General features: G+C 67.3%; 56 protein-coding genes and 4 tRNA genes (2 of these 60 running past the window's edge). 43 read left to right on the top strand and 17 right to left on the bottom strand.

Features of this window, described 5'->3' with window-relative positions; translation table 11 throughout:
- Both dusB and ACIA5H_RS05790 read right to left on the bottom strand, forming a co-directional pair.
- On the bottom strand, window positions 1–1,062 hold the 5' portion of the coding sequence (dusB, locus tag ACIA5H_RS05795; RefSeq protein WP_379250845.1) for a tRNA dihydrouridine synthase DusB. 66 nt of this gene lie to the left of the window's left edge; only the first 1,062 of its 1,128 coding nucleotides appear in the window; its start codon is at window positions 1,060–1,062; the stop codon falls past the left edge of the window.
- A 161-nt stretch (window positions 1,063–1,223) separates the two neighbouring features.
- Entirely contained in the window at window positions 1,224–2,192 is a 969-nt protein-coding gene (locus ACIA5H_RS05790; RefSeq protein ID WP_355077002.1) for an acyl-ACP desaturase, read from the bottom strand.
- Window positions 2,193–3,794: 1,602 nt separating this feature from the next.
- On the opposite strand from ACIA5H_RS05790, the gene ACIA5H_RS05785 reads away from it, so the two are divergent.
- From ACIA5H_RS05785 to ACIA5H_RS05690, 20 genes are all read left to right on the top strand, one after another.
- Complete coding sequence (locus ACIA5H_RS05785; RefSeq protein ID WP_397074204.1) at window positions 3,795–4,703, top strand: hypothetical protein; 909 nt, start codon at window positions 3,795–3,797, stop codon at window positions 4,701–4,703.
- A 124-nt stretch (window positions 4,704–4,827) separates the two neighbouring features.
- A complete protein-coding gene (locus ACIA5H_RS05780; protein ID WP_397074202.1) occupies window positions 4,828–5,532 on the top strand; it encodes a GntR family transcriptional regulator in 705 nt (234 codons plus the stop codon).
- A 169-nt stretch (window positions 5,533–5,701) separates the two neighbouring features.
- A complete protein-coding gene (locus ACIA5H_RS05775) occupies window positions 5,702–5,917 on the top strand; it encodes a DNA-binding protein (protein ID WP_195078191.1) in 216 nt (71 codons plus the stop codon).
- Window positions 5,917–6,066 (top strand): hypothetical protein, encoded by a 150-nt coding sequence (locus tag ACIA5H_RS05770; RefSeq protein WP_397074200.1) that lies wholly within the window; start codon window positions 5,917–5,919, stop codon window positions 6,064–6,066. The genes ACIA5H_RS05775 and ACIA5H_RS05770 overlap by 1 nt, the downstream gene beginning before the upstream one ends.
- Entirely contained in the window at window positions 6,063–6,449 is a 387-nt protein-coding gene (locus tag ACIA5H_RS05765; RefSeq protein ID WP_397074198.1) for a hypothetical protein, read from the top strand. The genes ACIA5H_RS05770 and ACIA5H_RS05765 overlap by 4 nt, the downstream gene beginning before the upstream one ends.
- An 86-nt stretch (window positions 6,450–6,535) precedes the next feature.
- Complete coding sequence (locus ACIA5H_RS05760; protein WP_397074196.1) at window positions 6,536–6,784, top strand: hypothetical protein; 249 nt, start codon at window positions 6,536–6,538, stop codon at window positions 6,782–6,784.
- Complete coding sequence (locus ACIA5H_RS05755; RefSeq protein WP_397074194.1) at window positions 6,781–7,215, top strand: RRQRL motif-containing zinc-binding protein; 435 nt, start codon at window positions 6,781–6,783, stop codon at window positions 7,213–7,215. Before ACIA5H_RS05760 ends, ACIA5H_RS05755 begins: the two co-directional genes overlap by 4 nt.
- Window positions 7,216–7,986, top strand: a complete 771-nt coding sequence (locus ACIA5H_RS05750) for a hypothetical protein (protein WP_397074192.1) — start codon at window positions 7,216–7,218, stop codon at window positions 7,984–7,986.
- Window positions 7,986–10,139, top strand: a complete 2,154-nt coding sequence (locus tag ACIA5H_RS05745; RefSeq protein WP_397074190.1) for a hypothetical protein — start codon at window positions 7,986–7,988, stop codon at window positions 10,137–10,139. Before ACIA5H_RS05750 ends, ACIA5H_RS05745 begins: the two co-directional genes overlap by 1 nt.
- Window positions 10,140–10,159: 20 nt before the next feature.
- Complete coding sequence (locus ACIA5H_RS05740; protein WP_397074188.1) at window positions 10,160–10,642, top strand: hypothetical protein; 483 nt, start codon at window positions 10,160–10,162, stop codon at window positions 10,640–10,642.
- Window positions 10,643–10,664: 22 nt separating this feature from the next.
- Window positions 10,665–12,359, top strand: coding sequence for a hypothetical protein (locus tag ACIA5H_RS05735; protein WP_397074187.1), 1,695 nt, complete (start codon window positions 10,665–10,667; stop codon window positions 12,357–12,359).
- Window positions 12,356–12,979, top strand: a complete 624-nt coding sequence (locus tag ACIA5H_RS05730) for a hypothetical protein (protein ID WP_397074185.1) — start codon at window positions 12,356–12,358, stop codon at window positions 12,977–12,979. Before ACIA5H_RS05735 ends, ACIA5H_RS05730 begins: the two co-directional genes overlap by 4 nt.
- Entirely contained in the window at window positions 12,976–13,503 is a 528-nt protein-coding gene (locus ACIA5H_RS05725; protein WP_397074183.1) for a hypothetical protein, read from the top strand. Before ACIA5H_RS05730 ends, ACIA5H_RS05725 begins: the two co-directional genes overlap by 4 nt.
- A complete protein-coding gene (locus ACIA5H_RS05720; protein ID WP_397074181.1) occupies window positions 13,500–13,865 on the top strand; it encodes a hypothetical protein in 366 nt (121 codons plus the stop codon). The genes ACIA5H_RS05725 and ACIA5H_RS05720 overlap by 4 nt, the downstream gene beginning before the upstream one ends.
- A complete protein-coding gene (locus ACIA5H_RS05715) occupies window positions 13,862–14,692 on the top strand; it encodes a DUF2637 domain-containing protein (RefSeq protein WP_397074179.1) in 831 nt (276 codons plus the stop codon). Before ACIA5H_RS05720 ends, ACIA5H_RS05715 begins: the two co-directional genes overlap by 4 nt.
- Window positions 14,693–14,729: 37 nt before the next feature.
- A complete protein-coding gene (locus ACIA5H_RS05710) occupies window positions 14,730–15,185 on the top strand; it encodes a hypothetical protein (RefSeq protein ID WP_397074177.1) in 456 nt (151 codons plus the stop codon).
- A 1,011-nt stretch (window positions 15,186–16,196) separates the two neighbouring features.
- Window positions 16,197–16,322, top strand: a complete 126-nt coding sequence (locus tag ACIA5H_RS05705; protein ID WP_397074175.1) for a hypothetical protein — start codon at window positions 16,197–16,199, stop codon at window positions 16,320–16,322.
- Window positions 16,323–16,647: 325 nt separating this feature from the next.
- Window positions 16,648–17,655 carry a hypothetical protein gene (locus ACIA5H_RS05700; RefSeq protein WP_397074173.1) on the top strand — a complete coding sequence of 336 codons (1,008 nt, stop codon included), beginning with the start codon at window positions 16,648–16,650 and terminating at the stop codon, window positions 17,653–17,655.
- Window positions 17,652–18,191, top strand: coding sequence for a hypothetical protein (locus tag ACIA5H_RS05695; RefSeq protein ID WP_397074171.1), 540 nt, complete (start codon window positions 17,652–17,654; stop codon window positions 18,189–18,191). Before ACIA5H_RS05700 ends, ACIA5H_RS05695 begins: the two co-directional genes overlap by 4 nt.
- 6 nt (window positions 18,192–18,197) lie before the next feature.
- Entirely contained in the window at window positions 18,198–18,638 is a 441-nt protein-coding gene (locus ACIA5H_RS05690) for a hypothetical protein (protein WP_397074169.1), read from the top strand.
- Between the two features lie 97 nt (window positions 18,639–18,735).
- Here ACIA5H_RS05690 and ACIA5H_RS05685 read toward each other — a convergent pair whose 3' ends face one another.
- Entirely contained in the window at window positions 18,736–19,857 is a 1,122-nt protein-coding gene (locus ACIA5H_RS05685; RefSeq protein ID WP_397074167.1) for a tyrosine-type recombinase/integrase, read from the bottom strand.
- A 52-nt stretch (window positions 19,858–19,909) separates the two neighbouring features.
- Between ACIA5H_RS05685 and ACIA5H_RS05680 the strand changes: the two genes are divergently transcribed.
- The 8 genes from ACIA5H_RS05680 (at window position 19,910) to ACIA5H_RS05645 (ending at window position 24,152) form a co-directional block, all read left to right on the top strand.
- A tRNA-Lys gene (locus ACIA5H_RS05680) sits at window positions 19,910–19,985 on the top strand.
- A gap of 980 nt (window positions 19,986–20,965) precedes the next feature.
- Complete coding sequence (locus ACIA5H_RS05675; protein WP_355077042.1) at window positions 20,966–21,631, top strand: TetR family transcriptional regulator; 666 nt, start codon at window positions 20,966–20,968, stop codon at window positions 21,629–21,631.
- 94 nt (window positions 21,632–21,725) lie between these two features.
- Window positions 21,726–21,798 (top strand) — tRNA-Glu (locus ACIA5H_RS05670).
- A gap of 29 nt (window positions 21,799–21,827) precedes the next feature.
- Window positions 21,828–21,901: transfer RNA gene (locus tag ACIA5H_RS05665), tRNA-Asp, on the top strand.
- Between the two features lie 58 nt (window positions 21,902–21,959).
- Window positions 21,960–22,033, top strand: a tRNA-Phe gene (locus ACIA5H_RS05660).
- Window positions 22,034–22,300: 267 nt separating this feature from the next.
- Window positions 22,301–22,981, top strand: coding sequence for a GAP family protein (locus ACIA5H_RS05655; protein ID WP_379250451.1), 681 nt, complete (start codon window positions 22,301–22,303; stop codon window positions 22,979–22,981).
- 73 nt (window positions 22,982–23,054) lie between these two features.
- Window positions 23,055–23,237 (top strand): hypothetical protein, encoded by a 183-nt coding sequence (locus ACIA5H_RS05650; protein WP_355075016.1) that lies wholly within the window; start codon window positions 23,055–23,057, stop codon window positions 23,235–23,237.
- A 195-nt stretch (window positions 23,238–23,432) separates the two neighbouring features.
- A complete protein-coding gene (locus ACIA5H_RS05645) occupies window positions 23,433–24,152 on the top strand; it encodes a polyprenol monophosphomannose synthase (RefSeq protein WP_397074164.1) in 720 nt (239 codons plus the stop codon).
- 271 nt (window positions 24,153–24,423) lie between these two features.
- Here ACIA5H_RS05645 and ACIA5H_RS05640 read toward each other — a convergent pair whose 3' ends face one another.
- Window positions 24,424–25,833 (bottom strand): HAD-IB family hydrolase, encoded by a 1,410-nt coding sequence (locus tag ACIA5H_RS05640; RefSeq protein ID WP_397074162.1) that lies wholly within the window; start codon window positions 25,831–25,833, stop codon window positions 24,424–24,426.
- A complete protein-coding gene (locus ACIA5H_RS05635) occupies window positions 25,830–28,298 on the bottom strand; it encodes a glycerol-3-phosphate 1-O-acyltransferase (protein WP_397074160.1) in 2,469 nt (822 codons plus the stop codon). Before ACIA5H_RS05635 ends, ACIA5H_RS05640 begins: the two co-directional genes overlap by 4 nt.
- Before the next feature lie 267 nt (window positions 28,299–28,565).
- On the opposite strand from ACIA5H_RS05635, the gene nbtS reads away from it, so the two are divergent.
- Window positions 28,566–29,876, top strand: coding sequence for a nocobactin biosynthesis salicylate synthase NbtS (gene nbtS / locus ACIA5H_RS05630; protein ID WP_397074158.1), 1,311 nt, complete (start codon window positions 28,566–28,568; stop codon window positions 29,874–29,876).
- A gap of 41 nt (window positions 29,877–29,917) precedes the next feature.
- Here the strand turns inward: nbtS and ACIA5H_RS05625 are convergent, their stop codons facing one another.
- The gene (locus ACIA5H_RS05625; protein WP_397074156.1) at window positions 29,918–31,534 is read right to left on the bottom strand and encodes a (2,3-dihydroxybenzoyl)adenylate synthase; all 1,617 of its coding nucleotides are present in this window, start codon (window positions 31,532–31,534) and stop codon (window positions 29,918–29,920) included.
- A 199-nt stretch (window positions 31,535–31,733) separates the two neighbouring features.
- On the opposite strand from ACIA5H_RS05625, the gene ACIA5H_RS05620 reads away from it, so the two are divergent.
- The 3 genes from ACIA5H_RS05620 (at window position 31,734) to ACIA5H_RS05610 (ending at window position 34,593) form a co-directional block, all read left to right on the top strand.
- Window positions 31,734–32,612 (top strand): oxidoreductase, encoded by an 879-nt coding sequence (locus ACIA5H_RS05620; RefSeq protein ID WP_379250463.1) that lies wholly within the window; start codon window positions 31,734–31,736, stop codon window positions 32,610–32,612.
- Window positions 32,613–32,727: 115 nt separating this feature from the next.
- Window positions 32,728–33,198 (top strand): carboxymuconolactone decarboxylase family protein, encoded by a 471-nt coding sequence (locus ACIA5H_RS05615; protein ID WP_397074154.1) that lies wholly within the window; start codon window positions 32,728–32,730, stop codon window positions 33,196–33,198.
- 303 nt (window positions 33,199–33,501) lie between these two features.
- Complete coding sequence (locus ACIA5H_RS05610; RefSeq protein ID WP_379250465.1) at window positions 33,502–34,593, top strand: 3-deoxy-7-phosphoheptulonate synthase; 1,092 nt, start codon at window positions 33,502–33,504, stop codon at window positions 34,591–34,593.
- A 127-nt stretch (window positions 34,594–34,720) separates the two neighbouring features.
- Here the strand turns inward: ACIA5H_RS05610 and ACIA5H_RS05605 are convergent, their stop codons facing one another.
- Window positions 34,721–35,332, bottom strand: a complete 612-nt coding sequence (locus ACIA5H_RS05605; protein ID WP_397074151.1) for a GNAT family N-acetyltransferase — start codon at window positions 35,330–35,332, stop codon at window positions 34,721–34,723.
- A 101-nt stretch (window positions 35,333–35,433) separates the two neighbouring features.
- Between ACIA5H_RS05605 and ACIA5H_RS05600 the strand changes: the two genes are divergently transcribed.
- The 3 genes from ACIA5H_RS05600 to ACIA5H_RS05590 are packed head-to-tail and all read left to right on the top strand — an operon-like array spanning window position 35,434 to window position 38,161.
- Entirely contained in the window at window positions 35,434–36,345 is a 912-nt protein-coding gene (locus ACIA5H_RS05600) for a sigma-70 family RNA polymerase sigma factor (RefSeq protein ID WP_397074149.1), read from the top strand.
- Between the two features lie 39 nt (window positions 36,346–36,384).
- Window positions 36,385–37,551, top strand: coding sequence for a pyridoxal phosphate-dependent aminotransferase (locus ACIA5H_RS05595; protein WP_397074147.1), 1,167 nt, complete (start codon window positions 36,385–36,387; stop codon window positions 37,549–37,551).
- A 49-nt stretch (window positions 37,552–37,600) separates the two neighbouring features.
- Window positions 37,601–38,161: a dihydrofolate reductase family protein gene (locus ACIA5H_RS05590; RefSeq protein WP_397074145.1), complete on the top strand. Its 561-nt coding sequence runs from the start codon at window positions 37,601–37,603 to the stop codon at window positions 38,159–38,161.
- A 16-nt stretch (window positions 38,162–38,177) separates the two neighbouring features.
- Here ACIA5H_RS05590 and ACIA5H_RS05585 read toward each other — a convergent pair whose 3' ends face one another.
- The 4 genes from ACIA5H_RS05585 to ACIA5H_RS05570 all read right to left on the bottom strand — a co-directional run bounded on the left by ACIA5H_RS05585 (window position 38,178) and on the right by ACIA5H_RS05570 (window position 40,956).
- Entirely contained in the window at window positions 38,178–38,822 is a 645-nt protein-coding gene (locus ACIA5H_RS05585) for a LysE family translocator (RefSeq protein WP_397074143.1), read from the bottom strand.
- An 86-nt stretch (window positions 38,823–38,908) separates the two neighbouring features.
- Window positions 38,909–39,445 carry a hypothetical protein gene (locus tag ACIA5H_RS05580; protein WP_379250477.1) on the bottom strand — a complete coding sequence of 179 codons (537 nt, stop codon included), beginning with the start codon at window positions 39,443–39,445 and terminating at the stop codon, window positions 38,909–38,911.
- A gap of 3 nt (window positions 39,446–39,448) precedes the next feature.
- On the bottom strand, window positions 39,449–40,660 hold the full coding sequence (locus tag ACIA5H_RS05575) for a DUF6973 domain-containing protein (RefSeq protein ID WP_397074141.1): 1,212 nt from the start codon (window positions 40,658–40,660) through the stop codon (window positions 39,449–39,451).
- On the bottom strand, window positions 40,657–40,956 hold the full coding sequence (locus tag ACIA5H_RS05570) for a hypothetical protein (protein ID WP_397074138.1): 300 nt from the start codon (window positions 40,954–40,956) through the stop codon (window positions 40,657–40,659). The genes ACIA5H_RS05575 and ACIA5H_RS05570 overlap by 4 nt, the downstream gene beginning before the upstream one ends.
- 276 nt (window positions 40,957–41,232) lie before the next feature.
- On the opposite strand from ACIA5H_RS05570, the gene ACIA5H_RS05565 reads away from it, so the two are divergent.
- The 5 genes from ACIA5H_RS05565 (at window position 41,233) to ACIA5H_RS05545 (ending at window position 48,089) form a co-directional block, all read left to right on the top strand.
- The gene (locus ACIA5H_RS05565; RefSeq protein ID WP_397074136.1) at window positions 41,233–43,395 is read left to right on the top strand and encodes an acyltransferase family protein; all 2,163 of its coding nucleotides are present in this window, start codon (window positions 41,233–41,235) and stop codon (window positions 43,393–43,395) included.
- A gap of 151 nt (window positions 43,396–43,546) precedes the next feature.
- Window positions 43,547–45,205, top strand: coding sequence for a DNA repair helicase XPB (locus ACIA5H_RS05560; protein ID WP_355074985.1), 1,659 nt, complete (start codon window positions 43,547–43,549; stop codon window positions 45,203–45,205).
- A 41-nt stretch (window positions 45,206–45,246) separates the two neighbouring features.
- Window positions 45,247–45,915: a DUF3239 domain-containing protein gene (locus ACIA5H_RS05555; RefSeq protein ID WP_397074133.1), complete on the top strand. Its 669-nt coding sequence runs from the start codon at window positions 45,247–45,249 to the stop codon at window positions 45,913–45,915.
- A gap of 53 nt (window positions 45,916–45,968) precedes the next feature.
- The gene (locus ACIA5H_RS05550) at window positions 45,969–46,607 is read left to right on the top strand and encodes a LysE family translocator (RefSeq protein ID WP_355074981.1); all 639 of its coding nucleotides are present in this window, start codon (window positions 45,969–45,971) and stop codon (window positions 46,605–46,607) included.
- A 60-nt stretch (window positions 46,608–46,667) separates the two neighbouring features.
- Window positions 46,668–48,089, top strand: coding sequence for a M1 family metallopeptidase (locus tag ACIA5H_RS05545; protein WP_397074130.1), 1,422 nt, complete (start codon window positions 46,668–46,670; stop codon window positions 48,087–48,089).
- Window positions 48,090–48,093: 4 nt separating this feature from the next.
- On the opposite strand, the gene ACIA5H_RS05540 is transcribed toward ACIA5H_RS05545, so the two are convergent.
- Window positions 48,094–48,921 (bottom strand): hypothetical protein, encoded by an 828-nt coding sequence (locus ACIA5H_RS05540; RefSeq protein WP_397074128.1) that lies wholly within the window; start codon window positions 48,919–48,921, stop codon window positions 48,094–48,096.
- Between the two features lie 295 nt (window positions 48,922–49,216).
- On the opposite strand from ACIA5H_RS05540, the gene ACIA5H_RS05535 reads away from it, so the two are divergent.
- A complete protein-coding gene (locus ACIA5H_RS05535) occupies window positions 49,217–49,747 on the top strand; it encodes a hypothetical protein (RefSeq protein ID WP_356963698.1) in 531 nt (176 codons plus the stop codon).
- Here the strand turns inward: ACIA5H_RS05535 and ACIA5H_RS05530 are convergent, their stop codons facing one another.
- Window positions 49,748–52,042, bottom strand: a complete 2,295-nt coding sequence (locus ACIA5H_RS05530; RefSeq protein ID WP_397074125.1) for a helicase-associated domain-containing protein — start codon at window positions 52,040–52,042, stop codon at window positions 49,748–49,750.
- A 95-nt stretch (window positions 52,043–52,137) separates the two neighbouring features.
- Here ACIA5H_RS05530 and ACIA5H_RS05525 point away from each other — a divergent pair, with 95 nt between their 5' ends.
- Window positions 52,138–52,326, top strand: a complete 189-nt coding sequence (locus tag ACIA5H_RS05525) for a hypothetical protein (RefSeq protein WP_039795086.1) — start codon at window positions 52,138–52,140, stop codon at window positions 52,324–52,326.
- A gap of 83 nt (window positions 52,327–52,409) precedes the next feature.
- Here the strand turns inward: ACIA5H_RS05525 and ACIA5H_RS05520 are convergent, their stop codons facing one another.
- Together ACIA5H_RS05520 and ACIA5H_RS05515 are read right to left on the bottom strand one after the other, a co-directional pair.
- Window positions 52,410–53,045: a resuscitation-promoting factor Rpf1 domain-containing protein gene (locus ACIA5H_RS05520; protein WP_355074971.1), complete on the bottom strand. Its 636-nt coding sequence runs from the start codon at window positions 53,043–53,045 to the stop codon at window positions 52,410–52,412.
- A gap of 409 nt (window positions 53,046–53,454) precedes the next feature.
- Window positions 53,455–53,697, bottom strand: coding sequence for a hypothetical protein (locus ACIA5H_RS05515; protein ID WP_355074969.1), 243 nt, complete (start codon window positions 53,695–53,697; stop codon window positions 53,455–53,457).
- A 188-nt stretch (window positions 53,698–53,885) separates the two neighbouring features.
- Between ACIA5H_RS05515 and ACIA5H_RS05510 the strand changes: the two genes are divergently transcribed.
- Window positions 53,886–54,305 (top strand): cold-shock protein, encoded by a 420-nt coding sequence (locus ACIA5H_RS05510; RefSeq protein ID WP_039795090.1) that lies wholly within the window; start codon window positions 53,886–53,888, stop codon window positions 54,303–54,305.
- Window positions 54,306–54,559: 254 nt separating this feature from the next.
- On the opposite strand, the gene ACIA5H_RS05505 is transcribed toward ACIA5H_RS05510, so the two are convergent.
- Both ACIA5H_RS05505 and ACIA5H_RS05500 read right to left on the bottom strand, forming a co-directional pair.
- The gene (locus ACIA5H_RS05505; RefSeq protein WP_355074967.1) at window positions 54,560–55,141 is read right to left on the bottom strand and encodes a DUF2771 domain-containing protein; all 582 of its coding nucleotides are present in this window, start codon (window positions 55,139–55,141) and stop codon (window positions 54,560–54,562) included.
- Window positions 55,138–56,419 carry the 3' portion of an MFS transporter gene (locus ACIA5H_RS05500; RefSeq protein ID WP_379250493.1) on the bottom strand. Its footprint extends 653 nt past the window's final position, so the window shows 1,282 of its 1,935 coding nt (coding positions 654–1,935); its start codon lies beyond the right edge, outside the window; the stop codon is at window positions 55,138–55,140. The genes ACIA5H_RS05505 and ACIA5H_RS05500 overlap by 4 nt, the downstream gene beginning before the upstream one ends.

Raw genomic sequence — 56,419 nt, 5'->3', positions numbered from 1 at the left:
GCCGTGTGGCAGCGCGACTTTGCCCGGCGAGCCCTGCCTGCCGCGCGGACCCTCCGCGTCCTCCGGGAACGGAACCGTCGGGTCGAGTTGGCCGACGAGGTCTTCCAGTTGTGCGAGGCTGCCCACGGTGGCGAACGCGCGTCGCAGATCGGAGCCGACCGGGAAGCCCATCAGGTACCACGCCATGTGCTTGCGCAGATCGCGCATGGCCTTCTCCTCGCCGAGATGCTCGGAAAGCAGCGCGCCGTGCCGGTACAGCACCGCGCCGACCCGGCCCAGATCGGGCGCCTCCGGCAGCGGCTCACCGCGCAGCGCCGCCTGCAACTCGGCGAACAGCCACGGCCTGCCGAGGCAGCCGCGGCCGACGACCACACCGTCGCACCCGGTTTCGTCCATCATGCGGACGGCATCGGCGGCGGAGAAGATGTCACCGTTGCCGAGCACCGGGATGGAGGTGACCGCCTCCTTGAGCCGGGCGATCGCGGTCCAGTCGGCTTGGCCCGAGTACCGCTGCGCGGCCGTGCGCGCGTGCAACGCGACCGCTCGCGCGCCTTCGGCTTCGGCGATCCGGCCCGCGTCCAGATAGGTGAGGTGGTCGTCATCGATGCCGATGCGGAACTTCACGGTGACCGGGACCTCCGCCGGTTCCGCCGCGCTCACCATGGCGCGCACGATGCTCCGGAACAGCGTCCGCTTGTACGGCAGGGCGGCGCCGCCGCCGAGGCGGGTGACCTTGGGCACGGGGCAGCCCAGGTTGAGGTCGATGTGGTCGGCCCAGCCCTCGCCGACGATGATCCGCACCGCTTCGCCGAGCGTGGCCGGGTCGACGCCGTAGAGCTGCATCGAGCGAGGATGCTCGTCGGCGTCGAAGGACATCATGTGCAGCGTCTTCTCGTTACGCTCCACCACCGCCCGCGCGGTGATCATCTCGCACACGTAGATCGAGGTCGGGCTGCCGAATTCCCGGCACAACTTGCGGAACGCCAGATTCGTGATGCCCGCCATCGGCGCGAGCACGACCGGCGGATCGACCGGATATGGCCCGATCCGCAGCTTCGTCATCGCCTCGGTAGTCATCGTCACGCCGACCAGTGTCTCATTTGCGCACGTAAGTCGGCCGGAGCGGGTCGTTCGCCCGGTGCGCATGTCGCGCGGCACCGGGCCGTGCACACCGGCGCCGCCCTCGGTCTCCCGGGGCGGCGCCCGCTGTTGTTCCTCGGGTTCTACACGGAGCTGCCGACCATCGCGCGGTCGCGCTTGGCGGCCTCGCGGGCGAGCATCCGGTCGCGCTGTTCCTCGAACTTGATGACGTCCTTGCCCAGCTTGTCCAGGAACAGGCCGAGGCGCTCACGGACCGCCTCGCCGCGGGCGGTGAAGTCGGTGCGGTCGAAGATGTTCCACTTCTTCAGCACCGGCTGGACCACTTCCTCCAGGTGCTGGCGCAGATCGTAGATGCCGTGCTTGGCCATCAGCACGCCGTTGCGGCGGAAGTTGGGCATACCCGCGCCCGGCATCTGGAAGTTCTCCAGGATCAGGGTGATCGCCTCGATCGCCTGGTCGGGAGACAGGTCGAGGGCGGCGCCGCACATGTTGCGGTAGAAGATCATGTGCAGGTTCTCGTCGGCGGCGACGCGCTGCAGCATGCGATCGGCGATCGGGTCGTCACAGACCTTGCCGGTGTTGCGGTGGCTGACCCGGGTGGCCAGTTCCTGGAAGGTGACGTACGCGACGGAATGCAGGAAGCCCGCGTCGGCTTCCGCAGGGGAGGCGAAGCCGTTGGTCATGTGGACCATTCGGGCTTCCTCGAGCGCGACCGGATCGACGCCGCGGGTCACGACCAGGTAGTCCCGCATCACGATGCCGTGGCGGTTCTCCTCGGCGGTCCAGCGGCCGACCCAGGTACCCCACGCGCCGTCCTGAGAGAAGTTCTCGGCGATCTCGCGGTGGTAGGACGGCAGGTTGTCCTCGGTCAGCAGGTTCGTGATCATGGCCGCCTTCGCGACCTCATTGAGGCGGGACTGCTCCGGATCCCAGTCCACGCCACCGAGTGCCGCGAAATTGCGGCCGTCGTCCCACGGGACGTAGTCGTGCGGGTGCCATTCCTTTGCCATGGAGAGGTGCCGGTTGACGTTTTCTTCGGCAACCGGCTCCAACTCCGTCAGCAGCTCGAGTTGAGTCAGATCCCTTGCCATGTATGAACCCTTCAGTGTGTGCTTCCGGTCGTGCAGGTCAATCCCAAGGTAGACCGATACCGATGCGGCCATACCTTACGGCACCGTAGGTGTGATGCGAAACGCATCCGTTAGGCGATCGATGCTCTGGTGATCCACCTCATACGACCTCTTCGCCGTTCGGTGATCTCCATGAGTGTATGGGCTCTACCCGCTGCAATGGGTCTATCGACGCGGTGATAGGAGCGTTAGCCGTACGTGGGCGAACACACAAGGGCGGCCCAGGGGGCCGATATGGGATCGAAACGCCCTGGTTCTGCGCGTGTCGGCGAACTGCGGCGAGCCCAGCTGCGATGTTCCTGTGAATTGGCGCCGACGACGCCCTCCGTGGAGAGCGGTCGAGAGGTCGGCACCCGCCAGGAAGTGAGTAGGTGTGATGGCGGGATCCGGCATGTGTCTCCCGGGCGCCACGCGCCTTGGTTTCATGACGTCGTGTGCGATCTAGCCGGCGATTCGCGATGGATCGCGGTGAAATCGGCGTCTCCGATCGCCATCCATCGCCTCCGAAGGCCAACACCTTCATGCCGCTCTTTCCAAGTCGCACGCTTGTCGGATCTTCGCAGGCTTTCATCCCCGATCGCCGACAGGCGGTCGACTGCGCATCGCAACTACGCCGACAACTATGTCCTTCTATACGTAATGCGCCGCCCGGCGGCGTATGCCACTGCCCTCGGCTGCTCGTCACCCTCGGGTCATGCCGCATGGATTGTTCATGAGGCGACGAAGCATCCGGGCCTCCAGCTGTGCCGTCGTGACCCGACAGTTGTCCTGCGCCGCGAATTGTCCATATGTATCTACTGCGCGAGCCGAGCTGTCATCGGCTTTTCCGCCGACCGGCGTACACCCGCGATCAAGGGGATATCACAACCGGCGCATGACTGACCGGTACGCGAGACGCGATCTCTCCAGTCGACGAATGCCCTATGCGAGGTAGCTGTGCTGTTCGTCACAATCCAACCGGTACACCACTCATGCCACTCCACCGTGGTGACTCCTATGGCCGTGCCGGGGGTGACCGGCGATGTCGCTCCGGCCGAGGTTCCTGTCTCCGCACCGCTCGCACCGTCTACGGCGCCGACTGTGCAAACCGTGACCGGTGATCGGGGAGCGGCGCAGCCCTTCTCGCCGCCGAGCGCGCTCCCTGGACGCCGCCTCCTGCGAAGCGTTGCGTGCGACCCAGGTAATAGAGCCTCGCCGCGCCGCTTCCACTGCCGTATGGCCGGCGCCGCGCGGCGGAGAACTCCGGGAAAACAGGTCGGGCGCCCGGAGCAATCCGGACGCCCGACCTTTGTGCCCCCAGTAGGGCTCGAACCTACGACCTGCGGATTAAAAGTCCCTTTTCTGCTCTAGTATCAAATCCCCTGGACGTACGTCAACATGTCGGACATAAATGTGCATCTGTTCAGCGGTTTTGTGGCTGCCTTGGTTTGTGCATTCGGGACGTGAGTGTACACAGGGGTACGTCTGTCTGCCCCATGCGTGCCCCATACATGGAGACATACTGCCCCACGGAGATTGGAAACGTTCGTGGTCTGCTGTGCCGCGGGCGATGTGAAAGCCCGAGTGGCGGTGCAGCTCATAGCCCACCAAGCGGCCGTCGAGGTCGGCACAATCGACTGGGTGACAGGATTCGTATTGACACCAGAGCGTCGTGAAGAGCTGTCCGATCTTCTTGGGGACGAAACACGCTTCCGCACTTCGTATCCCAGGGTTGCGGAGTACCTCGATACTGCCGCTGCCATACCTGGAAGCGGTGATGCCGAGGCCGACAGGGCCTTCGACATTCGTTTGCTGCACTACATGACGGGCGGTGACAGTGAGAATCCGTACTGGGACATCGTTGGTCCGTCCGTCAGTGTGGCCCCGGCCGAGCGTGGTGGGCGTCGCGAGGTCAACGGCGGTGTAGCGAAGGGCAGTGCGCGACTGGCCTACGCGCAGACGGTTCTCCAGGAGGCATATGCGTATGCGATCCCGTCGCCCGAGACGCTGGAGTGGATCACCGCCGTTTGCGCCGGTCGAGGGCTGTTGGAGATCGGCGCCGGGCGCGGATACTGGGCCGAACAGCTGCGACGCCGCGGTGTCGATGTCTTGGCATTCGACTCGGAACCGCCCGGCCAGATCGAGAATGTGTCGTTTCGTGGGGGAGCGGGACAGTTGGATGTCTGGCACGAAGTCGGCGACCTCGCCGACCTGGCCGCAGCACGGGAAGCGGGCGAGGAGTCGCGTCGAGTTCTTTTCTTGTGCTGGCCGCCGGGCTGGGGAGATCCGATGTCAACTGAGGCGTTGGAAGCCTTCGAGGAAGCCGGAGGTGACACGCTGATCTACGTTGGCGAACCTCGCGGCGGCAAGACCGGCACTGATGCTTTCTTCGACAAGCTCGCTTCCGGGTGGGAGCAGGTTGGTGAGGATACGCAGTTCGTGTCCTGGTGGAACCTGCACGACAAAGCGGAGAGCTGGACCCGTCGGAAGTAGCACCAGAAGTCGCGCAAACGCGTCGCCCCACTTCCCGCACACTGCCATGATGTATGTATACGTAGTTGTGTATTGGTAGGGGTGGCTGACTCCTGCCTGAGTGGACGAAGCGAGGGGATTGACAGTGGCTGAACCGGCATACGTGAAGATCGCGGGTGAATACGCACGCAAGATCAGGGCTGGTGAACTCCCGCCGGGAACCCAGCTGCGGAGTTACCCGGAACTGGCGAAGCGCCATGGCGTGTCGCAGATCGTGATCCGCAATGCGATCGAGCTGCTTCTCGGTCAGGGGTTGGTGCGGACCGAGCGGCGGAAGGGGACCTTTGTTGCCGACCGGCCCAATCTCACCAGGGTGTCGCCCGAGCGCCAGTTCGAGCAGCCCGAGACCACGTTCGAGAACGAAGCAACCGAGGCGGTGGAGGTGGAGCGCGACATCAGGAACGTTGCCGCGACGGAAGACCTCGCGGACAAGCTCGGCGTCAAAGTCGGTGCCGAGTTGACGCATGTCATTGTGCGCGCATCGGAAGGCGGTCGACCGATATCCGTTTCAGATAGCTATCAGCCGGTCGGTTCGGCCGACGTCTCGGCGGCGGCATTTCTGGAGGAGACCCTCACGGACGCCCTTCCGTCGGCGAGTCATGCCGAGTGGCTCAAAACTCCGTCCGGCGAGCTGGTCAAGGCTGTGTTCCAGCGCTACATCGACAGTGATGAGCAAGTGCTCATGATCTCGAACATCTCGTATCCACGTGACCGGTACGACGCGTTCCTGTTCCGGATGGCACTAGAGCCTGAATCGGTCGCCACGAGCAGGCGGGAGGCCTCCACCTGACCTGACTCCGACCGACTCCGGTCGAAGCGTATAGGGGCCTGATCAAGGCGTTGATCAGGCCTTTTTCGTGCTCTTTGGCGCCTACACATGTGTAGACCTTGTGCGCATACGTAACTACACATACGCTGTTGTGTATACGTAACGACAAGTCGCCAAAGGAGTGACATTTATGAGCAGACGAAGTGGCTCGGTCGGTGGACCGAAGACACTGATCAGCCTTCGCGTCGCGGCGGAACTGGCAGGGGGAGTCCACCCGCGGACCGTTCGTCGCTGGGTGGACGGCGGCCTTTTGCAGGGCTTCCAGGTCGGCCCGCGGCTTATCAAGGTCGATCGGGATCAGGTTCTCGCGCTGGTCCGCCCCTTGAACGAGACCGGAGTCGCGTAATGCAAGCGCGGACTTACGGTTTGGTGGTCGCCGCGGTTGCGGTCGGCTACCTCGTGCTGACGGCGCCGGAACTCGTCGGGATCACGGTGGTGCTGCTGGGCGGTTTCGCGTTCTGGCGGTCCTCGCGGCGGTGGGGGGTTCGGCGATGAGCATCCACCCGCGCAATGGGGATCAAGAGCGGCAGGCCCACCCCGAAGGCGTGTTGCGGGACTACGTGGGCCATTACGTGATCGCGGCCAGTGAGTCGGGCGTCCCGGTGGATACCGGGGTCTCCGCAAACATCATGGTGCACGGGTCGTTCCGGGTGCGGTACGCGGCGAATGTCGACCGGGTATGTGTCCGGGTGTCTCCGGCGTCGTCGTCGGCGTATGCCGAGATGTCGATGCAGTTGACGCTCGAGCAGGCAACTGGGCTGCGTGCGCTGCTCGATGCCGGCATCGCGGATGCGTTGGCCGCGCATGACAACCGCGGGGCCGACACGGGTGAGGCGGTCGACCGCGGTAGTGCCGAGCGGAACGAGGCGGAGCGGTGACCGCGCCGTGGCGGCAGGAGCCGCCTGTTCAGGGGTATACGGTCACTCATTTCGACCGCCGTGGTGGTCACAACCCGTTGCATTCGATGGCTGGTCCGGAGTTCACCGGCGTGAGTGCGGTGTTCGCCCCGCTGGGGTTGTTGCCGCCGATGGTGCGGCTGGCCGCGGTCGGTGTGCTGCTGCTCATCGGGATGGGCGGGTGCACGGCGGCGTGGATCGATCAGCAGGACTACGTGCCGTCGCCGAACATCTGCCGCCCGCTCAATGCCGGGGTTCCGGCGGAACCGGCGGGGTCCTGCGTCCCGCGCTCGGAGGTTCCGGGGGTGGCACGATGACCGCGCCCGAACCCCAAGGCGGCATCCCGGTTTACGACTGGCGTTGCGCGCCTTCGCATCTGCGGACGCGTCGGCAGTTGGCCGCGCAGGGATTGCGTCCGAATGGGCAGGACATCGCGGGCAAGGTGCAGCGTCCGCGCCGGTCGCGGGAGCCGTTGACGGCCTACCTCTATGACGTCAACCTCGCCGCCGCGAAGCGGGAAGCGACTCCCGCCCAGCTTGCGGCGTTGGCGAAGGCCACGCGGGAGCGGCAGCTGCGCGCTGCGGAGCGGCACGGCGTCGACCGTGCGGAGTTCGAGCAGATCAATGACCCCGGCCCGGGATGGGTCGATTCGACAACGCCCCCGGTTGAGCGGTCCCCGATTGCGGGTCACGCGTTCGCGGGGCTGGTCAACGGCCGTGGCCGTGACCGTGATGGATGGGAGCGATAGATGACGGCATATCGGATCGGTCCGGTGCCGATGACCGTGTTGACGATTCTGGCGTTCATGTACGGGGCGCCGCTGGATGTGGTCGCCCGGATGCTGGGTGTGCGGATGTCGAGTGCGTACCGGCACGTGGCGAAGTGGCGCGAAAGCAAGCTGGTTTCGTCGTTGAAGCTGCGGCCGGTGCCAGGACCGACGTGGGTGTTCCCGACCCGCTCGGCGATCGAGGGTCTGACGGGTCTGAGCACGCAGTTCTGGACGCCGACACCGAAGATGGCCGCGCACGTGCGCACCGTGCTGGAGCTGCGGTTGGCGCTGGTGGGGCTTGATCTGGAGCGGTGGATCTCCGAGCGTGAGCTGCGTGCGCAGGTCGGGCCGGTCCGGGCCGGAGAGGCGCGCCCCCACATCCACGACGGCCGGTATTACGACGAGCAGGGCCGGTTGTGGGCGGTCGAGGTCGAGCTGACCGCGAAGAACGCTGCCGCGGCCCGGATAGCGGTCGCCAAGGCCAAGCAGGCAGCGGCGAAAGCCAACTGCGACAAGCTCATCTACTACTGCCGCAACGTCGAGATCCGCAACGTGATCGCCGATGCCGCCCGCGCTGCGGCGGGTGTGGAAGGCCCCTCGATCCGAGTGGCCGGCCTCGCCGAAGCATTCGGCACCAGCAGCACGGTTTCCGGTTCTCGGCCCGGTCTGTCGCTGATCTCCGGCGGTGCCTCTGATCGCATCCACCAGGCCACGATCGGTGGTCGTGACACCGGAGAGGCGGTGTCGTGATGAGCACCGATTTCCCGATCCACCGTGACGCGGACGTGGTGTGCCAGAAGGTGATCGATTTCCGTCCCGAGTGCGCCAAGACCTACCCGTCGCAGGTGCCCGCCGCCCCGGAGCAGTCCCAGGTTCCGGGTACCGAGCAGGCCCCGCACATCGAGATCCACCCGAAGGCCCCGCCGATCTTGGGCGACCACGCCCCCGATGGTGACCTGTTCGGCATCACTCTGCCGGAGATCACTCTCGACGGGTTCCTCGACGCGTTGATGATCGCGGGGACCTGCGCGGTGTTCGGGCTGGTGTCGGCGGGCGCGATCTTCCTGGTCGCCAACCTGCTGGCGTGGTCTCCGGCGAGGCTGCGGAACTGGACGATCGGCGCGAGCGTCGCGATGCCCGGTTCGGCGATCGTGTTCGGCGGCATGGACTGGTCGGCGCCGCTGACCCAGTTCACCGCGGGCGCGGCGGAGTTGGTGTCGGGCAACCCTGCTCACGGCCTGGCGGCGATGACGGTGCTGCTGATCCCGGCTGCGTGGCTGGCGGCGATGATCGCTTTCACCAACCGGCGGGTGCGGGTCGCGACCAACGGGTTGCAGTCCCCGGCCGCCACCGAGCGGGCGTTGTGGCTGCGTACCCAGCGTGAGCAGCGGGCAGCGGCGCGGATGTCGCGGTATCGGCTGCCGTTCTCCACCGGCGGGCTGAACCCACAGCCGGTCCTCGGCCGCCTCGCTGTGGAGTCGAGCCAGGCCCCGGCCAAGTCGCGGACGCGGGCGCTGCTGGCGCGCACGGAGACCCGGCTGATCGTGCCGTGGATCAAGTTCAACGAGCACGGCACCGTCGTCGCCTCCTCCGGTAAGGGCAAGTCGACGCTGATGAACCGGACGTTGGTGTCGTGGTTCGTCACCGGCTGGCTGCGGCACCAGCAGTGGTGGCGCCCGCGTCGGCCCGGCCGCCCGTTGGTGTTGGTGATCGACTGCAACGGCGGCCCGGAGTCGAAGAAGTCCGCGCGGACGATGGCGCGCTGGTTCGCCGCGCTCGGTGTGCCCGCTGACCGGATCGGTGTGGTGGGTGTCGAGGACACCGACCCGCTGCACACGCAGCTGAACCTGTGGGGCATCGAGGATCTCGATGATCTGCGGTCGGTGTTGTCGGCGATGATCTCCGGCGGCTCGACGCCGACGACCGACACCGAACGCTACTTCCACAACCTGCGTGAAACGTTGATCCACCTGGTCGTGGACGCCCCGCAGACGGTGGTCGACGGCAAGCCGGTCGGGCACAACCCGCCGCGGGATTGGATCGAGTTCCTGTCGCGGTTCGATCCGGTCAAGCTGGCCAAGCTGTGGGGCGGGATCTGGGACGACACCGTGCCGTGGGCTGGTGTGGCCGGTGTCGATCGGGAGATCGCCTCCACGATGGCCGGGAAGCAGCCGGTGATGGATTCCGCGCGCAGCGAGTTCGGCATCCTCTACCGGCTGCTGGGTGACTCGTTCGAGGGCGACAAGCAGGTCACCGACTTCGATTTCCTCTACATCATCCTCGAAGGCGTCAAAGCCGCCGACCGGGCCCGCGCCCAGTTCGCGGCCTTGGGTTGCATGCTCGAACAGCTCGCCGACAAGGACCACGGCCGCCAGGCCCTGCTGGCTGTGGACGAGTTCTCCGCGGTCTCGGACGGCAAGACCCGCGCCAAGGCGTGGGTGGAACGGCTGCGCAAGGCCGGCATCGGCTCGTGGTGGTTCGCCCAGTCCTGGAACGGTCTCGGCCACGACGACGACGCGCGTGAGGCCCTGGTCACCGCCGCCTCCGGTGGTTCGCTGCTGGGTGGGCAGGAGAAGGGCGACAAGCTCGCCGAGATCTACGGCACCCGCCGCGATTTCGACCTCTCCCGCAAGCTCATCGGCGGCTCCCAGGAAGGCGACGAGGGCAACGTGCAGGCCAACGACAAGCTGCTCGTGCACCCGAACCGTCTGCGCGCCATGGCCAAAGGCGACATCGTGCACGTCTCCGGCGGCGTCGCCCGCTTCGGCCGCGTCACCCCGCTCGACGAACGGCAGCTGTCCACGCTGCGCCCATTGCCCGGCCTCGCCGCGATGCAGACCGTCACCCCCGAGCGCGTCCCGTTGGCGCCGGTCATCGACCTGCGCAAACACCGCCACGCCTGAAACGAGAAAGAGCACCACTCATGTCTGTTCCGAACATCAACCCCGAGGACCACGGAGAGGAGATCTCCGGGCTGTCCGACGAGCAGCGTCAGGCCGAGATGGACCAGTTGGCTCCGCTCGCCGATGAACTGGCCAATCACACCACCAAGAAGCTGGTTGAGCAGATCCAGCAGCAGACACCCGTCGTCCCCGATGGCGGCCAAATCGGGCGCGCGCTGACTCCGCGCATCGATCGCGCCACCCGCATCCGGGACGGGCTGCGGCTGTGGGCTCCTGCCCTGGGCACCAGTGCCGGGTACGCGGTCGCCGCCAGCACTTTGCCGATGACCGGCCCGCTGGCCGTCTACGGCGCTGGGCTGACCGGGTTCTCGGTGTGGATGTGCGCCGGGCGCCCCGGCCCCATCGAGTCGATCCGCCTCAGCGGCTACGTCATCGCCGATTCCGCCAGCTGGATCAAACGCCACACCACCCGCCGCCGCAACGACGCGGCGGAGTCCGCATAACCCACACCGAAGGAGAAAAGGAATGTCCGACCACAGTGTCGAAGACGAGATCTTCGCGCAGGCACGCCAGTTCAGCGCCGCCATGCGTGCGGCGATGCAGCGCCACGCCCAGGCCGCGAACTGGCTGGAGCGGCGCCGGGCCCGCAAGGAGATCAGCCGCCTGGTCCGCGCCGAGCGCCGCGAGCAGCAGCAGTCTCGCACCAACCACCTGTCGTGGACCAACCAGGCCGTGGACCGCTACCGCGTGCACGTCCAGGCCGTTGCGGCCCGCGCGAACGATCCGCGGGTGGATCACGACCGCCGCGCCCGCGACGCTCGCGCTCTGGCTGAGCACCGCGATCGGCTGGCGTCGCAGTTCATCGGCGACGAGCATCTGACCCGCACCGAGCAGGGCATCGCCCTGGACGGCTTGGACGCGGCGACGGTGTTCCCGGAGTACAAGACCGGCAACCTGTTCGCCCGCGCCCACAAGGTCAAGGGCCTGGAAGCGCTGCACTACCGCGCCCGAGTGGCCCGCGAGAAGGTCACCATCGACCGCTTCGCCGACCGCGAACGGCAGGAGTGGCAGCAGGGCCTGGACGCCGCGCACCGCGCCAATCTCGAGGATGCGCTGTTGGCTCGGATCGATGCCGCTCAGGATCACCGTCATCGCTATACCGCGCAGCTGACGTGGACCGATCCGGACGGCGGCAAGCTCACCGAGTCCCGTGCGTTCGCCACCGAGCACACCGCCACCGAATGGTTGCAGCGCAACATCGGACGCACGTCGTGGTCGGACGGCACCACCCTGGCGGTGGAGACCCGCGACACCCTCAACGCCGCGAAGCAGTACGTCGACCACGGCCGCCCCGAGACCGTCGCCGACCAGCTCGCGGCCAGGGAGGCCGTGTTACGGGAACGGACACTGGCCGGGCAGGTGCACCGCGAACAGGACACGGCGCAGGCCCGCGAGGCCGAGCAGGGGCAGCAGGCGGAGCGGTTCAGCAGCACCGTCACCTACCTGCCGCAGAACGCCAACCAGGTGGTGCACGAGCGCGGCGCCCACGCGACCGAGGCGGACTCGGCGCGCTGGACCGCGCAGCAGCTGGCCGGGATTCGGCCGGCACCCGGCACCACCGTGCATGTGGCCGCCTTCGATCTGGCCGACGAATGGCGTCCGGAGCGGGTGTTCCGCGCTGAAGGCGGCCGGTCGATGGTCACCGATGAAGTGAGCCAGTGGCGGGAGGGGATCGAACGAGGCTCGTCCGCGCAGGAGCGCGGAGAGCAGCAGCTGCCCGCGCCGGTGCAGCAGGTCGCGGCCGAGCGGGACCAGCTCGCCGAGGATCTCGCGCAGCGTGGTCGTGAGATCGAGCAGCTGTCCGGCGATTTGGTCGACGCCGCCACCCGCAACAACGAGCTGAGCAATCGGCATCGGTTGTCGATCGAGCACAACAACGAGCTGACCGAGGCCAACGCCCGGCTGACTCGGCAGTTGACCGCGGTCACCGCCGAGCGGGATCAGTTGCGCGGCGAGCGCGACGAGGCGGTGGCGAAGCTCGCCGAGCGCACACCGGCGCACGAGCGTTACGGCAGCCCGGAGCGCCAGGCCGAGCAGGCCGGGGCCGAGGCGGCTGCCGCGAACGGAAACACCACCGGCCGCGCGCCGATCAAGGGCCACGCCTTCGCGGGCCTGGTCAACGGCCGCAACCGGGACCGGGAAATGGAGATGGAGCTGTGAGCACCAACGAACTGGATGACCTGTACATCAACCGCTACGCCGGACGCGTCGAGAACCCCGAGGAGGTATTGATGCGGGCGGACTTCGACCGCGTGAAGGACCTGAGCGAAACCGCGTTCCACACCGAGTTCCGGCAGGACAGCGACCGGATCTTCGACCAGGTCGATGAGATCCGCGAACGCTGGAGCGGCCGGGACGACGAGCTCGGCGCGGCCTACCGGTACCTGGAGGACGCGCACAGCGACTGGCGCTCGGCACCGGACACCATGCGTCGGCTGCACGAGCAGATCGCCGCGGACCGGGCTCAGGGCTTCCACGCGATCAGCGAGATCGACTGGCGCAGCCAGCAGCACGCCCGCGAACTGACCGGCAACGGGCGCTGGGTGGTCGAGCCGCGCACCATCAAGCAGGCCCGCCAGCAGCTCGCCGCCGCCGAACGCCGCGACTCCTGGTCCGATCCGGCCGAGGCCAGCCCGAACACGGCACCGGTCCCGGTGTCCGGATCGTTCGCCGCCGCCCGCACCGCGGAACTGTCCCGGCCGCAGCGGCGCCCGATTCCGGGGCACGCGTTCGCGGGTCTGGTCAATGGCCGCGCCCGGGGGCAGGAGATGGAGCGGTGAACGCCGAGGATCGGACGGTGGCGGATCTGATGATCGATCTCGTCCGCTCGGACGGCTTGGACGACGTGGTCGCCGCCTACTACGCCAAGCGCGTGTCCGACCCGCAGGAGGCGGCGTGGCGGACCGATTACACCCGCGCCTACATCCTGCGGGATCGGGCCGAAGACGCTCCGTGGCCCGACCACCCCCGCGCGATCGAGCTGCGAGCGCAGGCTCGTGCGATCCAACAGCGGTGGACTGCCGATCCGGCCGTTTCGCCTCGGTGGGCGGAGATGGACGACGTGCTCGCGCACACCGCTTACGTGGGCCTGTTCCACCAGGCGTCTCCGGTCATGACGAGCGAGGCACCGCCCGACATGGACCCGATCACGTGGCGCAGTCGTTTGCAGGTACGCGACATGACCGGCCACGGCCGATGGGCCGCCGGCCACGGCACGGAACCCGACCCGCAGCGCCCGATTCCGGGGCACGCGTTCGCGGGCCTGGTCGACAACCGGGGTCGGGGAGAGGAGATGGAGCGGTGACCGCGATCCACGAAACAGAGGCTCTTGCTGGCGGGTTCGAGCCGTTGCGCCCGTACGGGCCGACCGCGGCGGGTGAGTCCTACGCCGAGCTTCAGGCCCAGCTGATCGCGGCCAACGAACGCGCTGCCGTGCTGGAGGAGCAGCTCGCCGCGGTGACCGCGCGGCTGGACGCTGCCGAGCACCAGGTCGCGGATCTGGAGGACCGTAACCGGGAGCTTGCCAGCGATCTGGACGACGCGCTGGATCTCGCGGACGAGAACGCGCTGCACGCCGATCGTGAGCGGCTGGTCCCGAAACCGCTCTACGGGCACGCCTTCGCGGGCCTGGTCACCAACCGCAATAGAGAAGGGATCGAACGATGAGCGACACCCTGTCGCACCCTGAGGCCACTGTGTCGCCGTCCGGCGTCGCCGCGTCGCCCGCTCCCGCGACCACTGCGATACCGGTGTCGCCGCCGTCGTGGAATGCCGCTGAGGCTGTCGCCTTGCTGTCGCTTGCGGCAGTGAGCATCGCGGCGTTCTTCTGGTCGGCGATCGCGCTGCACGGCGTGGCGGTCATGTCCGGTATCGACTCCCGATTGGCGTGGGGCGCCCCGGTGATCGTGGACGGCCCGATCGTCCAGGCCGCGTTCTCGCTGGTGACGTTGAACCGGCGCGAGAAGATCGGCGTGGTGGTCCCGGCCGCGACTCGCCGGTTCTTCTGGGCCGAGCTCGCCGCCGCTGAGCTGGTGTCTTTGATCGGAAACGGCGTCCACGCCTGGAAAGCCGATGGTCTGCTGCTGCCCGCTCCCGCAGCCGCGGTGGTTGCCGGAGCCGCTCCGATCGCCATGCTGGCCGTGACGCACGCGCTCACCGCGCTGATGGAGGTCCCCCGCACCCCACAGTCGCAGGCGACAGCACCCGTCGCGGCGGCGACAACCGGCGACATCACCGTGAAATCGGGCGACACCGAGGCGACACCCGCCGACGTGGAGGCGACACCCGTCGAAATGGATGCGACGGCGGCACGCGACGCGGAGATCCTGCGGCTGCATCAGGCTGGCCTTTCCTACCGCGAGATCGCCCCGATCGTCGGGTTGCACCACGGCTCGGTCGGCAAGATCCTCGCCCGCCTCAAGACCGAAGGCGACACCGGTCGCGAGCAGCTGGCGTTGCCCGCCCCCCACAGCGTTCGGCTGATCGCCGGATAACCCCACACCCAACACCGATAACCAAGGAGTAACCCCAATGACATCGTGGATCATGACCGAGGAGCCGAAGGTCATCCGCAGCGCGTTCGGCAAGGCCGATGAGCCCGGCACGACGGTGGCCGGCCTGGTCGTCTCCCAGGAGCTGGCTGTGCAGAAGGACCCGAAGACCGGCAAGCCGAAGCTGCGCCAGGGCAACCCGATCCGGCAGCTGGAGGTCGTCATCCTGACCGGCTGGAAGACCGATCCGGACGACGACGGCGCCCGCAAGCTGTTCGTGCGCGGCAACCTGCAGAAAGCCATCCGCGCGGCGATCCTCGCCGCGGGCGATGACGACCTGCGCAACGGCGCCCGGCTGACCATCCAGTACACCGGCACCGGACAGGCGTTCAACGCCGACTACGCCCCGCCCAAGCTCTACCGCGCCAAGTACGAGCCGCCCACCGACGACTCCCTCGCCGAAGTCGCCGCCTACCTGGGCCAGGACGACGAGTAACCGCCTGACCCGAATCTGACCAGCAAGAAGGCCCCTGCCGAGTCCCAGTCGGCAGGGGCCTTCGCGTGCCCGGCGCAGCTGGACACCAGGCCCGTCCTATTGTTCGCCACCCGCCCGCCGACCGAAACGTCGGGCGGGTTTCTTTTGCCCCTGGGTGGTGGCGCTTGCGCCTCCACCGGGGCAGGCCACCGGCCTGCCCCTTAACGCCTGCTCTTCCCGCGCAGAGGCTCCAAGGTCAAGGGTGGCCGCAGGCCATCGCCGCAGGCGACGCGCAGCGCCCTTGAGGTTGGAGGGGCGCGGGAACACAATGCAGGCGCCACCACCCAGGGGCACGCGGCCGAAGGCCGCGCACGGCGCGCCGCGCCGCCATCCATTCGATCGCTGACCGGTAGCAGAGACATGCGCGAGAGGCGTCGAAATCCCTGTCGAACGCCCTTGAGTTCCCCTGATTCCTCTCAGCTCAGCGCCAGAGACTGGGCTGGATTCCTGTGTCTCCACCCCGCATTCGACAGTTGATCTTGCGATCTGCCGGAGTGCGAAAACCTGGTGAAAACCGGGTGAAAACCCGGTCAAAAGTTGAGACAACTTGTCTCAACTTTTCGCAGGGCGTTCCTCACCCCCGCCTCCCTCCTGACCTGCGTAAACGACGCTACGCGTCGTTGAATCCCTCCTCCCTCCCAGTTCCACATCTCATACCCACTTCGTGCGCACGAGATGTGGAACTGGGAGGGAGGAGGGATTCAAGATCAATTCAGGTCAGGGAGGAAGGCGGGGGTGAGGAGAAGAAAGAAGTGGTTGAGTTGAGTGGGTATCGGTGGGTTTGCGAGTAGGTTGCGGTTGGAGACGATTCCAGCTGGTCGACTCATGCGCGTCGGCGGCGGTCTACTGATCCGCGGATGTCGTTCGAGGTTGGAACTGCAAGGCGTGGTACGTCATCGCAGTGGTGCGCGGGCGACGGGCGCCCGCGTGCGCGAGCCAAGGGCTCGCGTGGTCCGGCGCGCGGTGGGCTGGGTGTCCCTCCGGTATGGCCTTATCTGGGGCTATCACGACGACAACGACCATCAAGGGCGCTTCGCGTCGCCTGCGGCGATGGCCTGGCGGCCACCCTTGACGGCCGCCGCCGTCGTGATCGAGTAGCCCCAGGCCATACCGGAGGGACACCCAGCACGAGCCCGAGACGCGCGCTGTGGACCAGGAAGGCTGCGCAGCCGAAGGCTGCGAGGCGGGGCGCTGCCCCCGCACCCCGCCCTCGCCGGGAGGCAGGCCACCCAGAGGAGCACGGTGTGCAAGAGGAAGTCGTGGTGGTCTACCGCAGCTGGAATGCAGGCGGACCAATCGCCGCGTCGCCGAGTTAGCAGCCCAGGAGAAGCAGCTTTGTAATGCCGGATGCTCACTACTGGGAACCGTCGTTCAGAAGGCTCGCATCTCGTGACCACTATGTAGTGCCTTCTAGTGGTATGTTTTGACGCTCACACACGCACCGGCGGACTTGACTGATCGCGGTGCAGGCGTGCTAGTGCATAGCCCATACGGGCTGGATGCAAAAACAAGCCGTCCGGACGGTTTTATTTCTCTCATAGCGGTCGTCGTCTACTGGCTTGTGTCGTCCCCGGCCGCCTTTATCCATGTGCCGACTCGTCAAGTGTGCCATCATGGCGGCATGGCGACGCCTCTTGACCATGCAGCTGAGTATGTGCGCCCTCCAGTGCGATGGGCGGAGTTCACGCTCTACTTTGAACCCTTGCGGTTTGACGTTGCGCTGGTCGGAACTCTGCAACGCCAATGGATGGAAAAATACCCAGCGGTTCGGCAGCGGTTGCCGAGGCAGCGTCCCGAGAATCTCCCTTCTGTTGACCCCTTCACGGACAGCTGGCCAATGCCGGGAGTCGAACAAGCTACAGGCTCATTCAGCCCTATTTTGTTTTATCAGTTCGATCAAATATCACTTAAATGGGCGTTTTCCGCCACTGAATCTCATGGCGAAGCCTACCCGGGCTACACTAATTTGGCGCCCGAGTTGATGGATCGTTTCGCGGAGCTGGTGCAGGTTGTAGAGGAAACGGATAACACTGTAAAAGTGCAAGGTGCGCAGTGTTACTATTCTAATGCTCTGTCGGACATTGACTCTATTGACTGGGTTTATGGCGTCTTGTCGAATTGGGAAGACAGCCGAATCGTCGATCGGGCGAGTCTGGGCATAAACTATCTCGGCTTGAAATTGCGTCGAGTAAGCGATAATCCGCAGCTTTCTACTCGACGTACCGCATGGATCTCCTTGGATGAAGGAGAAGGTCAGCCTTCTGAAGTTGATATCTGGTCGCTCTCGGTGCCCCGCGACGGCTTCTCTCCCGACACAGATGATCCGATGGCTGTGGCGCAACTACTCCTACACGATGCGCATGAATTCGAAATCTCCAACTTCGAGTCCAGTTTTAGCGCCGAGATGAAGAAAGGGTGGGGAGGGGCATGAGTTATCGTGGAAACGCTTGGCCCGAAGCCGGTTCTAAGCCTAGTCCATTAGCTGAACCGGACGCCCACAAAGTCTTTATCAACTGGGAGCCTCGAGTAGTTTCGAGGAATCGAGCGGCCGTCTTCGCGGCGCGGAACCGTCGCGCGGCCCTTGCTCGGATTCCGCGAGTTAACGGTTTGGCGGCGGAAAACGGCATCATTCAGCTGGCCGATCTCCTCCGCGGCAGACACGTGGACATCGACGTCGCCTACCGTGCGCTCCAACTTATTCGGTTCTTGTTCACCCCGAACACGGTCTATGCTTCCATCGCTCCGGAGGATGGTGGATTGGTGTTCTTTTGGACGGCACTTGACATGTCGATTGAGATCGACATCATTCCTGGCGATAAGTACTGGTGGTCGGTCAGAAATGTCGCTGCTGAAAGCTATTCGGGGGAAGGGGAAGTGTTGCCTTTTCGGAAGCTGCAATACAGCTTGAATCATCTGTCGAAAGAAGTTGAGGTAGCGAATCCTAAATGGCGTCGCGCTGTTAGATAGCTACACGTGGACACGGCAATTCTGAAGGCTGACAATATGCCTGTTGAGATCGAAGATCAACTCTATCGACGTGTGCCCAAAAAGCCAAGTTTTTTCACAGTCAATGACCTGATTACCGGCGAGACTAAACTGTCTCCCGCCGCTTTCAACTACAGTCCGCGGGACAAAGAAGATGGCCTGTCGGTCTACGTTGAGCGACTGCTTGAGGAACTCGGAATCCCATCGGTCAACTTGTGTAAGGATTGGACCACACACGGTGTGGCACGATTCGCGGCCTCACTCATATTGAGGCGAGGCGGCGAAGTCCACATTTGCGAAGACGAGTTGGACCCTATCCTTGGCAAGGCTCATGCGGCGATACCGCTGAGGGATGATTGGCGCGAGCTGAGGCTTGATATTATTTCCTCCTGTGAATTCTTTCCGGCTGATCCCGAATGTTCGGTGTAGGGAGCGCCTTCTATCGTAGAATGCCGCGCTGTTGGAGTGGCTGAGGGTTTGAATCGGTGTTGTAGCGCAGTTGTCTGTGTAGGTTGCGGTGAGAACCTCAGTCCAGTGCTGCCCGTACGTTGTCCCAACGAGATTTTGCTCTGTGCGCGTATCTCATTGTTGTCACAACCGAGGAATGCCCCAGCAATCGGGATACGTCTTCGATCGGGATGCCGCGCTCGAGTAGGCGACTTGCATAAGTATGGCGAAGGTCGTGAAGTCGAACGTGGCCAATTTGGTGACGTTGTTTGCCCTTGCCAACGTATGCGATCCTCACCGATGCGGCGAAGCGATCGCGCAGGTTGCTCGCATCGAACGGCCGACCTTGTGTGTGGGCCATGACGAGACCGGAGTGCACGCGGGCGTTCCGCGGGTACTTCACGGGTGGCGGGGCAGGCTTCCCCATGCCGACTCGGTCTAACCGTGTCTTGAGCAGCCTGGTGAGTCTGTCCCCAATCGGAATTGTTCGGCGCTCGTAGTCTTTCGGTGGGTTCATTTCACTTTCAACCGGATCGTAGGCCCACTCGATGACGACCTCGCGGCGCTTAAGATTCACGCTCTCCCAATGAAGACCCATCGCCTCGCCGAGACGGACGCCTGTGCCGAGTAGTAGCTCGACTACGACGAGGTCGAAGGGGTCGAGGGATATCTCGATTGCTGCTATCTCCTCGTCGTCGAGGTATCGCTCGGGCATCGGCCCTGGCTTGGGGAGGGTGATGCCCTTGCATGGATTCACGTCGATCCGGCGCGCGAGTTGTGCAGCCTTCATCGAGGCACTCAGGAGGTAGTAACACTTAGCGACCGTCGAGGGCGCCATGCCGCTGTTGGACAGATCGGTCACCCACTTCTGAACGTCGTCGGTCGTAATCGAGCGCAGTGGTTCCCTCTGCCACCGCGGGCGAACGTGATCGCGCAGCCGCGCTACATCGGAACGATTTGTGCTCTTCCTCACAATTCGGGAGGCCGTCCACGTTGGCTCCCACTCTCCCCACGTCATCTTGTCGGCCCCGTGGGGAGTGGGAGACCGGCGTTCCGCGACTTCCTTGTTCCCGGCCTGCCGCTCTGCCTCCGCCTTCCGGGCGAAGGTGCCGGCGCTCCGCTTCTTCCCGTTCGCGTCCCTGTAGACGCCCCTGTACTTGCCGCTGGGGAGCTTCTCCGCCCACGCCATCGACTGGTCCACCCTTCAATCGGTTCGTGCCCTACAGCCGCTGTCAGCTATGCTTGCCAGCCGAGCCCCTTTAGCTCAGTTGGTAGAGCTGGTGACTTTTAATCACTAGGTCGTAGGTTCGAGTCCTACAGGGGGCACCATCACGACGGCGGGGCGTGGGGATCTGAGAGCCCCACGTTTGCCCCACGATTCTAGCGTTTCCGCTGGTAGAAGCGCCCCAACCTGTGGATTAAAAGTCCGTAGCTCTACCAACTGAGCTATAGGGGCGCGGAGCAACAGTGTAGTGCGGGCAGGGGCGTATGCCCCAATCGGGGGAGTTCGTGTCGGCGGGCGGGCTGGATGGGTGGGGCGGCGTGGCGGACCCGGTGGGGCGGGCGGACGCGGGGGGATGGGTAACGCGGCGTGCGCGGTGGGCGATGCAGGCGGTAAACACTTGGCACCCAGCTTTGTTCATCTTAGCTGGATCTGGATATCATTCAAACATGTTGGCTGGCAATCTCTTTGGATTTGCAGGGGTGAACGGCTGTGGCCGGGGAAGGCGTGGAGGACGGGTTGGCGGGCGAAACGTGGGCGGCGGCCGGTCGTCCGGGTTGTCGGTCGGCGCGCGTGAACAACCTTGAACCGCTGGCGAATTCGCGCACCCTCCGGATGGGTAGATCAGGTTGCCGAACATTTGCCGTAACAGAAAACCGAATCGGATGGCTACCTGACTCCTCGGTTTGCCGCGTGTCGGATCGGGATTCCGGGTACGGTGACGCCTTGGTGAATTCCGAAAGAATCGTCGACTCGGTCGGCGTCACGGAATTCGGATTGTCGTTGCTGTGTCCGAAGGTGCCGCGGTCGGCCCGGCCGGCCACGGCTCGACGGAACTCGATGCCGCAGGAGGAGGCACGTTCGAAACGAAGAAATGCCCGGATGCGCACCCCCTGCGGCGCACCCGGGCAGGCAAACTATACCAGCTGGTGTGTTTCAGGTTTTCAGGGCGTTTTCGTACCGAAAGTCTGCAATCGGTCGAAAACCGGGTTCCACGTATTGATAAAACTCATGAATTCGCGCCGAGGGTCCGTTCCTTCGGGGGTGGCTGATTGGCGGCGAGTAAGGCTTCGGAGGCGTTTCGAGCATGGCACGGCAGCAAGAGCGGGCGCGCCGGACACGGGCGGCGATTATCAGGTCCGCCGCCGTTGAGTTCGGGAAGAGCGGCTATGCCGCTGCATCGCTCAACCGCATATTGGAAGGATCGCGTGCCACCAAGGGCGCCATGTACTTCCATTTCGATTCGAAGGAAGACCTGGCACGCGCGGTGCTGGAGACCGCGGTGGAACGCTATCGCGCCTCCGCCGAGCGCTGGCTGGCGCGAACCGATCTCAGCCCGCTGGACATCCTGCACGGGGTGGTCGACGAGATCGCGCTGCGACTCGAGCACGACATCATCGTGCAGGCCGAGTACCGCCTGATCATCGAACCGGACTTCTATCGGGACGTGCAAGCCGGTGGCGGCCGCATCCTGGGCCGCACCACCAGGGTGCTCACCGTCCGCGCCATCGACCACGGGCAGCTGCGCGCGGACGCCGATCCCGACCGGTTCACCCGCACGCTCGCCGCGGCGCTGGCCGGTCAGCGCTACATGGTGGATCTGCTAGGCGGGCAGGTCGATCTGCGGGCGCGGTTCGAGGAGGCGCTCGAGGTCGTGATGGAGGCGATGGCCACCCCGGAATGGCTGGAGAAGTTCCGTAGCGACGGGTGGCGTGCCCACGCGCGCTTGGAAGAGCTCGGTTTGAGCCTCTGACCAGCCGGTTTGGGATTCGAGTCCGGTCTGTCATAAGCTATCCCAGCTCCCAACGGACAGCCGTTGAAAGCCGGTCCGGAGAAATCCGGGACGAGCCCCCTTCGTCTAGCGGCCTAGGACGCCGCCCTTTCAAGGCGGTAGCGCGGGTTCGAATCCCGTAGGGGGTACGATCCATGGATCGTTGGTAGCAGAGCATGGCCCTGTGGCGCAGTTGGTTAGCGCGCCGCCCTGTCACGGCGGAGGTCGCGGGTTCGAGTCCCGTCAGGGTCGCAAGCAAGCGCCGGAGATATCCGGCGTTTCGCGTATGGCATTCACTTCGGGTGCCTGCGGCCAGGTAGCTCAGTTGGTACGAGCGTCCGCCTGAAAAGCGGAAGGTCGCCGGTTCGATCCCGGCCCTGGCCACCTTCACTTGTTGGCGAGCCCTGTTCACGGAGAGCGTGAGCCGGGCTCGTTTCGTTATGCGCTCAATTCCTGTTCTGCGGGTCTGCGTCGCCCGACTTTCTCGCTTGGTGGTTTCCTTCGTCCGCGCGAGCGGACGGCTGATCGTCGTCCGGTGTGGCGTTGCTCTCTGCTCGCTGACCGCTCGATTCGATATGGCGAATCGAGCGGTCGCGCATCGGGTTCGGGACTACGCGGTTGCTTGTAGGGCGCGGGTAGGCTGGCGCGGCCATGTGGATCCTTCTCCTCGCGCTCGCTGGGTTCGCCTTCCTCGACTCGCTCGACCTGCTGCTGATCGGCGTCACCACGGCGGTGGTCTACGACAGCAGATTGAGCCGTCGCTCGCCGCTGGTGAGCGGTTTGAGCTTGCTGGCGGGCGTCTTCGCCGTCACCACCGCCTTCGGCATCTGCACGATCCTGGGGATCGGTTTTCTGACCGATCTGTTCGACTTCGAGGTCACGCCGACGGTGCGGTATTGGGCAGAACTCCTCGCGGGGGTGGTGCTGATCGCTCTCGCGTGTATTCGAATGGCCGGTACGGCGACCCCGGAACGGGCGAGCGCGCTACGACGGCAACCGTGGGTGCTCGCCGGCCTCGGCGTGGCGATCGGCATCGCACAGGCGCCGACCGCGGTTCCCTATCTGGCCGGACTCGCGATGATCTCCGCACGGAATCCGCTACCGACGTTGTGGCCGCTGATCGTGGTCGCGTATTGCGCGTTGGCATTGCTGCCGCCGCTGGTGATACTCGGCCTCGCGATGCGGCGTACGACCGGCGCGCGGCGGATGTATCGGAAAATCGTTCGCATTATCAGCTCGTACGGACCTGCTTCGGTGCGCGTACTCTTCGCGATCTTCGGTGTGGTCGTCCTGTGCCACGCGCTCATCCATTACCGAAGCCTTTGGCCGTGAATTGCCGAGTCCGGGCAACGGATGGCGAACGGAAAAGCGATTGAGCGGTGGTGTTCGGTGGGATGCTGGAGGTATGGCTGAGCGCTGGTATTACTGCTTGAAGCACAATCGGGCCGAGCAAGGGCGGCAGTGCTGGTTCCGCGACCGGATGGGGCCGTACCCGGACAAAGCGACGGCCGAGCGCGCGCTGGAGATCGCGCACGCGCGCAACGAGCGGGAAGATGCCCGGGATCGGGCCTGGCGGGACGGGGAGTGACGCGCCCCGGGTGTTCCCCCGGGCGGTGAAGTTGATCTTGGGCCGCAGGTCGAGGGCTCGGACCGCGTCACACCGGGTGCGGCCGCTCAGGTCGCGATCAGGTGTATCGAGTACGGTTCTCCAGAACTCGACGAATGCTCGGAGGTCCTGGCGTGGGCTGCGAGCGGAAACCAGGATCAGCAGGGAGGGCGACCCTTGAGGGTTACCGTTGTTGTGCCGACCTACAACGAGCGGGAAAATCTGCCGGTTGCGGTGGAGCGGCTGACCGCGCTGCCGGTGCCCGACCTGCACGTACTCGTGGTGGACGACAGCTCGCCGGACGGCACCGGCGAGGTGGCCGACAAGCTCGCCGCCGAACTGCCGAACGTGGTCGGTGTGCTGCACCGTACCGAGAAGGACGGACTCGGCCGGGCATACGTCGCGGGCATCACTCGGGCGCTGGACGAGGGCGCGGACGTCGTGATCCAGATGGACGCCGACCTGTCGCACCCCGTCGAAGTCATCCCGGCCATGCTGGAGAAGCTCTCCGACACGGACGCCGGCGTCGTGCTGGGTTCGCGTTACGTTCCCGGCGGCTCGACCGCCGCGGAATGGAAGTGGTACCGCAAGGCGCTCTCGGCCTGGGCCAATTTCTACGTGAACCTCATCCTGCGCTTGGGCGTCAAGGACGCCACCGCGGGCTTCAAGGCCTGGAAGGCCGACACTCTGCGCGCCATCGACGTGGCCTCCATCCGCAGCAACGGGTATTCGTTCCAGGTCGAGATGAACTACCGGACCATCAAGAAGGGGATCGCGATCGCCGAGGTCCCCATCCGATTCGAGGAGCGGACGCTCGGCGCGTCCAAGATGAGCCTGAAGGTGCAGCTCGAGTCGGCGCTCATGCCGTGGAAGCTGCTGTTCGGCCGCGCGGTCTGAATTGCCCAACGGGTCCCGTTCGTCGGCGGCTCAGGCGGTCAACGGCTGACCGAGCGGCTGTGCATCGCCTCCAGCCCGGTCACGAGCACCGACCGCACGGGCGAGGGGAGACGCACAGACCAGGTCGAGGTCCGGCGTGATGGCCGCCGCAGGCTGCGTCGCACCGATTACCCCCGCCGCTCACAGCACGACGGTCCGCAGCTAGGGACAGCATCGCGGCCGAAGCGGGGCGACCACACGACCGGCGGCCGTCGACGCGACGCCGTGCCGATCAGTGCGGCCAATTCAGTAGCGTGTCTACGAACAGCTGGCGGACCCGCGCCACGTTGTCGTCCAAATCACCCGGCTCCCACGCGCTGACGTCGATGGGGTCGAGTATCGCCACGTCGACTGTTCCCGGCCGGGCGACCATCGCGTTGCGCCAGCAGATCTCGCCCGCGTTCCGGATGACGACCGGGATCACCGGCACGCCCGCCTGCATGGCGATGTGGAATGCGCCCTTCTTGAACGGCCCGACTTCGGGGGTGTAGGAACGGGTGCCTTCCGGAGCCACCGCGACCGACAAGCCACCGCGTAGGGTCTCCACCACCGGCCGCAGCGCCGCCTTGGCCTGAGCGGTATTCGCCCGGTCGATGAACGTCACGCCGACGAAGCGCATGAGCGGCCCGAAGACCGGATTCTTGGTCAGTTCCTTCTTGCCGATCGCGGTCACCCCGCCGCCGAGCACTTCGGGCACGATGATGATGTCGAACTGGCTCTGATGGTTGAACAGGAAGACCGCGGGCCGCGGCGATCTCGCGTGCTCGCCGCCGGTGACCCGCACGCGCACGCCCGCGATGCGCAGCGTGTTGCGCGCCGCGTGCGCCATCAGCGCGTCGGCCATCCGCTGCCGGTCCTGGGTGGGCGCTTTCGACGCGACGCCGAACAGCGCGCCCCCGAGCAGCCCGGCGAATCCCGCGGCGGTGCGTACGTAATCGCTCGCACGCGGCGCGCGGCGCGGCCGGAACGTCAACGTGGCCCAGTGCTGCCGGTCGGCGGCGGCGCTGAGCGCGTCGTCGGCGTTCACCGCCACCGGATGTCCCACCAGCGACAGCATGGGCAGGTCGGCGATCGAGTCGGCGTAGGCGTAGCTGTGCTCGAGATCCACTCGGTGCGCGGCGGCGAACGTAGCCACAGCCTCGGCTTTGCCGTTGTGCCACAGCGTCTTCCCATCGGGATGGCCGGTGAGCACACCGCCGCTGGTGGCCATCGGCGTGTACAGCACGTGCTCGATGCCCAATTGTGCCGCCGTCGGCGCCACCTGGAATCGGGTCAGTGAGCTGACCAGCACGATGGTGTGCCCGGCTGCTCGGTGGGTGCGGATCAGTTCCCAAGCTTCGGGATACAGGTACCCGTAGACGGTGCGCTGGAACAGGCGTCTGCCCACGTCGTCCAGCTCCTGTTCGGAGCGTCCGGCCAGCGCCACCGACAACTCGCGCAGGAACCGGCTGTATTCGCCGTCGGTCATGTGATCGCGGATGCCGCCGAGCAGCACATCGGCGGGCTTGCGGCGTAGCCGGCGCGATTTCGGGGCGTCGAGGACCGTACCGCCGAAATCGAAGATCGCGGCGACCGCGCCGCCTTGCGGACCGGAGCGGATGGCGGCGAGCGCGGCGTCGAGGCCGGCGCGCGCGTCGGTCACCACGCCTCCCGATTGGATGGATCCAGCGTGGCGGCCTGCGCGATGCGGGCGCCGATGGTGCGCAGGCGCTCGGCGAATTCGTTCCTTCGCCCGACCAACTCGGCGCGGCGCTCCTCCGGCTCGTCGTCGGACACCGTCTCCAGTAGGCCGTAGTTGTCGGCGAGCTTCAGCGCGCTGGTGAACAGCTCGGTCGAGACCGACTCCGGGCTGTGCAACCGCTGCTGCAGCATCATCTGCTTGCCGACCGCCACGCATTCGGTGATGAACTCCTTGCGGTCGATCTCGTCGCCCGCATCCCGGGCGGCCAGCCGTTCGGCCACCACCAACTGCGCGTCGACGAACGAGCGCAGCACGCGGTGGGCCATGGTGAACCCGGAGGCGGTGAGCTTCGCCAGGATGTCCGAGCTGAGGGTGTCGCTGCGGGTATGGCTGTACCAGTCCGGATCGACCAGCAGCATTTCCGCGACCATCTGATCGGCGAACTCGCCGCGATCGGGGAAGAAGAACTCGAACTTCAAGAGGTCGCGCAGCCGGAATGCCTCGTCCCACCCTGTCTTCAGGGCGTCGGCGTCACCGTTGTCGACCCCGGCCAGGATGGACAGCTCGAGGATGGCGCGGTTGACGAACCAGTGCACGGCGCTGTTGCGGTAGAAGGCGGCCTCGAGATGCGCGCCGGTCTCGATCGAGTACACCGGCTCGACCCCGCCGCGATACACCGTGACCACCTTGGCCAGCGAAAGCTGTTCCAGCACGACGGCCAGGCCCTGTGCGTCGCGCAGCGCGTCGAGTTCGCCGCCCGGCAGCTCACGCTTGTCGATATAGCCGAGCACCGGGTTGAGCACCGTGCGCACCTCGCCGAGGGTGAGGGCGCGCCCGTCCACGCCAAGCAGAGCCAGGGTGACCAGCGCGCTGACGGTGATCGGGGTGACCGCGTTGATGCCGACCGCGACTTCGAACGCGAGCCGCTGCACGGCCTTTCGTTCCAGTTCGGCGATTTCCGGCGGTTCGCTGTCGACGACCCCGGCTTCCGTGCGCGGCGCCGGAATCGGCTCGGTATGGTGCAGGGGGATGGTCAGCGGCGGCGCGGTGAGCGGGTCGCCATGTGCGGCAAGACGATCGCGGGCCGACAGCGGCTCCCCGAAGCGGACGTACACGTGCCCGGCGGAGTGCTGCTGGCTGCGGATGTAGCGCGCCAGCCAGGTGAGGCCCTCCGGTTTCTTCTTGCCGCCCTCCTGCTCGGTGGCGATGGCGCCGAGCTCGTTGAGCCGCTCGTAGGTGATCGAGACCGGAACCAGCATGACGTCGTCGATGCGGTTGGAACGGACCGCCGCGGCGAGGTAGTTCAGCAAGCCGTAGCGCGGGGGCCGCAGCTTGCCGGTGCGGGTGCGGCCGCCCTCGAAGTACCACTCCAGGTTGAAGCGCTTGGCCAGCAGGTAGGCGAAGTACTCCTCGACGACGGCCTTGTAGACCTCGTCGTCGCCGAAACTGCGCCGGATGAACACCGTTCCGGTGCGCCGGGCGATCGGGCCCATCGGCCAGAAGCTGAGGTTCGCGCCGCCGATCACGTGGTTCGGCGGGAAGTCGTTGCGGGCCAGTACGTCTCCCAGGACGAACGCGTCGACGTACGAGCGGTGCGAAGGCAGGAACACCAGCGGAAAGCGGCGGTTCAGGTCGCGCAAGCCGGTCAGGCCGGACTCGTCGAAGTCCACATTCCAGGTCGAAGCGTGCACCGGGCGCATGGCCTGGGTGAACAGGTCGGAAACCAGCCTGCTCTGGGCGGCGACGAGTTCGTTGAGCGCTTTCTCCGCGCGCCGGTACACCTCGTGCGGGCTCGCCCCGATCTGATCGGCGATGAGTTCCAGCCTGCGCAGGAAGTCGGGTGAGTCGAGGATCTCCTCCGCGACCAGCTTGGGCACCTTGTACCGGTCGCCGATGATGGTGCGCTCGGCGCGTTCCAGCGCAACCACCGCCGCGCGCACGACGGCGCGGGCGAACGGTTCGGCGGTGCCCTTGTCGTAGAGCGCCGAAGCCTCCGGATTGTTGATGCGCAACTCGCTGAGCCGGGCCGGAGCGCCGGTCAGCACGACGTGCCGGTCCGGTGACTTGGACACCAGCTTGCGCTGTGCCAGCCGGTTGGGCTTGCGCGGGTTGGTCAGCAGGGCGAGATCGGCGAAGGTGACGCGGCGGACGCCGTCACGTTCCGGCGGCAGCCACAGCACGCGGATCGGCACCACCAGCGGATCGTCGCGCCTGCCGACCAGCCGTGCGGCGACGGCGCTCGCGTCCAGGTCCAGCTGGGTGACCGGGGCGTCGGTACCGAACTCGGCGCTGATCCCGCCGTCGGCGAGCCACTTGCCGACGAGTTCGCGTTCCACCCCGGAGGCGGCGTCGATCAGGGCCACCACCGATCGCGGTGTGGTCCCGGGCCGGACTGTCGCGGGTGAATCGCCGCGGTGATCGATCATCGATGTTCTTCCCTCCGCAGGTGACGCTTCCCACTATTCAATCTCGGCGGGTCTGTTCCGCGCAGGCAGTCGGCGCGGCGAGTTCGTGCGCGGGCGCCGGCGACGCGAACGGCGCAAGCCCGGACGAAAGAACTCGGCAGGCGCGAACCATCCAGCTCGCAGCGATTTCTCGGGTCCGCGTTGTGGCCGCGAGCACACCGGCGCAGTGAAGGAGGTAATGCTAACCTTACCGCCACAAGTTAGGCCAGGGTTACCTTTGGAGGATCGTTGTCGACCACGGAACGCCTGCGGGTTGAGTATGTAACCGATCCGGCGGCAGCGATGTCCCGGCTGGCGGGGGCGGATCGGTTCGGCGAGTACGTGGTGTACGAGCGTCCGGGGGAATGGGTGTTCGCCGCCGATCCGTTCGGCAGCGTCGAACTGGATGTGCGAGAGCTGCGCGTCACCTGGCAAGGGGAGACTTCGACCAGCCGGTGGGAAGGCAATCCTGCGGCGGTGATCGACCGCGCGCTCGGCGCGCTGCCCCTCGACGGGCGGAATGCCTACGGCTGGATCGGATTCGAGTTCTGCGCTTGGGCGCTCGACGCCACGGAGCACCTCGATCCGCGCACCACATTGGCGCACCTGATGGTTCCTCGCATCGAGGTCAGGGTGGGCGAATTCGGCGTCCGGGTATCGGGTGCGACGCCGTCGGAGATCGCGGACATTCACGAGCTGATCGCGCGGTCGCAGAACACCGAACTGCCGCAGGCGCATCCGGCCGACATCCGAATCGACCCCACCGGCTACCGGGACCGGGTGGCCGAGGCGGTCGGCGAGATCCGGGCCGGGCGTTATCAGAAGGTCATCCTGTCCAGGAAAGTCGATCTGCCGTTCGCCGTGGATGTTCCGGCGACCTATCGGCTCGGGCGCGCGCACAACACTCCGGCACGGTCGTTCCTGCTGCGGCTCGGCGGCCTGGAAGCGGCGGGCTTCAGTCCGGAACTGGTCGCGTCGGTGGACGACGATCGGGTGGTGACCACCGAGCCGCTGGCGGGCACCCGCGCGTTCGGCCGCGGCGCCGCGGCCGATCTCGCCGCCAGGGCCGAACTGGTCACCGATCCGAAAGAGATCGTGGAACACGCCATTTCGGTGCAAACCTCGTTCGCGGAGATCACGGCGGTCGCCGATCCCGGCACCCCCGCGGTGTCGGACTTCATGGCCGTGCGTGAGCGTGGCAGCGTGCAGCATCTGGCGTCCACAGTGCGCGGGCGGCTGGCCGCGCACCGGTCCAGCTGGGACGCGCTCGAGGTGCTGTTCCCGTCGGTGACCGCCTCGGGAATCCCCAAGCGGGAGGGCGTCGACTCGGTGTTCCGGCTCGATCACGACCCGCGCGGGCTGTACTCCGGCGCGGTGGTGACCGTTGCGCCGACCGGTGCGCTGGAGGCGACCCTGGTGCTGCGCGCGGTGTACCAGAACGCGGAGGGAGCCTGGTTGCGCGCGGGCGCGGGCATCGTCGGTCAGTCCCTGCCGGAGCGTGAGTTCGAGGAGACCTGCGAGAAGCTCGGCAGCATCGCGCCTTACGTCGTCAAGGCGTAAGGCGGTACGGGCAGCGCGCCGGTGGTGCGCTGCCCGTCGATCTAGGACTCGGCGCGCAGCGCCTTCTTGTCGATCTTGCCGACCGCGGTGATCGGCAGTTTGTCGCTGCGGCGCAGCACGTCCGGCAGTTTGTAGGTGGCCAGCCCGCGCGCGGTGAGGAAGGACTTGATCTCGGCCAGCGTGGGCATCTCACCATCGACGACCAAGACGGCGCAGACCTTTTCGCCCAGCACCGCGTCGGGCAGCCCGACGGCGGCGGCATGCCGGACCGCGGGATGGGCGAGCAGATGTTCCTCGAGTTCGTCGCAGGACACGTTCTCGCCGCCGCGATTGATCACGTCCTTGATCCGGCCGGACACCACCAGATGCCCGCTGGGCAGGCGGCGGACCAGATCTCCGCTGCGATAGAAGCCGTCCGGTGTGAACGCGCGTGCGTTGTGCTCGGCCGCTCGGTAGTAGCCGCGGATCGTGTACGGCCCCCTGGTCAGCAGCTCGCCCTCCGCGCCGGGCGCCACATCGTTGCCGTCGCCGTCCACCACGCGGATCTCGTCGGCGGGCGAGAGCGGACGACCCTGGGTGGCGTGCAGCAGTTCGGCCGGATCGTCCAGCCGGGTGTAGTTGATCAGGCCCTCGGCCATGCCGAACACCTGTTGCAGGGTCGCGCCGAGCGCCGGGGTCACTTCTTTGGCGTTGACCTCGGCCAGTCGTGCGCCGCCCACTTGGAGCAGGCGCAGCGAACCAAGGTCGGCCTCTTCCCATTCGGTGGCCGCGCACCAGAGTTGGGCCAGCGGCGGCACGACGGCGGTCACCGTGACCCGGTGCCGCTCGATCGCGGCGAACGCGCTTTCCGGACTGGGATCGCCGACGAAGGCGACCGCGCCGCCCACCCCGACGGTGCCGAAGATGCCGGGGCAGGCCAGCGGAAAGTTGTGCGCGGCGGGCAGTGTCGCGAGATAGACGTCCTGCTCGGTCAACGCGCACACCTCGGCGCTCGCGGTGGCGTTGTAGACGTAGTCGTCGTGCGTGCGTGCGATGAGCTTCGGCAGGCCGGTGGTTCCGCCGGAGACCAGCATCAGGGCGATATCGCCCGGATCGATCTCGGGCAGTTCGCCGCCGTCGCGCGGTACCGAGGCGAGGTCGGTGAACGGCCCCGGCTCGCCGAGCACCAGGACGTGGCGCAGTGACGGCACCGCGTCCCGCACGGTCGAGGCCAGTTCGCGATAGTCGAAATCGCCTGCCCGGTCGGCGACGATGTAGCCGACCGCGTCGGAAAGCCGCGCCAGATGCTCGATTTCGGCTCGGCGATGCGCGGGCAGGCTCAAGACGGGGATGATTCCGGCGCGCAGCAGGCCGAACAACACGGTCAGGAACTCGGGCACATTGGGTAGCTGGACGACCACGCGGTCGCCGGGAGCGATGCCGAGCGCGAGCAGCCCGTGGGCCATCCGGTCCGCGGCGGCGTCGATGTCGGCGTAACTGTGCGAGACCTCCGCGTCGAGGAGCGCGGGGCGCTGGGGATGCCGGTGTGCGCTCGCGCGCAGCAGATCGCCGAGCGGGCGCCCGGCCCAGAAGCCCGCGGCTCGGTATTGCGCGGCCGCGTCGGCGGGGAAAGGTACGTAGCCGTCGCGATGCGCGGACCCGGTCGGTGTGGAAGTCACGTCTGCCTCACAAATCAAGCAAAGGTTCCCTTATATAGGTTAGGCAACCCTACTTCACGCCCGGGTTTGTGCCGTCACGATCATCGATTCCAGCCAGGGGTGGCACCGTCGCCGCGACGCTTCCGGCGTCGGGTGAATGCGGTCGCCCGGGCGTGTTCGAACCTGCCGCCGGGTGCCGCCGCGCACTAGACTTTCCGGCATGACCAGGTGGGACACCTCGAACATCCCCAGCCAGAGCGGCCGGAAGTTCATCGTGACAGGGGCCAACAGTGGCCTGGGGGCCGAGACGGCGCGCGCGCTGGCCGCGGCGGGCGGCGAGGTGGTGCTCGCCTGCCGGAACGTGGCCAAAGGCGAGCGGGTGGCCGCCGGACTCGGCGACCGGGCGCAGGTTCGCGAACTCGATCTGGCTGATCTCGATTCGGTCCGCGCGTTCGCCCAGAGCGTCGACGGGGTCGATGTGCTCATCAACAACGCGGGCGTGATGGCTGTGCCCGAAGGCCGCACCGCCGACGGATTCGAGAAACAGGTCGGCACAAACCATCTCGGTCACTTCGCGCTCACCGGCCTGCTGCTGGACAAGATCTCCGACCGGATCGTCACCGTCTCCAGCGGTGCGCACCAGGTCGGCAAGATCGACTTGGACGATCTCAACTGGGAGCGGCGCAAGTATCAGCGGTGGGCCGCCTACGGGCAGGCCAAGCTGGCCAACCTGATGTTCGCTCGCGAGCTGCAGCGCAGGTTGACGGCGGCGGGCTCCGCGAAACTCTCGGTCGCCGCGCATCCCGGCTATGCCTCCACCGAATTGCAGTCGCACACCGAGTCTTTCCTCGACCGGGTGATGTGGGTCGGCAACCGGTTGCTCGCGCAGAGCGCCGCGATGGGCGCGCTGCCGACGCTGTTCGCCGCGACCACCGACGTCCAGCCGGGCGGCTACTACGGACCCACCGGCCTGGGTGGCATGCGCGGGTACCCGGGGCCGTCCGGGTCGTCGAAAGCGTCCAGGGACGAGAAGGTCGCCGCCGACTTGTGGGAGTTGTCCGAGAAACTGACCGGGGTCACCTACGACTTCACGAAATGACCGCAGCCCTTCCCGCGGACGCGGTGTGACCTACGTCTCTTACGCCCTTGTCACACTCCGTCTTCCCGCGTCGTCCTCCTTGTGAACCCACAGGGAACGACAAAGGACGGACATCATGGAACAGCGCTTCGAACTCTTCGCCAACCCGGTCGGCGCCAGCTTCATCAAGCGGCTCACCATGGCCTCCAAGGTGATCGACGATTCCACCCTGGACGCCGCGACCTACGAGTTGGTGAAGATTCGCGCCAGCCAGATCAACGGCTGCGGTTACTGCACCGACATGCACACCAAGGACGCCGCGCACGCGGGCGAAACCTCCGTGCGGCTCAACCTGATCGCCGCCTGGCGCGAGGCCACCGTCTTCACCGAGGCCGAGCGCGCCGCGCTGGCGCTGACCGAGGAGGCCACCCGGATCGGCGACGGACGCGTGGTCAGCGACGCGGTGTGGCAGGAGGTGCGCAAGCACTACGACGACGACCAGATCGCCGCCCTCATCGCCGCCATCGCGATGATCAACGCCTGGAACCGGATGAACGTCATCGCCCGCACCCCGGCCGGTGATTACGTGCCCGGGCAGTGGGGATGAGCCGGATAGTCCGGCATCGCCCGCGCCGTTCGAGGCCCCTTGTCCCGTGGGCCGCGAACGGCGCTTGTAGGTCCGCCTCCCCGTCGAAACACACCGTGGCAGATAACACAGTTCACCGATCGGATGCGGGCTGGTACTGTCCCTGACGTGCAGCGCGTGTATTTCTGGTTTAGCAAGCCGGCCCTGGGTGGGCTGGTCTGCGGCAACCGCGTGCGCTGACGAACTTCCACCCCGAGCCGGACGATGGACCGGCTCGACGGGATTCTCATCCGTGGGTCGGCCCCGAGAAAAGGAACCCACGACATGACAACCGCAGCCGACGTCGACGCACGGCATTCGGATCTGGACGATCAACGCACCCTCAATGTGAGCCCGCTGCGCTCGCCCGCGGAGGTGCGTCGGGTGCACCCGATCACCGATGCCCTCGCCGACACCGTCCGTGCGGGACGCAAAGCCACCGTCGACGTGCTGAACAGCGTGGATGATCGCTTGATGGTGATCGTCGGCCCGTGCTCCGTGCACGACCCCGCTGCCGCACTGGATTACGCGCGCCGTCTGGCGGCCAAGGCCGCGGAGCTGGACGATCGGCTGCACGTGGTGATGCGGGTCTACTTCGAGAAGCCGCGCACCAGCTTGGGCTGGAAGGGCCTGATCAACGACCCGCACTTGGACGGATCGTTCGACGTGAACACCGGTTTGGGCTTCGGCCGCAAGCTGCTGGTCGACATCACCGCTCTCGGTCTTCCGGTGGCTTGTGAGTTCCTGGACCCGATCACGCCGCAGTACATCGCGGATCTGGTGTCCTACGGCGCGATCGGCGCGCGCACCGCGGCCAGCCAGGTGCACCGCCAGCTCAGCAGCGCGCTGTCGATGCCGGTCGGCATCAAGAACGGCACCGACGGCGACGTCCAGGTGGCGGTGGACGGCGTGCGCGCCGCGGCGGCCAGCCATGTGTTCCCCGGTACCGACCTCGACGGACGCTCCGCGCTCATCCGCACCACCGGCAATCCGGACTGCCACGTGATCCTGCGCGGCGGCAGCACCGGGCCGAACTACGACGCGGCTTCGGTCGCCGAGGCGTGCCTGCGGCTGGAGAAGGCGTCGCTACCGCAGCGGATCGTGGTGGACGCCAGCCACGGCAACAGCAACAAGGACCACAACAAGCAGGCCGACGTGGTCACCGACATCGCACGGCGGCTGGCGGCGGGCGAGTCGAGCGTGGTGGGCGTGATGCTGGAGAGCTTCCTGATCGCAGGACGCCAGGACCTCACTCTCGGCCACGCCGATGAGCTCACCTACGGCCAGTCGATCACCGACGCCTGCTTGGACTGGGAGACCACCGCCGTGCAGCTGGACCGCCTCGCGGACGCGGTCCGGCAGCGCCGCGAGCGCTGACCAGCGCGTTTTCGGCGCGGCTCGTGCCCGAGTGGACGAAGCGCGAGTTTCGTCCGCTCGCGCACGAGCCGGGAAGCCGACGGCGCGCAAGTCAGCTGGGCCGGCCCGAACGCCGGGCCCGCTTCGGCTACGGCACCCCCGGCCCTTGCGTGCTCGGCTTCCGGGCGGCGATGAACTCGGCGGGCCAGTCGTCCGACGGTCCGGGCGGATCGGTGCGCAGCCGGGCGGCGAGCCAGTGATCCCGGCGTCGTCCGCGTTGGATGCTGCCGAGCCTCGACATGCCTTCGTACCGGAACCCGGCGCGCCGGACCACCGCCGCCGAGGCGTAGTTGCCCACGAACGCGCGCCAGGAGATCCGCTCCAGCGCCAGTCCGTCGGCGTGGAACCCGAATTCGCACACCAGCTCGACCGCCTGTGTCATCAGGCCGCGCGACCGTTGCGCCGGAGCGAGCCAGAAACCGATCTCGGCCGCGCTCTCGTCCTGTTCGCCCAAGCCGATCATGCCGACGACCGGTGCGCCCGCATGTGGCCGGATCGCCCAGGTCGGGCTGCGCGCCGCCCACCCTGGAACGACCATCTCCTCGAGGAAGGTCACGGCGCTGTCCCGGACGTACGGCACCGGGATGGTCACCCACTCCGCGATGGCCGGGTCCTGGCAGCACTCGGTGATGGCGTCGACATCGTCCGCCGTCGGAGCCGACAGCCAGATCGTTCCGTTCGACAGCACGCGGTGTTCCATCGCGCCATGCTGTCACGGAAGCGGCCGGTGGATCATCCGGTTTGTCCGGCGCAGTCCGCCGATGCCGGGATGATGCGAATCGGACCGTAGACTTCCCGTCGATGGTTGCCGCGCTGCTTTCCGACCTGTTCGAGTCACATCGAGCGCATCTGCTCTCGGTCGCCTATCGACTGACGGGCAGCGTCGGCGATGCCGAGGACGCGGTGCAGGAGAGCTGGTTGCGCTTGGCGGGCGCGCACCAGTCCGAGATCGATGATCTGCGAGCTTGGCTGACCACTGTGGTGAGCCGGATCTGCCTGGATCGTCTGCGGAGCGCCGCGGCGCGGCGGGAGAGTTATGTGGGCCAGTGGCTGCCGGAACCCGTGGTCACCGCTCGCACACCGTCGAGCGCTCCCGACCCGTTGGAAGCCGTGGTGCGCAAGCAGGAGTGCCGTTTCGCCGCGCTGATCGTGCTGGACACCCTGACGCCGCCGCAGCGGGTGGCCTTCGTGCTGCACGACGGGTTGTCGGTGCCGTTCGACGAGATCGCCGACATCCTCGGCATCTCCGCCGACGCGGCGCGGCAGCTGGCGGTGCGTGCCCGCAAGGCGGTGGCGCAGACGCCGCAACCGGCGCCCGACGCCGAGCACGAGGCCGCCGTGCAGCGTTTCCTCGTCGCGCTGAGCACGGGTGACGTGGCCGCCGTCGCCGCGGCGCTGCATCCGGACGCGATGATGATCGGCGATGCCAACGGCACCACCGCCACCGCGATCAACGTCCTGCACGGCGCGGATCGCATCGCCCGTTTCTATCTGGGCCTGGTGCGCAAGTACGGGCTCGAGGACGCCTCGCAGGTGTACGCGTTCGTCTCGGTGAACGGGCAATTGGGTATCAGCGTCGCGGCGCGTCCGGAGACCGAGGGCCGGGGCGGTTATCCCGCGCGAGTCGTCGGCTTCACGGTTCGGGACGGATTGGTCTGGGGCACCTACGACGTGGCGAATCCGGCCAAGCTGGGTGGCGTCCGGCTGGGTTGAGCCCGGTTGTGAGGTGGACCGCTGGACTAGTCTCCGGATATGCCCTCGCGACATCCGACCGTTGCCCGTCTGCGCCCTTTCGCGTCCACCATCTTCGCCGAGATGACCGAACTCGCCGTTCGGCACGACGCGGTCAACCTGGGCCAGGGGTTCCCGGACACCGACGGGCCCGCGAGCATGCTGGAAGTGGCGCGCCGCGCCATCGCCGACGGACTCAACCAGTACCCGCCGGGACGCGGTATGCCGGTGCTGCGCCGAGCCGTCGCCGACGACCGGGCCCGGCGCTACGGAACCTCCTACGATCCCGATTCGCAAGTGCTGGTGACCGTGGGTGCGACCGAGGCGATCAGCGCGGCGGTGCTCGGCTTGGTCGAGCCGGGCGAGGAGGTAGTGCTGATCGAGCCGTACTACGACTCGTACGCCGCGGCCGTGGCACTGGCAGGCGCCCGACGGCGCACGGCGCGTCTCGTGGCCGACGGAGATCGGTTCGTCCTGGACTTGGACAGTCTGCGCGCGGCCATCACCCCGGCCACCCGGATGCTCATCGTCAACTCGCCCCATAATCCGACCGGCACGGTCCTCGGACGCGCGGACCTGCTCGCCATCGCCGAGATCGCCTGCGAGCATGACATTCTGGTGCTCACCGACGAGGTCTACGAGCACCTGGTCTACGACGGCGCCGAGCACATCAGCCTGGCCACCTTGCCTGGCATGGCCGAGCGGACGGTCGTGGTTTCCAGCGCGGCGAAGACCTTCAGCGTCACCGGATGGAAGACCGGGTGGGCGTGCGGGCCCGCCGACCTGATCGATGGGGTGCTCGCCGCCAAACAGTTCCTCACCTTCGTGGCGGGCGGGCCGTTCCAACCCGCCGTCGCGCACGCGATCAACCACGAGTTGGAATGGGTCGGCAAGCTGCGGGACTCCTTGTCGGAGAAACGGCTCCGCCTCTCCGGGGCGCTCGCCGATACCGGTCTGCGCGTATACCCGAGCGCGGGCGGTTACTTCGTCGTCGCCGATATCACGCCGCTCGGCGCCGCCGACGGCCTGACCTTCTGCCGTGAGTTGCCCAAGCGGCTCGGCGTGGCGGCGGTGCCGGTCAGCGCGTTCGCCGACGACACGGCCGCCTGGAGTCATCTGGTGCGGTTCACCTTCTGCAAGCGCGACGAAACGCTCGACGAAGGGGTCCGCCGGTTGCGTCACGGTTGATCCCGAACCATGACGTGAACTGTCATGTTTCGCTGGCAACGTGCACGGCATGGCAACTCAGTACTACACGGCAACCAGTCTCGACGGATATCTCGCCGACACGGAGAACTCGCTCACCTGGCTTTTCGAGGTGGACGGAGCGGACGAGGCGCAGGCGGGCATGGCGGGCTTCCTCGCGCAGGTAGGCGCCATGTGCATGGGTGCGACCACCTACGAATGGGTCGTGGCGAACGAACCACCGGAGAACTGGAGTAAGTACTACGGTGACCTCCCGTGCTGGGTTTTCACCCACCGGGATCTTCCCGCGATACCGGACGCGAATCTGCGGTTCGTCGCAGGGTCGGTCGAGTCGGTGCACCGCGAGATGGCCGCGGCGGCCGGCGCCCGCAATATCTGGATCGTCGGAGGCGGGGACCTGGCCGGGCAATTCGCCGACGCCGGCCTGCTCGACGACGTCATGGTGAGCGTCGCTCCGGTGACGCTGGGCGCGGGCGCCCCGCTGCTGCCGCGACGCATCCTTTCCAGCCGGATGCGGCTCACCGCGGTGCAGCAGGCCGGTCAGTTCGTGGAACTGCGCTACCGGTTGGCGAATCCGGCCGATCAGCGCTGAGTCGAGGCCGTTCGGCTCAGGCCGCGATGGGGCGGGCGCGGTCGGTGGCGAGCAAGGCGGCGATGGCGCCGAGCATCGTGCCGGTGAGGTATCGCTGGGTGCGCAGCCACAGGGGGCGGGCGGCGAGGAACGTCGCCAGACCGCCCGCCCCGAGGACGATCAAGCCGTTCACGGTGAGCGCCACCGCGATCTGCACCGTGCCAAGGCACAGGCTCTGCAACCACACTTTCCCGTGCTCCGGCGTGACGAACTGCGGGATCAGCGCCATGTACATGATCGCGATCTTCGGATTCAGCAGGTTGGTGACCAGCCCCATCGTGAACAACCGCCGGATGGGGTCCGCGGACAGCGCCGCGGGCGCGAAGACCGAGACGCCGCCCGGTCGCAGCGCCTGCCAGGCCAGCCAACCCAAGTACACGGCTCCGGCCAGCTTCACCGCCAGGTACAGGCCGGGGACCACCGCGAACACCGCCGTGATCCCCACCGTCGCGGCCGCCAGATACACCCCGAACCCCGCCGCTACCCCCGCCAACGACACCAACCCGGCCCGTCGCCCCTGCGACACCGTCCGCGACACCAGATACATCATGTTCGGCCCCGGCGTGAGCACCATCCCCAACGCCGCCACCGCGACCCCGGCCACCGCCGCCATCTCGATCATGCCCCGATCCTCGCCCGCCCCACCGCTCCTTGTCGCGGTCCACTCGACACATGCTGGACGTGAGGCGACGCGTACCGTGCTTCCGATCAGCCCTGCGTCAATTCCAGATACGGCTTCTGCAGCTGGGCCGGCGGCTGAACCGACTGGAAGCGGGACTCCGGTCCGAGTACGTCACCGCTACCCACGCCCCGGAAGAGCTCGGAGCCCTGTGCGGCGCGAATTACTTGTGTGGGAGTGGAGCCCGTGATGAAGACGTAGAAATTATCGATGGGCCGGTCGAACCCGGAGTCCGGGAGGTTGGACCAGCAGTATCCGGGAAGATTCGCTGCCGAGTTCAGCTTCTCCGCTGGAAGCCCGGAAGACGCTATGACGACGCGATCCCAATGATCATCCCACCCTGCGGCTTCGGTCAGCGTCCGCAGCGAATAGGTTCCCGGCTGCGCAGCCCGCTCTCTGATGGAGCGCCGCAATTCGGTCGCGGAACCCAGCGGTTCGGCGCGCGACTCCAGATCGAAGTTGGCCGAGCACTGCGAAGCGGTCGCACCGCGGTCCTCCGACGTGGAGCATGCGGCACCGGCCAGCAGGCACAGAATTACAGCCGTGATCCGGAGCAGATTAACCATGGATCACCGACCTGCCGGAAGCGGGATGTCAGCACGCGCCGGGTGCCCGTTCTTGCCCACTTCGACCTGGTTGCTCCATGCGACCTGGCCGCTGGGGTCGAGCACGATCGCGCCACCCTCCTTGATTCGCTGATATACCAATCGCTGTAGTTCCTCGGGTGAGGCATTCGGATTGTCGATGGCGATCTGCCGGCCGATCGCGTTGTTGTGTAGATCCATCGCTTCTCGCGTGGGAGGGTTCGCGCCGAGTCCTTCATGCGCGGCACCATAGTTTTCGGTCCACTCCGCGCCGTAGCGCTGTGTCATGAGCGCATTCCAGTACATGTGCCGGAATGCGTCGCCGTGGCCGTCGTTGAGCGCGTTCTGGTCCGGGTTGGTGTAGGTCTTCTCGGCAGCGTCCTCAGCCTGCGCTTTTATCTCGAAGAAATCCGTGATTTCACCTATTCCAGTGGTTCCCGGCCGGGCGACTCGTGACGAGAGCAGCGCTATCTCTTCAGGCGTCATCAGGATGGGTTGGAAGTCCGGGCGGACGGCACGGATGCGATCGAGGACCAAACCGGAGGGCCACAGCGTGGCGGGAGCACTCGACGGTGCGGTCTGGAATTTGGTAAGGACCTCGACCAGGCTCGGGTCCTCGGGCATAGCGGTGACTCCGCGCCGGGTCTCCGGTGAGAGATCCTCTAGTAGTCGCTTGATTTTCTCCGCGCCCTCCAGGTCGGTTTGCTGGATCGCAGTCAGCGCTGCACGGATCTGTGTGGTCAGGAAGAATTCGAGCCCCTCCTTCTCCACGAGGCCCGATGCCCCGAATTTCATCAGGACCTCGGTATTGGACATCCTGGAGTCCACGCCACCGTCGTCTCTGACGAAGAAATCGAACTTGGCGGACTCGGCTTCGGCCTTCTTGTCTTTGATCACGTCGATGTGGCCGACGATCGCATCGATCTGAAGGTAGACCTGCTGCTGGATATCGATGAGAACCTGCTTCGTTCGCCGGGCATGGTCTCGGTCCTGAGCCGCTCTGTCGCGGGCGGAATCAGCGACCGATCCCTTGAAGTAGGTGTACGACATGTCGATCCGGGATGCCGCCTGGTGCGTCTGCTCCTCGATCCGCAGCGCGGCGTCTTTGAACGCGTTGGCAACGGTGACCGTGGCACGTGGATCCCAGGACAGCACTGTCGATACCGTAAGCGGCGTCGTGTAGCTTCCGCCGCTCATCGCTGGCCCGCCTCCCGGAGCGCGGTGGCCCAGGCCTGATCCCGACTGACGAACTCCACCACCGCAGCGTCCGTGACGTCCGCGAATCCGATCAATCGCTGCGCGTGGTAGCTCACCACTCGGTCGAGCGCCGTCGCGATCTGATCCACGGCGTCTGCTATCTGGGAGTCGCGCATGGTTTCGACAGCGACGACATCCCTCGCCAGGGGCAGCGACTGCCGTATCGCGTCGGCGTGGCCACGTACTGCCCCCGCCATCTCTCGCGTCTGGACCGGATCAAGTTCGAGCTCGCTCACCGTGCCCCCCTCGAGGTCGTATTCCGGACAAGCGTACCGGCCGCAGGAGGGCATCGCGGCAGCGCCGGGAGACCTGGTGTCGTCTGTTCATGTAGGCACCGACAAATCGGACGATCGGATCGAAAAGTGTTGTCTTACCGCAAGCTCGGGATTGTGCCGGTGTGGCGTGCAATGAGTTGGATGGAATAGGCGCAGCGCGCGGACACCCCGGCCGAGGCGCATGCCCGGCGGCGAGTCGGCGGGACTTGTCCGGCCGGACCGATGACAATGCTGCGCATGGCGGCCACGGTCAGCGGGTTGGGAAATCGGCGGGCGGAGCTGATCGACGGAGTGTCGCCGGGGGCGGCATTTCGGGGGGACATCGAAGGAATGCGGGCGGTCGCGGTACTGGCCGTGGTGCTTTTTCATGCCGGTGTGCCGGGGGTCGGTGGGGGATTTGCCGGTGTGGACGTATTTTTCGTGATTTCCGGTTTTCTCATCACGGGAATGCTGTATCGGGAATCGGCGGCCGACGGCACTGTCGGGCTCGTCCGGTTCTATGGCGCGCGGGCGCGCAGGCTGCTGCCTGCCGCAGGGGTCGTGCTGGTCGCCACGGCGATCGGCGCGGCCGTGCTGCTGCCGCCGCTGCAGGGCCGCCAAGCGCTCGGCGACGGGATCGCGAGCGCGCTGTACGCCGGGAACTATCGCTTCGCCCTGCAGGGCACCGACTACCTCGCCGCGGACGCGCCGCCTTCACCGTTTCAGCACTTCTGGTCGCTCGGTGTGGAGGAGCAGTTCTACCTGATCTGGCCCGCGCTGGTGATCACGACGGCTCGGCTCGTGCGACGGCGCCGCAGCGGTTCGGCCACCGCGCTGCCGTACCTGATCGTTCTCGTCGTCGTCGCCGCGCTCTCTTTCGCGGTCGCGCTGACCTGGACCCGCACCATGCCACCGTGGGCGTTTTTCGCGCTGCCAACTCGGGCCTGGGAGTTGGCGGCGGGCGGCATGGTGGCGCTGTCGGCCGTGCTCTGGTCGCGGTTGCCGAAGTCGGTGGCCACCTGCGCGGGGTGGGCGGGAGCCGGTTTGATCGTCGTGGCCTGCGTTCGGCTCGACGAGAAGACCCCGTATCCGGGCATCGCGGCGCTGCTGCCCGTGCTCGGCGCGGTCCTGGTCATCGGGAGCGGCTGTGTGGCACCGCGATTCGGCGTCGGTCGCGTCCTGGCGGTACCCGAGATGCAGGCCGTCGGCAGGCTGTCCTACTCCTGGTATCTCTGGCACTGGCCGGTGCTGGTGCTGGCCCCGCATGCGCTCGGCCGCCCGCTCGGGCTGGTCGGCGCACTTGGCGCGGTCGCCATGGCCGGTGGGCTCGCCGTGCTCACTCAGCGGTTGATCGAGAATCCGGTCCGCTTCGCGGCCCGCCTGCGCGGTTCGGGCCGGCTCAGCCTCGCCTGCGGTGGTGTGAGCACCGCGCTGGCCATCGGTGTGGCGTCCGCGCTACTCGTGCTCGTACCCACTCCGGTCGGACACGGTACGGCGGCGCGGAGTCTCACACTGACGACACCGGCCGCACCGGCCACTCCCACCGCCGACCCCTACGATGCCGCGATCGAGCAGCTGACCGCGCAGACCCAAGCGGCGGTCGCCGCCTCGGCGGAGGTCCGCGACGTCCCGTCGAATCTCACGCCGGCACTGTCGAACGCGCGCGGCGACCGGGCGGAGGTGTTCGACAACGGTTGCTTCCGTTCCTGGACTGACGTGGGCCAAGGGGAGTGCGCCTCCGGTGATCCCGCCTCGTCCACCACGGTCGCGTTGGTCGGCGATTCCCACGCGGCGATGTGGCAACCGGCGTTCGAGAACATGTCGGTAGCGCACCATTGGCGGCTGGAGACCATGGCGAAGGTCACCTGCCCGCTGCTCGATCTGCCCATCACCAGCCCCTACCTGGGGCGGACGTATACCGAATGCGAACAGTGGCGCGGGCAGATCATGACCCGGTTGCGGCACGAACGGCCCCGGCTGATCGTGGTCGGCATGTCCCGCCGCTACGGCGGCGACTTCGGCTTCGTGACCTACGACCCGGCGTGGATCGACGGCGTGCGTCGCCTGGTCGCCCAGCTGCGCGAATCGGGCGCGGCCGTCCTCGTGCTCGGCGGCATCCCCGATCCACACGCCACCGTGCCGGCGTGTGTGGCCGAGCACATCGACGACGCCTCCGCATGCGCCCCCGCCCGAGCGGTGGCGGTCGACGACGCGGGCATCGCCGCCGAGCGCGCGGCCGCTACCGCGGGCGGCGGCCAGTACGCCGATCTGACCGCGCTGTTCTGCACCCCCGCCCGCTGTCCCGTCATCGTCGGGAACACCCTCGTCTACCGTGATGACAATCACCTGACGAGCGGTTACGCCACGACGCTCGCCCCGGTCGTCGGCGCGCTCACCGAACGGGCGCTCGCGCGCGGCTGAGCCGTCCCGGTGCGGTCCGCGGGAAGACATCGCGCCCTTCCGGCGTTGCATCCGGTCGCTGCCGCACCCGCGCCCTGCGGGAAGGGCCGGTAACCTGCGGGTTGTCGGTGGGGTCGGGGAGAATGGCGGGGAATCTAGCTGAGGAGGGACTGTGAACGACGGTCCGCTGATCGTGCAGAGTGACAAAACGCTGCTGCTGGAGGTCGACCACGAGTTGGCCGATGCCGCGCGGCAGGCGATCGCGCCGTTCGCCGAGCTGGAGCGGGCGCCCGAGCACGTGCACACCTATCGGGTGACGCCGCTGGCGCTGTGGAACGCGCGCGCGGCCGGGCACGACGCCGAACAGGTGGTGGACGCGCTGGTCAGCTTCTCCCGGTACGCGGTGCCGCAGCCGTTGCTGGTCGACGTGGTGGACACCATGGCGCGCTACGGCAGGTTGCAGCTGGTGAAGCATCCAGCCCACGGGTTGACGCTGGTCAGCCTGGATCGCGCGGTGCTGGAGGAGGTGCTCAGGCACAAGAAGATCGCGCCCATGCTCGGCGCGCGCATCGATGACGACACGGTGGTGGTGCACCCGTCCGAGCGCGGCCGGATCAAGCAGACGCTGCTGAAGATCGGCTGGCCCGCCGAGGACCTCGCGGGTTACGTCGACGGCGAGGCGCACCCGATCGACCTCGACTACGCGACCGACGGCTGGCATCTGCGCGATTACCAGCAGATGGCCGCCGACTCGTTCTGGGCGGGCGGCTCCGGGGTGGTGGTGCTGCCCTGCGGCGCGGGCAAGACGATGGTCGGCGCCGCCGCGATGGCCAAGGCGAAGGCCACCACGCTGATCCTGGTCACCAACACGGTGGCGGGCAGGCAGTGGCGGCGTGAACTGCTCGCCCGCACCTCGCTCACCGAGGACGAGATCGGCGAGTACTCCGGGGAGCGCAAGGAGATCCGCCCGGTCACCATCGCCACGTACCAGGTGATCACTCGGCGCACCAAGGGCGAGTACAAGCACCTGGAACTGTTCGACAGCCGCGACTGGGGGCTGGTCATCTACGACGAGGTGCACCTGCTGCCCGCGCCGGTCTTCCGGATGACCGCGGATCTCCAGTCCCGCCGCAGGCTCGGCCTGACGGCCACCCTGGTGCGCGAGGACGGCCGCGAGGGCGACGTGTTCTCGCTGATCGGCCCGAAGCGCTACGACGCGCCGTGGAAGGACATCGAGGCCCAGGGCTGGATCGCGCCGGCCGACTGCATCGAGGTCAGGGTCACGCTGACCGACGCCGAGCGGATGGCCTACGCGACCGCCGAGCCGGAGGAGCGCTACAAGCTGTGCTCCACCGCGCACACCAAGATCGCCGTGGTCGAGTCGATCCTGGCTCAGCACCAGGATGCGCCGAGCCTGGTCATCGGCGCGTACCTGGACCAACTGGACGAACTCGGGGTCGCGCTCGACGCACCCGTGATCCAGGGGTCGACGAAGACCAAGGAGCGGGAGGAACTCTTCGACGCGTTCCGGCGCGGCGAGATTCCGGTGCTCGTGGTGAGCAAAGTGGCGAACTTCTCCATCGATCTGCCGGAAGCGTCCGTGGCCGTCCAGGTTTCGGGTACCTTCGGCTCGCGACAGGAGGAGGCGCAACGTCTCGGGCGGCTCTTGCGTCCGAAACACGATGGCGGACAGGCGCATTTCTACTCGGTCGTCGCGCGCGACACCCTGGACGCCGAATACGCCGCGCATCGCCAGCGTTTTCTCGCCGAACAGGGGTACGCCTACCGCATCACGGATGCCGACGACTTGCTCGGACCCGCCATCGGATAAGCGGAGGCTTCCCCTCCGCAAACTGTGCTAGGAATAAGGGCGTGCGACACTTCGAATTCGCGGTGGACCGCAAGCACGCCCACGCGGTGAACGAAGTCTTCGCCGACCTTCGCCGCCTGCGCCTGCTGGCGATCGCCGCCACGGTGGTCGCGGCGGCGGGCACGGCGTTGCTGATCTGGCTGGACCATCCGTGGGCGTATCTGCTCGCGGTCGCCTTCGCGCTCGGCACGGTGACGGCGCTGTGGGTGGCCCTGTGGACACCGTGGCATTCCAGCATCGACAAGCTCTACGCGGACGGTGAGCTGGTACCCGCGGTGGTCTCGGAGGCGCGCCCGTCGGGTGTCGTGCTGCTCGCTTTGGTCGACGTGTCCGCGCCGAATACGCGCGATCCGCGCTACGCCTTGGTGACCAGGAAGGTCCGCGACCTGCCCGGTCACCAGGCCAGGGCCGGGGAGCGCGTGCCGTCGGTCGCGGTGCGCACCGACCGCGCGCCGCGCCAGGTGGGTCAGCGCTGGCAGTCGGTGAGCGCCATGCCGATCGCTTGGGGCACGACCGACGACGCGGTCATCGCCCGCGCCCGCGCCGCGATCAGCGAGACCGAGTGGCGGCTGCTCACCGACAATCTCGCGCTCGCGGAGAAGGTGCGGCGCACCACCACGAAACGTCTGCTGCTCGATCCGCACCAGCTACCGGGCGAACTCGGCTCCTGAATCCGGCTGTGTCCGCGGGGTTTATCGGTTGCGCTGTCGCCTAGACTCGAAGGATGGTTCCAGCGTCCAATCTGCTGGCATTCGTCGCCGCCGCGGTCGTCATCATCGTCGTGCCCGGTCCCGGCGTACTCTTCACGGTCGGTCGCGCGCTCACGCTCGGCCGGCGCGCGGCCCTGCTGTCGGTGCTCGGGCATGCCATGGGCGTCTACGCCGCCCTGGTCCTGGTCGCGATCGGGCTCGGCGCCTTACTGACCGCGTCGGCGTTGGCGCTCACCGTGGTCAAGTTCGCGGGTGCGCTGTATCTGATGTATCTCGGCATCCAAGCGATCCGTCAGCGTTCGGCGTTGCGTGAGGCGCTGGGCGCCGCGGTCGAACCGGCCCCGAACACGCGCGTGCTGCGGCAGAGCGCTGTCGTCGGGCTCACCAATCCCAAGGCGATCGTCTTCTTCTCCGCGGTGCTGCCGCACTTCGCCGACCCGGCCTCAGGGTCGCTGTCGTGGCAGTTCCTGCTGCTCGGCACGGTCTTCCTGGCCATCGCGCTGGTCTCCGACAGCGCGTGGGCACTGCTGGCCGCCTCGGCGAGGTCCTGGTTCGCCAAGTCGCCGCGCAGGTTGGAGGCGATCGGCGGCGCGGGCGGGGTGATGATCTTCGGTGTCGGCGCGTCGGTGGCGCTGACCGGAAGCGGCGACTGAAGCCGCTACCATCCAGCGAAGTCGGTGCGCCGGTACCGGCGAGAGGCGGGGTGGAAAGGGGTGGTTGTCCGTATGTGGTTGTCCGGCCGGATGTGCGCCGCGGTCGCGTGTGTGTTCGCCGCGGTGTCTCAGGTGCCCGCGCACGCGGAGCCGCCCCCGGACCCACTGGTCGGCGCGCCGGGCTTGGGCGATCCGTACTATCCGCTCGACGGCAACGGCGGCTACGACGTCCAGCACTACGACGTCGGCATCGACTACGACCCGCCCAGCCGGAAACTGGCAGGCACCACCACGATCACCGCGCACGCCACCCAGCCCCTGCGCGTGTTCAACCTCGATTACGCGGGGCCCGATGTGCGCGAGGTGGCGGTGAACGGGCTGCCCGCCGACTTCGACCGCAACGGCGAGCACGAGTTGACCGTCACGCCGACGTTGCCGCTGCTGCCAGGCCTGCCGTTCACCGTCACGGTCGACTACGCGGGCCCCGCGGTGAACGCCGAAGGGGAGGGGTGGACCTTCGCACCCAGCGGCGGCGCGTTCGTCGCCGGTGAGCCGCACTCGGCGACGACTTGGTACCCGCTCAACGACACTCCGCTGGACAAGGCCACGTTCAGCCTGAACGCCACCGTTCCCGCGGAGTGGGAGGTGATTTCCAACGGCGTACGCATCGAGGACGTGGTGCGCGGCGACAAGCGGACGGTCCGCTGGTTCAACGCCAAGCCGGTGGTCGGCTATCTGACCACGGTCGCGATCGACAAGTTCGACTACCTCGAGCAGCGCAGGGCCAACGGCATTCCGCTGATCAGCGCGTTCGCCCCGAATGTGGAGCAGGACCAGCGCGAGCTGGAGCAGCGCCTGCCGGAGATCCTCGACTTCGCCGAAAAGATCTACGGCCCTTACCCGTTCGAGGCCGCAGGCGGCATCCACGTGGACGCGGGCATCACGTTCTCGCTGGAGACCCAGACCCGCCCGCTCTACGCGCCGTCGATCGATCTGCAGACTGTCGTGCACGAGATCGCGCACCAGTGGTGGGGCGACTGGGTGTCGATACGCCGGTGGTCGGATATCTGCCTGAACGAATGCTTCGCCAGCTATACCGCCGACTACCTGTGGCCGGAGCGGATGGACGGCAAGAACGTCGACGACCAGTACCGCGAGACCATCCGCAAATACCGCGACAGTGAGAAGTACTGGAACATCCCGTTGGAGGACCCCGGTGTGGGAAAGGAGTTCACCTCCGTCTACTACCGTGGCCCGCTGTTCCTGCACGCGCTGCGCAAGCAGATCGGCGACGAGGTGTTCTTCGCGGCTGTTCGGGACTTCCTCGCCGCGCATGCCTACGGCAACGCCTCGATGCCGGAATTCCGCGCTTTCGTGCAGTCGCGCTCACCCATGGACCTGACCGGGTTCTTCCACGCGTGGCTGAACACCACCGCGCCGCCGCCGGAGGAGTACCTGTTTCCGGGCGTCCTGCGCAGCTGACCCGTCAGTCGTCCCCGGCGTGCTGCCTGGCCTTCGCCAGCCTGCGTTCGGCTCGCTCCACCTGACGGCGCGCCGCGTGCAACTCGTCCTTCGCCGACCGCTCGGCCGACTTGCGGAACTGCCGCTGCTGTTCGGCGTGCTCGAGCTCGTCGCGCAGCGCGGCGACGCGTTCCTCGGCCGAGGACAGTTCTCCGGTCGCTTCTTCGAACGCGGCTCCTGCCGAATCCTCCTCGGCACGGGCGGTTTCGAGCGCCTCCTCGGCCTCCCGCAGTTCTCGGCGCGCGCTGTCGTCGGGCTGCCGCGCGGCCGCTCGTCCGGGCCGAGCGGCCGGTTCGGGCACCGCGAGCAGACCCGGTCCACTCGGTCCGAAGCCTTCGTAGCTCGCCGCCGTAGCGAGTGTTCCGGCGCGCAGCCGATCGGCCACCTCCGGATCGGCGAGTGCGGCGGTCAAGGTCTGGCCGATCTCCCGGACGACGTTCTCGCCGACCGGATGCCCGTGTTCGGCGGCGAGCGCCCCCGCCTTCTTGGCGAGGGCGTTGACGAGTTGCTGGCGCTGCGCGGTCAGGTCGCGCAGCTGTTCGGCCGAGAGTTCTCGCTGCGCGGCGGCCAGCGCGGCGGCCAGCCGCAGCAGGGCGGCCACGTCCTCGGGCGCCGCCCTGGACAGCAGGTTCGCCGCCCACGCGGTCAGGGTGGGTTTACGCAGCTTGCCGATGGCGGCCGCCAGTTGCTTGTCACCCGACTGCTTCGCGGCGGCCGCCCGGTCGGCGCGCGCCGCGACGAAATCCGCGGGCGCCAACCCGTACAGGTCGCGTGCGACGTCCTCGACCGTCATACTGCCCAAGCGTAACGACTCGGTCTCGGGCGACGACACACTCCGCATACCGGACAAGAGTCCAGTTGCATGAAATACGCGAAAGGCGTTGCTAGTGAATTACTCTGCGTTCTTCTTGCTCGGCCGTCTGCTCCCCAGCATCCTCGGTTACGCGCTCATGGGGCTGTACGGCACGCACAGCATCTAGGCCGCCCCCGTTCCAGGTCGCCCGCGGGCTGATGCGGCCGCTCAGGTCGTGCGGGTATCCTCACCGCGTTCACGAGCACGTGAACGTTTCGGTGAGAGAGGTTTTCAGGTGAAGTTTCCAGGAACGAGGTTGCTGGCACGGATCGTGCTCGCCCTCGTCGCGGTGGCCGCGGTGGTGGTCACGGTGGCCGGCTGTTCGTTGATCGAGGACGCGGGTAAGTCGGACACCGCCAAGGCCAAGGCCGGCGACTGCATCAACGTCATCGAGGGCTCGGCGGTCGACTCCAAGACCGAACCGGTCGACTGCTCGTCGGACAAAGCCGTGTACAAGGTCGCGCAGTCCTACGACAAGAAGACCGACTGCGCCGCCGACTACACCTCCTACGAGGAGACCCTGGCCGGCGGTACCACCGCCTTCCTGTGCCTGGCCCCGAACTTCAAGGAAGGCAGCTGCTACAACGAGAGCAGCACGACCGGATACAAGCACGTCGACTGCGCTGCCTCGGACGCCACCTTCAAGGTGCTGAAGCGGATCGACGGCAAGGCCGACGAATTGCTGTGCGACCAGGATGCCGACGGCTTCCGCCTCATCGAAACGGACCCGAAGGTCACGTTCTGCACCGCCAAGCCCAAGGGCTGATCATTCCAGCAGGGCAACCGACGCGATCCGGTGCAGCGTGAAGTGCCGGACCGCGCCGGTGACCGGGTCCAGCGCGTCCAGCTGCCCGTTGCCCACCTTCAACGGCTCCACCACCCGTTGGGAGGCGACGCCTTGGGCGTCGACGTAGCCGATGTTCACCGACCGCCGCACCCGTGCCGCGAGCTGCAACAGGGCGAGGGTGGCGGCGGTATTGGTCCGCGTGCCGTCCGTGCGTACCGCTTGACCGGACCGGGCACTGGCGGCGCGTTCGCCCGCGCGCAATTCCGTGACGAGCAGTTCGAGTTGTTCGGTGCTGGGCGGTGTCGGCCGATACGGCTGCCGTGCGACGGGCCGCACCGAGATCCGCGCGCCCCGCGGCCGCAGATCGACGATCGCGCCGCTCGAGTCCTCACCCGCGGGCGCGAAACCGGCCGCGCGCAGCTGCTCGAGCAGTTCGCCGAGCGGCGCTTGGGCTATGGCGACGGTCGGGGCGATGGATCGCAGCGCCAGCGCGCTCGCCACCGGCGCGGACAGCACTTGGGCCAGTAGCGCCGGGTCGTCACTGCGGATGAACGACTGGGCCATACCCGCGCGCAACTGGCCGTGACGCCGGGCCACGTCATCGATCAGGTAGGTCAGTGCCTGCGGGATCGGCGTCCGGGAATGCGCGGCGAACAGCGCGTGCAGCTCCGCCGCCGTCAGCCCGGCGTCCAGCGCGCGCCGCACCGAGGACTCTCCGATCCGGTATACCGTTGCGGCGCCCGCGGATTCGACGTCGGCGACGAGGGCGACGCGACGCTGGAGATCGGTGGTCAACGGGCCGGGTGCGATCACCGTGAGATCGGCTTGCACCAGCACGTGGTCCACCGGCTCCGGCAGCGCCGCCTCCATCTCCGCCTCGGCGTCGGCCACGCTGGTCGGCGCCGCGTGCAGCAGCGCCCGCGCCGCCGAGCCGAGCGCGCCGCGGCCGATCAACCCGAGCGCCGCCGCCTCGGCCAGCGTCTGTTCGACCACCTCCGGCCGGAAATTCCTGCGCCTGCGCGGCTGCCGCCAGGCCAGCACCCGGCCGATTTCCGTTGGGGCCAGCGCGGTGCCGGACGGGTATTCCGCCAGTAGGGCGAGGAGCGCGTGCCGGTCGCGCGGCGCGGTCGGGGTGCGCAGTTCCAGCGACAGCGCGGCCAGCGGTTTGTCGTTGGCGTCGCGCATGCCGATCATCCACGGCATCCGATCCAATTCGAGCCAGGTCAGTCCGAGGGCGGCCCAGCGCCGGGCGGGCGGCGCTTCCAGCCAGGCGTCCACCAGTGGCGTCGGCGCCCAGAAGTCGTCGGTCGTCTCGAAGTCCGGTGGCGGGTCCGGCAAACCCTTCTCGATCAATTTCGCGGCCGCCAGCAGCTCGACCAGCAAACCCGCCCTCGGCTCGTCGACACCGACCTGCTTGGCGATGCGGCGCAGCTCGCGCACGCCCAGGCCGCCCGCGCGCAAGGCGGGAGCCGGGGCATGGCCGAGCACCTCGAGCACGGCCGCGCAGTGCCGCAGCAGCTCGCCGACCTCGCCCGCCGCGACCGCGTTCACATCGGCGGGCGGGTATTTCGCCGGCTCCGGTCGCGGCGGCGTGAGGGCATGCGGGTGGGTGACCGGTTCCCCTCGCAGCACCTGGCCGACGGTGACCGGGAGTTCGACGGTCTCGTCATCGATCCGGTGCAGCAGCCTGCGCGCCAGCAGCCGCTGGATCGGCCGCTCGGCCGGAGTGCCCGGTGCGGCGTCCTTGGTGCGGCCACGAGGCCCTGTCGCGGCCAACTTGTCCAGCAGGGACCGTTCGGCGGGCGGCAACTCGGGCAGCGCCGCGACCACCTCGGGTTCGGTGAGCGCGTCGGGGATCTCGGTCGCGGTGCCGATCGGCCACGGCAACGCCTCGGCGGCCGCCGGAATCAGGTGCAGTCCCTGCTCGGCGTCGATCCAGACCAGCGCGCGAGCGGTCAGCCGCTCCAGCGCCTCATCGATCGCGTCGGCCGGCACCCGTTCGCTCAATTGCACATGCAACTCGGCGCGGCGCAGCGGGCCGCCGTCGGTGCGCGTCACCCCGTGCATCGCAAGGGTTTCCACGATGGCGAATTCGAGGGTGTTCAAGTCCTCCGTGGCGCGCAGCACCGACGCGCGCTGTTCGACGCGGGCGGCGAGCACGGCCATGGCGGAGGGCAGCGGGACGGCCAGGTCGGGCCGAAGCTGCAGCAGCGTCACGAGCTGGGCATCACTGCGGGCACCGAGCCATCCGGCAAGGGAGTCGGTCACGGTCATCCGATCCAGCCTACGATGCTGGGCGATCGCCCGCCGACGTCCGGAGCTACGGGCTGCGGCGCATCCTGGTTGAGCGGCCGGGCTAGCATGGGGCCGTGGTGAACAAATCGAAGAAATCCTACGTCGACAACGGCTGGCCGAAGGTCGCCGACGGTGACCACGCGGTCACCGAGCTCTCTTCGGCCCGATCCGGTGGTCTCTCGCCCTACGGCGAGGACACCGAGTTCCCGGTCCCGGCTGAGCAGTTGCCTTACATGCACCCGAACACGGTGATCAACCGCTGAGCGCGCGACCGGAACGTTCTCGGCTACGGAGAAGGGCCCCGCATCCACGTTGATGCGGGGCCCTTCTTGCTGAAGCCTTCGGGTCAGGAGGGGAGCAGACCCTTGTTCGCCTCGTAGAAGTTCACGATCGCGGGGTCGAGGGTGACTCCGCTGGACTTGGCGGCGTTGAAGAAGTCGAGAGCTTCCTTGGGCACCTGGACGCCCTGGCTCTGCACGACCTCGAGAGCGCGGTCGACGGCCGAGAAGATCTGCTGCGTGTCGGCAGGCGCGGCAGGCGCGGACTGAGCGAGCTGCGGCGCGGGGTTCCAGCGCGGGGTCTCGGCGGTGGCGGGCGCGGAGCGCGGGCTCGGCGCGCTGCTCAGGCCCAGCTTCGAGGAGCAGGAGGGCCAAGCGCCCCAACCCTGCGAGGCGAGCACCTTCTCGGCGACCGCGATCTGCTGTTCACGGCTGGCCTGGTTGGCGCTGGCGGCGTATTCCTGACCGCCGTGGGCGCGCCACGTGCTGGGCGAGAACTGCAGCCCGCCTTGGAAACCGTTGCCGGTGTTGATGCCCCAGTTGCCGCCGGCCTCGCACTGAGCGAGTCGATCCCAGTCGGAGTCGGGTGCCGCGCTGGCGTTGCCTGCGAAGGCCACACCGGCGGTGCCGATGATGGCCCCGGTCACGGCAACCTTGGCTACCGTGCGTCCGGTCGAGCTTGGCTTGCGATGGCGTCCACTCATATCGGGTTCGTCTTCCTCTCGACGCACCTGCGACATCTTCGGTTCTGGTTCGGACTGAGAGGTCGTCCGTTCCGCCCTCGCCCCTACGTTTCCGTCGGGGATCCGGTACCCGCGGGGCGAGGCTCGGTGCGGCGGGCCGGTGGTCGCCGGGGGTGCCCCGGCTGGATAAGACCGTACGACGAACCGCGGGAAAAATCACTATTTGGTAACCGGCGTGTACCAACGGGTCTCGACCCGATATCGGACCGGGGAGGAGGCTTCATGCAGCTAGAGGCGCCGCGGTCGCGCCCCCGGCCGGTCGTCACCGCTTCGTGATCTACTCGTAATGTGATGAGGATCACACACCGGAGTGGGTAACGATCGCATCGGGTAACCGGTTCGGTGTCGGATCGGAGATGATCACTCCGCTTCAGCGCGACCGGCGGCCCGAGCGCAGCGCGAAGACGAGCGCGAGCACGAACCCCAGCGGCGCGAGCATCGCCCCGAAGTAGAGCCACAGCCCCGGCTCGCCGTCGGTCAGCAAGGGGATCGCGAAAATCGCGACGATAGCCAGCAATCCCAGCGCGAACACGGAGAGCGCGAGTTGCAGCAACCAGTCGCCGCGCCGCCGTGGGGCGCCGCCGGGCGGGGTCGGAGCGGAAGGGTTCGTCACGGTTCGACGGTAAAACTGATGTGCTTGCGTTATTCGCACCGGGGTAGACTCGATAGCAATCGCGTCCTGCAATCCTGCTGGGCGCGTTCTTTTCGCACAGGAAAAGGGCCGGTCGCGCGACCGGCCCGGTAGACGGATGTGCTCGGGCCGTAGGGGTCCGAGTTTTCGATGATGAACGGGTGAGCGCAGTGCCGACCGGCAGGGTGAAGTGGTACGACGTCGAAAAGGGCTTCGGCTTCCTTTCCCAGGACGAGGGTGAGGACGTCTACGTGCGCTCGTCCGCGCTGCCCCAGGGCGTCGAGGGCCTCAAGCCCGGCCAGCGCGTCGAATTCGGCATGGCCGCAGGCCGTCGCGGCCCCCAGGCGCTGAGCCTCAAGCTGCTCGAGGCGCCGCCGTCGGTCCGGCAGGGCCAGGAACGCAACGCGCGCAAGGAGCCTGCCGCGCGCAGGCACACGCCGGACGAGCTGCACGGCATGGTCGAGGACATGATCACCTTGCTCGAGGCGAAGGTGCAGCCGGACCTGCGTAAGGGCAAGTACCCGGATCGCAAGACAGCGCAGCGCATCTCGGAGGTCGTCCGCGCGGTGGCGCGCGAACTGGACCACTGATTCCGCTCGATCTCGCTTCATCCGGGCGGCCGTCGGGCCGAATTCACTCGAGGTAGGCGTTCGGGGCCGCGGAGGTCAAGGGAAGCTCGGGTGCCGGACTTCTGACGCCGATCGTTCGTGGCCGTCCATCGGTGGATTCATCCGGCCCGCAGCGGGTTTCGGGCGAGTCCTACCCGTCCACCGTGCAGGCGCCGTGCGCTCGGACGCGCACTGGCGTCTGCGGAGTCGGCGAAAGACGTTGCGTCCGATACTCGCTACGCCGTGCTGATCGACCAGGTGGCGTGCGGCACGTAGAACTCCCGGCCCGTTTCGTCGCGGGCGAGGATCGGCAGCTGGAACTCCACGCCGATGAGGCGCAGGTCCGGCTCCGGTTTGGAATCGATGGTGAGGGCGAAGGCCCGGTCCGGGTAGTCGTTGCGGCTGATCACCTGGTCGACTTTCTCGCCGTTCGGCAAGAGGTAGACCAGTTGTGCGAGCCAAGGCGCGTCGGCGACCTTCTTCGGAAGCGACAGCTGCAGTGGGTAACCGGCGGGCACTTCCAGGTCGACGGTGCGGCCACGGTGGCAATCCGGCGTGTCGGGCCCGCAATTCAGCGTCGTGAACACCGTGCCGGGGACATTGTCCTCGGGCAGGATGCTGCAGTCCTGCATGGTCACCGAGCAGTAGCTGAACGGCCGCACGGTGACCGTCTTGCCGTGTGCGTAGGCGGTGAGGGTGACGTCGGGCTTCTCGGCGTCGTGGACCAGCACCGCCAGCACGCCCACGAAGGCGACGGTGAGCACGAGCAGTGCGACCGCGGCCAGCGCGGCGATCGTGCGTGCGTTGAGCTTGCTCACCAGATCGGGTCTCCTTGCCCTCGTCGAAAGCGTTCGGCGTCACCGCCGCGCGGCGCCGGGTCCTCCGCCCGAGGCGCGCTCGCCGGATATCCGTGCGGCCGGGTCGTCGGCACCTCTTGCTCCGCGTGCTGGGGACGGTTGCCGCCGAGGCCGGGCAGTAGCGAGTGGCCTCGGAAGCTGAGGAAAGTCTGCACCAAGCCGAGGACGAGTATCACGGTGACCACCGCGAAGCCCTTCCAGTAGTCGGTCGGCAGCAGCACACCGGCCGCACCGCCGACGACCCAGCTCAGTTGCAGCACGGTCTCCGACCGCCCGAAGCCGGAGGCGATCGACTCCGGCGGCAGGTCGTCCTGGATCGAGGCGTCCAGCGACACCTTGGCCAGCGCGCTCGTCCCCGCCGCCACCAGGGCCGCGGTCGCCGCGCCGAGGAGGTTGTCGGCGAACGTCGCGAACAGCGCCACCAGCGCGCACGCCGCCGTGCAGCCGAGCACGACCAGCGAGGGCTTGCCGAGTTTCAGCCGGGCGCCCGTCGCATTGCCCGCGAAATTGCCGATGGCCGCGGCCGCGCCGACCGCACCGAGCATGAGGGCCTGCTGCGCGGGCCGGTGTTCTGTCGCCTTGGCGACGAACGCGACGTAGAAGGTGAGGAACCCGGTCAGGACACGAATGGCGCTGTTACCCCAGAGCCCGGTCACCACGGCGCGGCCGAGCGGTTGCCTGCGCTTGCGCGGCGGGATCGACGACTCCGCGCCGGACGAGAGCACCTCGGTGCGCGCGTCGGCGCCGTGATAGCTCAACGTCGCGGGCACCTCGCCCTCGGTCACCTCCACCCAGGAGGGGATGCGCAGACTCAGATACGTCCCCCCGCAAGCGATCAGCGCCGCGAAGACCAGTGCGCCGTTGGAGCCCGCGATCGCCGCGGCCAACCCGGCCAGCGCTCCGGCGCCCATGGTGCCGCCGACCAGCCCGAACACCGTGAGGCGGGAGTTGGTGCGGACCAGATCTATGTCCGGCGGCAGCACCCGGGGGGTGACCGCGCTCTTGAGCACGGAGAACGATTTGCTGCCGATCATCATGCACAGCGCGAGCGGATACAGCGCCCAGGTGTCGAACTGGAAGACCAGCACCACCGCGACCACCGCGCGCACCGCGAACGACGTCGCCAGCGCGAGGCGGCGACCGCGCTGCAGGCGATCGAGCAGCGGTCCGATCAGCGGGGCGATCACCGCGAACGGCGCGATCGTGATCAGCAGGTACAGCGCGACTTTCGTCTTGCTC

It is taken from the genome of Nocardia sp. NPDC051900 (assembly GCF_044452545.1).
In the GTDB taxonomy this organism is placed as follows: Bacteria; Actinomycetota; Actinomycetes; order Mycobacteriales; family Mycobacteriaceae; genus Nocardia; species Nocardia sichangensis.
The sequence above is the reverse complement of the archived record's forward strand: the minus strand, read 5'-3'. Positions and strand labels throughout refer to the sequence as shown.

Bases quoted from the DNA above. Each gene is read 5' to 3' on its own strand.
- ACIA5H_RS05715 (WP_397074179.1), top strand. From the start codon at position 13,862: ATGAGCGACACCCTGTCGCACCCTGAGGCCACTGTGTCGCCGTCCGGC.
- ACIA5H_RS05675 (WP_355077042.1), top strand. From the start codon at position 20,966: ATGGCACGGCAGCAAGAGCGGGCGCGCCGGACACGGGCGGCGATTATC.
- ACIA5H_RS05760 (WP_397074196.1), top strand. From the start codon at position 6,536: ATGGCTGGTCCGGAGTTCACCGGCGTGAGTGCGGTGTTCGCCCCGCTG.
- ACIA5H_RS05695 (WP_397074171.1), top strand. From the start codon at position 17,652: ATGAGTTATCGTGGAAACGCTTGGCCCGAAGCCGGTTCTAAGCCTAGT.
- ACIA5H_RS05565 (WP_397074136.1), top strand. From the start codon at position 41,233: ATGGCGGCCACGGTCAGCGGGTTGGGAAATCGGCGGGCGGAGCTGATC.
- ACIA5H_RS05655 (WP_379250451.1), top strand. From the start codon at position 22,301: ATGTGGATCCTTCTCCTCGCGCTCGCTGGGTTCGCCTTCCTCGACTCG.
- ACIA5H_RS05575 (WP_397074141.1), bottom strand. From the start codon at position 40,660: ATGAGCGGCGGAAGCTACACGACGCCGCTTACGGTATCGACAGTGCTG.
- ACIA5H_RS05790 (WP_355077002.1), bottom strand. From the start codon at position 2,192: ATGGCAAGGGATCTGACTCAACTCGAGCTGCTGACGGAGTTGGAGCCG.
- ACIA5H_RS05750 (WP_397074192.1), top strand. From the start codon at position 7,216: ATGACGGCATATCGGATCGGTCCGGTGCCGATGACCGTGTTGACGATT.
- ACIA5H_RS05755 (WP_397074194.1), top strand. From the start codon at position 6,781: ATGACCGCGCCCGAACCCCAAGGCGGCATCCCGGTTTACGACTGGCGT.
- ACIA5H_RS05610 (WP_379250465.1), top strand. From the start codon at position 33,502: ATGACAACCGCAGCCGACGTCGACGCACGGCATTCGGATCTGGACGAT.
- ACIA5H_RS05775 (WP_195078191.1), top strand. From the start codon at position 5,702: ATGAGCAGACGAAGTGGCTCGGTCGGTGGACCGAAGACACTGATCAGC.
- ACIA5H_RS05740 (WP_397074188.1), top strand. From the start codon at position 10,160: ATGTCTGTTCCGAACATCAACCCCGAGGACCACGGAGAGGAGATCTCC.
- ACIA5H_RS05600 (WP_397074149.1), top strand. From the start codon at position 35,434: ATGGTTGCCGCGCTGCTTTCCGACCTGTTCGAGTCACATCGAGCGCAT.
- ACIA5H_RS05710 (WP_397074177.1), top strand. From the start codon at position 14,730: ATGACATCGTGGATCATGACCGAGGAGCCGAAGGTCATCCGCAGCGCG.
- ACIA5H_RS05735 (WP_397074187.1), top strand. From the start codon at position 10,665: ATGTCCGACCACAGTGTCGAAGACGAGATCTTCGCGCAGGCACGCCAG.
- ACIA5H_RS05530 (WP_397074125.1), bottom strand. From the start codon at position 52,042: ATGACCGTGACCGACTCCCTTGCCGGATGGCTCGGTGCCCGCAGTGAT.
- ACIA5H_RS05590 (WP_397074145.1), top strand. From the start codon at position 37,601: ATGGCAACTCAGTACTACACGGCAACCAGTCTCGACGGATATCTCGCC.
- ACIA5H_RS05595 (WP_397074147.1), top strand. From the start codon at position 36,385: ATGCCCTCGCGACATCCGACCGTTGCCCGTCTGCGCCCTTTCGCGTCC.
- ACIA5H_RS05540 (WP_397074128.1), bottom strand. From the start codon at position 48,921: ATGACGGTCGAGGACGTCGCACGCGACCTGTACGGGTTGGCGCCCGCG.
- ACIA5H_RS05550 (WP_355074981.1), top strand. From the start codon at position 45,969: ATGGTTCCAGCGTCCAATCTGCTGGCATTCGTCGCCGCCGCGGTCGTC.
- ACIA5H_RS05520 (WP_355074971.1), bottom strand. From the start codon at position 53,045: ATGAGTGGACGCCATCGCAAGCCAAGCTCGACCGGACGCACGGTAGCC.
- ACIA5H_RS05765 (WP_397074198.1), top strand. From the start codon at position 6,063: ATGAGCATCCACCCGCGCAATGGGGATCAAGAGCGGCAGGCCCACCCC.
- ACIA5H_RS05635 (WP_397074160.1), bottom strand. From the start codon at position 28,298: ATGATCGATCACCGCGGCGATTCACCCGCGACAGTCCGGCCCGGGACC.
- ACIA5H_RS05605 (WP_397074151.1), bottom strand. From the start codon at position 35,332: ATGGAACACCGCGTGCTGTCGAACGGAACGATCTGGCTGTCGGCTCCG.
- ACIA5H_RS05745 (WP_397074190.1), top strand. From the start codon at position 7,986: ATGAGCACCGATTTCCCGATCCACCGTGACGCGGACGTGGTGTGCCAG.
- ACIA5H_RS05615 (WP_397074154.1), top strand. From the start codon at position 32,728: ATGGAACAGCGCTTCGAACTCTTCGCCAACCCGGTCGGCGCCAGCTTC.
- ACIA5H_RS05580 (WP_379250477.1), bottom strand. From the start codon at position 39,445: ATGGTTAATCTGCTCCGGATCACGGCTGTAATTCTGTGCCTGCTGGCC.
- ACIA5H_RS05620 (WP_379250463.1), top strand. From the start codon at position 31,734: ATGACCAGGTGGGACACCTCGAACATCCCCAGCCAGAGCGGCCGGAAG.
- ACIA5H_RS05650 (WP_355075016.1), top strand. From the start codon at position 23,055: ATGGCTGAGCGCTGGTATTACTGCTTGAAGCACAATCGGGCCGAGCAA.
- ACIA5H_RS05585 (WP_397074143.1), bottom strand. From the start codon at position 38,822: ATGATCGAGATGGCGGCGGTGGCCGGGGTCGCGGTGGCGGCGTTGGGG.
- ACIA5H_RS05770 (WP_397074200.1), top strand. From the start codon at position 5,917: ATGCAAGCGCGGACTTACGGTTTGGTGGTCGCCGCGGTTGCGGTCGGC.